General features: G+C 43.1%; 58 protein-coding genes (2 of these 58 cut by a window edge). 32 read left to right on the top strand and 26 right to left on the bottom strand.

The genetic code is table 11. The annotated features are described in order from the left end of the window. The 3 genes from uhpT to R7E38_RS06620 all read right to left on the bottom strand — a co-directional run. A protein-coding gene (uhpT, locus tag R7E38_RS06630) for a hexose-6-phosphate:phosphate antiporter (protein WP_226083017.1) crosses the window boundary here: on the bottom strand, positions 1 to 872 show its 5' portion. The gene continues 523 nt to the left of window position 1, outside the view; 872 of the gene's 1,395 nt are visible here — the first part of the coding sequence; the start codon lies at positions 870 to 872; the stop codon falls past the left edge of the window. A gap of 406 nt (positions 873 to 1,278) precedes the next feature. Continuing rightward, complete coding sequence (gene fdhD, locus R7E38_RS06625; protein ID WP_042520949.1) at positions 1,279 to 2,109, bottom strand: formate dehydrogenase accessory sulfurtransferase FdhD; 831 nt, start codon at positions 2,107 to 2,109, stop codon at positions 1,279 to 1,281. A gap of 53 nt (positions 2,110 to 2,162) precedes the next feature. After that, complete coding sequence (locus tag R7E38_RS06620) at positions 2,163 to 3,047, bottom strand: LysR family transcriptional regulator (RefSeq protein WP_042520947.1); 885 nt, start codon at positions 3,045 to 3,047, stop codon at positions 2,163 to 2,165. 666 nt (positions 3,048 to 3,713) lie between these two features. On the opposite strand from R7E38_RS06620, the gene R7E38_RS06615 reads away from it, so the two are divergent. Beyond that, positions 3,714 to 6,038, top strand: coding sequence for an FdhF/YdeP family oxidoreductase (locus R7E38_RS06615; RefSeq protein ID WP_226083015.1), 2,325 nt, complete (start codon positions 3,714 to 3,716; stop codon positions 6,036 to 6,038). A 195-nt stretch (positions 6,039 to 6,233) separates the two neighbouring features. After that, complete coding sequence (locus R7E38_RS06610; RefSeq protein ID WP_005376099.1) at positions 6,234 to 6,710, top strand: DM13 domain-containing protein; 477 nt, start codon at positions 6,234 to 6,236, stop codon at positions 6,708 to 6,710. A 198-nt stretch (positions 6,711 to 6,908) separates the two neighbouring features. On the opposite strand, the gene R7E38_RS06605 is transcribed toward R7E38_RS06610, so the two are convergent. After that, positions 6,909 to 7,358, bottom strand: a complete 450-nt coding sequence (locus tag R7E38_RS06605; RefSeq protein WP_005376100.1) for a YkgB family protein — start codon at positions 7,356 to 7,358, stop codon at positions 6,909 to 6,911. Positions 7,359 to 7,505: 147 nt separating this feature from the next. Here R7E38_RS06605 and R7E38_RS06600 point away from each other — a divergent pair, with 147 nt between their 5' ends. Beyond that, the gene (locus tag R7E38_RS06600) at positions 7,506 to 8,306 is read left to right on the top strand and encodes a PhzF family phenazine biosynthesis protein (protein ID WP_017634635.1); all 801 of its coding nucleotides are present in this window, start codon (positions 7,506 to 7,508) and stop codon (positions 8,304 to 8,306) included. Positions 8,307 to 8,445: 139 nt separating this feature from the next. Next, positions 8,446 to 9,144, top strand: a complete 699-nt coding sequence (locus R7E38_RS06595) for an aspartate/glutamate racemase family protein (protein WP_017820174.1) — start codon at positions 8,446 to 8,448, stop codon at positions 9,142 to 9,144. Positions 9,145 to 9,211: 67 nt separating this feature from the next. Here the strand turns inward: R7E38_RS06595 and R7E38_RS06590 are convergent, their stop codons facing one another. After that, on the bottom strand, positions 9,212 to 10,915 hold the full coding sequence (locus R7E38_RS06590; RefSeq protein ID WP_226083013.1) for an FAD-dependent oxidoreductase: 1,704 nt from the start codon (positions 10,913 to 10,915) through the stop codon (positions 9,212 to 9,214). A 151-nt stretch (positions 10,916 to 11,066) separates the two neighbouring features. On the opposite strand from R7E38_RS06590, the gene R7E38_RS06585 reads away from it, so the two are divergent. The 3 genes from R7E38_RS06585 to R7E38_RS06575 are packed head-to-tail and all read left to right on the top strand — an operon-like array spanning position 11,067 to position 12,231. Continuing rightward, on the top strand, positions 11,067 to 11,357 hold the full coding sequence (locus R7E38_RS06585; RefSeq protein WP_005376206.1) for an ArsR/SmtB family transcription factor: 291 nt from the start codon (positions 11,067 to 11,069) through the stop codon (positions 11,355 to 11,357). Between the two features lie 5 nt (positions 11,358 to 11,362). After that, positions 11,363 to 11,776: a YeeE/YedE family protein gene (locus R7E38_RS06580; protein WP_372036149.1), complete on the top strand. Its 414-nt coding sequence runs from the start codon at positions 11,363 to 11,365 to the stop codon at positions 11,774 to 11,776. A gap of 14 nt (positions 11,777 to 11,790) precedes the next feature. Further along, entirely contained in the window at positions 11,791 to 12,231 is a 441-nt protein-coding gene (locus R7E38_RS06575) for a YeeE/YedE family protein (RefSeq protein ID WP_054700899.1), read from the top strand. A 53-nt stretch (positions 12,232 to 12,284) separates the two neighbouring features. On the opposite strand, the gene R7E38_RS06570 is transcribed toward R7E38_RS06575, so the two are convergent. Beyond that, on the bottom strand, positions 12,285 to 13,148 hold the full coding sequence (locus R7E38_RS06570) for an endonuclease/exonuclease/phosphatase family protein (protein WP_226083011.1): 864 nt from the start codon (positions 13,146 to 13,148) through the stop codon (positions 12,285 to 12,287). 309 nt (positions 13,149 to 13,457) lie between these two features. Between R7E38_RS06570 and nrdD the strand changes: the two genes are divergently transcribed. Together nrdD and nrdG are read left to right on the top strand one after the other, a co-directional pair. Continuing rightward, a complete protein-coding gene (nrdD, locus tag R7E38_RS06565) occupies positions 13,458 to 15,578 on the top strand; it encodes an anaerobic ribonucleoside-triphosphate reductase (protein WP_005388026.1) in 2,121 nt (706 codons plus the stop codon). A gap of 83 nt (positions 15,579 to 15,661) precedes the next feature. After that, the gene (gene nrdG / locus R7E38_RS06560; protein WP_005376213.1) at positions 15,662 to 16,132 is read left to right on the top strand and encodes an anaerobic ribonucleoside-triphosphate reductase-activating protein; all 471 of its coding nucleotides are present in this window, start codon (positions 15,662 to 15,664) and stop codon (positions 16,130 to 16,132) included. 84 nt (positions 16,133 to 16,216) lie between these two features. Here the strand turns inward: nrdG and R7E38_RS06555 are convergent, their stop codons facing one another. Next, positions 16,217 to 17,602 (bottom strand): MATE family efflux transporter, encoded by a 1,386-nt coding sequence (locus tag R7E38_RS06555; protein ID WP_226083009.1) that lies wholly within the window; start codon positions 17,600 to 17,602, stop codon positions 16,217 to 16,219. Between the two features lie 120 nt (positions 17,603 to 17,722). Between R7E38_RS06555 and R7E38_RS06550 the strand changes: the two genes are divergently transcribed. The 3 genes from R7E38_RS06550 (at position 17,723) to R7E38_RS06540 (ending at position 20,618) form a co-directional block, all read left to right on the top strand. Beyond that, positions 17,723 to 18,580 carry an AraC family transcriptional regulator gene (locus R7E38_RS06550; RefSeq protein WP_318081710.1) on the top strand — a complete coding sequence of 286 codons (858 nt, stop codon included), beginning with the start codon at positions 17,723 to 17,725 and terminating at the stop codon, positions 18,578 to 18,580. Positions 18,581 to 18,735: 155 nt separating this feature from the next. After that, a complete protein-coding gene (locus R7E38_RS06545; RefSeq protein WP_226083007.1) occupies positions 18,736 to 19,923 on the top strand; it encodes an aromatic amino acid transaminase in 1,188 nt (395 codons plus the stop codon). A gap of 11 nt (positions 19,924 to 19,934) precedes the next feature. Further along, a complete protein-coding gene (locus tag R7E38_RS06540) occupies positions 19,935 to 20,618 on the top strand; it encodes an ATP-dependent zinc protease (RefSeq protein ID WP_005388032.1) in 684 nt (227 codons plus the stop codon). Positions 20,619 to 20,747: 129 nt separating this feature from the next. Here R7E38_RS06540 and R7E38_RS06535 read toward each other — a convergent pair whose 3' ends face one another. Next, positions 20,748 to 21,284: a hypothetical protein gene (locus R7E38_RS06535; protein WP_017634623.1), complete on the bottom strand. Its 537-nt coding sequence runs from the start codon at positions 21,282 to 21,284 to the stop codon at positions 20,748 to 20,750. Positions 21,285 to 21,438: 154 nt separating this feature from the next. Next, positions 21,439 to 21,813, bottom strand: coding sequence for a YgiW/YdeI family stress tolerance OB fold protein (locus tag R7E38_RS06530; RefSeq protein WP_005376220.1), 375 nt, complete (start codon positions 21,811 to 21,813; stop codon positions 21,439 to 21,441). 155 nt (positions 21,814 to 21,968) lie between these two features. On the opposite strand from R7E38_RS06530, the gene R7E38_RS06525 reads away from it, so the two are divergent. From R7E38_RS06525 to modC, 4 genes are all read left to right on the top strand, one after another. Further along, positions 21,969 to 23,420: a cobyric acid synthase gene (locus R7E38_RS06525; protein ID WP_226083006.1), complete on the top strand. Its 1,452-nt coding sequence runs from the start codon at positions 21,969 to 21,971 to the stop codon at positions 23,418 to 23,420. Between the two features lie 69 nt (positions 23,421 to 23,489). Next, entirely contained in the window at positions 23,490 to 24,245 is a 756-nt protein-coding gene (gene modA / locus R7E38_RS06520; RefSeq protein ID WP_017634622.1) for a molybdate ABC transporter substrate-binding protein, read from the top strand. A 27-nt stretch (positions 24,246 to 24,272) separates the two neighbouring features. Then, positions 24,273 to 24,962 carry a molybdate ABC transporter permease subunit gene (modB, locus tag R7E38_RS06515; protein WP_054575444.1) on the top strand — a complete coding sequence of 230 codons (690 nt, stop codon included), beginning with the start codon at positions 24,273 to 24,275 and terminating at the stop codon, positions 24,960 to 24,962. Then, entirely contained in the window at positions 24,959 to 26,065 is a 1,107-nt protein-coding gene (gene modC / locus R7E38_RS06510) for a molybdenum ABC transporter ATP-binding protein ModC (RefSeq protein ID WP_226083005.1), read from the top strand. The genes modB and modC overlap by 4 nt, the downstream gene beginning before the upstream one ends. A 76-nt stretch (positions 26,066 to 26,141) precedes the next feature. On the opposite strand, the gene R7E38_RS06505 is transcribed toward modC, so the two are convergent. Next, positions 26,142 to 26,579 carry a DUF3069 domain-containing protein gene (locus tag R7E38_RS06505; protein ID WP_005376232.1) on the bottom strand — a complete coding sequence of 146 codons (438 nt, stop codon included), beginning with the start codon at positions 26,577 to 26,579 and terminating at the stop codon, positions 26,142 to 26,144. A 273-nt stretch (positions 26,580 to 26,852) separates the two neighbouring features. Here R7E38_RS06505 and R7E38_RS06500 point away from each other — a divergent pair, with 273 nt between their 5' ends. After that, positions 26,853 to 27,812: a diguanylate cyclase gene (locus R7E38_RS06500; RefSeq protein ID WP_226083003.1), complete on the top strand. Its 960-nt coding sequence runs from the start codon at positions 26,853 to 26,855 to the stop codon at positions 27,810 to 27,812. Positions 27,813 to 28,063: 251 nt separating this feature from the next. Here R7E38_RS06500 and R7E38_RS06495 read toward each other — a convergent pair whose 3' ends face one another. Further along, on the bottom strand, positions 28,064 to 29,302 hold the full coding sequence (locus tag R7E38_RS06495; RefSeq protein WP_025998618.1) for a sensor domain-containing diguanylate cyclase: 1,239 nt from the start codon (positions 29,300 to 29,302) through the stop codon (positions 28,064 to 28,066). Between the two features lie 253 nt (positions 29,303 to 29,555). Here R7E38_RS06495 and R7E38_RS06490 point away from each other — a divergent pair, with 253 nt between their 5' ends. The 10 genes from R7E38_RS06490 (at position 29,556) to R7E38_RS06445 (ending at position 39,336) form a co-directional block, all read left to right on the top strand. Further along, the gene (locus R7E38_RS06490) at positions 29,556 to 29,924 is read left to right on the top strand and encodes a late competence development ComFB family protein (protein ID WP_047101090.1); all 369 of its coding nucleotides are present in this window, start codon (positions 29,556 to 29,558) and stop codon (positions 29,922 to 29,924) included. 41 nt (positions 29,925 to 29,965) lie between these two features. Further along, positions 29,966 to 30,247, top strand: a complete 282-nt coding sequence (locus R7E38_RS06485) for an HlyU family transcriptional regulator (protein WP_005376244.1) — start codon at positions 29,966 to 29,968, stop codon at positions 30,245 to 30,247. 434 nt (positions 30,248 to 30,681) lie between these two features. Beyond that, a complete protein-coding gene (locus tag R7E38_RS06480) occupies positions 30,682 to 32,238 on the top strand; it encodes a Re/Si-specific NAD(P)(+) transhydrogenase subunit alpha (RefSeq protein WP_136976384.1) in 1,557 nt (518 codons plus the stop codon). A gap of 8 nt (positions 32,239 to 32,246) precedes the next feature. Then, positions 32,247 to 33,623, top strand: a complete 1,377-nt coding sequence (gene pntB, locus R7E38_RS06475) for a Re/Si-specific NAD(P)(+) transhydrogenase subunit beta (RefSeq protein ID WP_005376248.1) — start codon at positions 32,247 to 32,249, stop codon at positions 33,621 to 33,623. A gap of 155 nt (positions 33,624 to 33,778) precedes the next feature. Next, positions 33,779 to 35,233 carry a sensor histidine kinase VxrA gene (gene vxrA, locus R7E38_RS06470; RefSeq protein ID WP_025767766.1) on the top strand — a complete coding sequence of 485 codons (1,455 nt, stop codon included), beginning with the start codon at positions 33,779 to 33,781 and terminating at the stop codon, positions 35,231 to 35,233. Next, positions 35,208 to 35,870: a response regulator transcription factor VxrB gene (gene vxrB, locus R7E38_RS06465; RefSeq protein ID WP_005376251.1), complete on the top strand. Its 663-nt coding sequence runs from the start codon at positions 35,208 to 35,210 to the stop codon at positions 35,868 to 35,870. Before vxrA ends, vxrB begins: the two co-directional genes overlap by 26 nt. Positions 35,871 to 35,876: 6 nt before the next feature. Next, on the top strand, positions 35,877 to 36,758 hold the full coding sequence (locus R7E38_RS06460) for a DUF2861 family protein (RefSeq protein WP_033907061.1): 882 nt from the start codon (positions 35,877 to 35,879) through the stop codon (positions 36,756 to 36,758). Between the two features lie 60 nt (positions 36,759 to 36,818). Continuing rightward, the gene (locus tag R7E38_RS06455; protein WP_005388052.1) at positions 36,819 to 37,940 is read left to right on the top strand and encodes a conjugal transfer protein TraF; all 1,122 of its coding nucleotides are present in this window, start codon (positions 36,819 to 36,821) and stop codon (positions 37,938 to 37,940) included. Positions 37,941 to 37,981: 41 nt separating this feature from the next. Next, the gene (locus R7E38_RS06450; RefSeq protein WP_226082999.1) at positions 37,982 to 38,140 is read left to right on the top strand and encodes a YoaH family protein; all 159 of its coding nucleotides are present in this window, start codon (positions 37,982 to 37,984) and stop codon (positions 38,138 to 38,140) included. A gap of 806 nt (positions 38,141 to 38,946) precedes the next feature. Continuing rightward, the gene (locus tag R7E38_RS06445; protein ID WP_053349900.1) at positions 38,947 to 39,336 is read left to right on the top strand and encodes a universal stress protein; all 390 of its coding nucleotides are present in this window, start codon (positions 38,947 to 38,949) and stop codon (positions 39,334 to 39,336) included. A 90-nt stretch (positions 39,337 to 39,426) separates the two neighbouring features. Here the strand turns inward: R7E38_RS06445 and R7E38_RS06440 are convergent, their stop codons facing one another. Further along, the gene (locus R7E38_RS06440) at positions 39,427 to 39,642 is read right to left on the bottom strand and encodes a hypothetical protein (protein ID WP_226082996.1); all 216 of its coding nucleotides are present in this window, start codon (positions 39,640 to 39,642) and stop codon (positions 39,427 to 39,429) included. A 296-nt stretch (positions 39,643 to 39,938) separates the two neighbouring features. Next, positions 39,939 to 40,778 (bottom strand): LysR family transcriptional regulator, encoded by an 840-nt coding sequence (locus tag R7E38_RS06435; protein WP_226082994.1) that lies wholly within the window; start codon positions 40,776 to 40,778, stop codon positions 39,939 to 39,941. Positions 40,779 to 41,448: 670 nt separating this feature from the next. Between R7E38_RS06435 and R7E38_RS06430 the strand changes: the two genes are divergently transcribed. After that, positions 41,449 to 41,643, top strand: coding sequence for a hypothetical protein (locus tag R7E38_RS06430; protein ID WP_226082992.1), 195 nt, complete (start codon positions 41,449 to 41,451; stop codon positions 41,641 to 41,643). 87 nt (positions 41,644 to 41,730) lie between these two features. Beyond that, on the top strand, positions 41,731 to 42,096 hold the full coding sequence (locus tag R7E38_RS06425) for a phage protein (protein ID WP_062852855.1): 366 nt from the start codon (positions 41,731 to 41,733) through the stop codon (positions 42,094 to 42,096). 30 nt (positions 42,097 to 42,126) lie between these two features. Here R7E38_RS06425 and R7E38_RS06420 read toward each other — a convergent pair whose 3' ends face one another. Then, a complete protein-coding gene (locus R7E38_RS06420) occupies positions 42,127 to 43,908 on the bottom strand; it encodes a DUF262 domain-containing protein (protein ID WP_267923303.1) in 1,782 nt (593 codons plus the stop codon). A gap of 239 nt (positions 43,909 to 44,147) precedes the next feature. Here R7E38_RS06420 and R7E38_RS06415 point away from each other — a divergent pair, with 239 nt between their 5' ends. Next, positions 44,148 to 44,855 (top strand): DUF2726 domain-containing protein, encoded by a 708-nt coding sequence (locus R7E38_RS06415; protein WP_267923304.1) that lies wholly within the window; start codon positions 44,148 to 44,150, stop codon positions 44,853 to 44,855. A gap of 39 nt (positions 44,856 to 44,894) precedes the next feature. On the opposite strand, the gene R7E38_RS06410 is transcribed toward R7E38_RS06415, so the two are convergent. The 8 genes from R7E38_RS06410 to R7E38_RS06375 all read right to left on the bottom strand — a co-directional run bounded on the left by R7E38_RS06410 (position 44,895) and on the right by R7E38_RS06375 (position 52,690). Continuing rightward, positions 44,895 to 46,247, bottom strand: coding sequence for a secretin N-terminal domain-containing protein (locus R7E38_RS06410; RefSeq protein ID WP_318081708.1), 1,353 nt, complete (start codon positions 46,245 to 46,247; stop codon positions 44,895 to 44,897). Between the two features lie 17 nt (positions 46,248 to 46,264). Continuing rightward, positions 46,265 to 47,338 (bottom strand): zonular occludens toxin domain-containing protein, encoded by a 1,074-nt coding sequence (locus R7E38_RS06405; RefSeq protein ID WP_031781301.1) that lies wholly within the window; start codon positions 47,336 to 47,338, stop codon positions 46,265 to 46,267. Continuing rightward, positions 47,338 to 47,697 carry a DUF5455 family protein gene (locus R7E38_RS06400; RefSeq protein WP_012841818.1) on the bottom strand — a complete coding sequence of 120 codons (360 nt, stop codon included), beginning with the start codon at positions 47,695 to 47,697 and terminating at the stop codon, positions 47,338 to 47,340. Before R7E38_RS06400 ends, R7E38_RS06405 begins: the two co-directional genes overlap by 1 nt. Next, positions 47,697 to 49,301, bottom strand: coding sequence for a chemotaxis protein (locus R7E38_RS06395; protein ID WP_318081707.1), 1,605 nt, complete (start codon positions 49,299 to 49,301; stop codon positions 47,697 to 47,699). Before R7E38_RS06395 ends, R7E38_RS06400 begins: the two co-directional genes overlap by 1 nt. A 70-nt stretch (positions 49,302 to 49,371) precedes the next feature. Beyond that, complete coding sequence (locus tag R7E38_RS06390) at positions 49,372 to 49,635, bottom strand: major coat protein (protein WP_012841819.1); 264 nt, start codon at positions 49,633 to 49,635, stop codon at positions 49,372 to 49,374. A gap of 270 nt (positions 49,636 to 49,905) precedes the next feature. After that, entirely contained in the window at positions 49,906 to 50,211 is a 306-nt protein-coding gene (locus R7E38_RS06385; RefSeq protein WP_005389159.1) for a hypothetical protein, read from the bottom strand. Positions 50,212 to 50,294: 83 nt separating this feature from the next. Then, positions 50,295 to 52,325 (bottom strand): replication endonuclease, encoded by a 2,031-nt coding sequence (locus tag R7E38_RS06380; RefSeq protein WP_258506431.1) that lies wholly within the window; start codon positions 52,323 to 52,325, stop codon positions 50,295 to 50,297. Next, positions 52,325 to 52,690 carry a hypothetical protein gene (locus tag R7E38_RS06375; protein ID WP_318081705.1) on the bottom strand — a complete coding sequence of 122 codons (366 nt, stop codon included), beginning with the start codon at positions 52,688 to 52,690 and terminating at the stop codon, positions 52,325 to 52,327. The genes R7E38_RS06380 and R7E38_RS06375 overlap by 1 nt, the downstream gene beginning before the upstream one ends. Before the next feature lie 162 nt (positions 52,691 to 52,852). Between R7E38_RS06375 and R7E38_RS06370 the strand changes: the two genes are divergently transcribed. After that, complete coding sequence (locus tag R7E38_RS06370) at positions 52,853 to 53,221, top strand: DUF3693 domain-containing protein (protein ID WP_318081702.1); 369 nt, start codon at positions 52,853 to 52,855, stop codon at positions 53,219 to 53,221. 222 nt (positions 53,222 to 53,443) lie between these two features. Here R7E38_RS06370 and yciH read toward each other — a convergent pair whose 3' ends face one another. From yciH to R7E38_RS06350, 4 genes are all read right to left on the bottom strand, one after another. Next, positions 53,444 to 53,755: a stress response translation initiation inhibitor YciH gene (gene yciH, locus R7E38_RS06365; RefSeq protein WP_005376292.1), complete on the bottom strand. Its 312-nt coding sequence runs from the start codon at positions 53,753 to 53,755 to the stop codon at positions 53,444 to 53,446. A 1-nt stretch (position 53,756) separates the two neighbouring features. Beyond that, a complete protein-coding gene (locus R7E38_RS06360) occupies positions 53,757 to 54,143 on the bottom strand; it encodes a DUF3319 domain-containing protein (protein WP_005376294.1) in 387 nt (128 codons plus the stop codon). 128 nt (positions 54,144 to 54,271) lie between these two features. Then, positions 54,272 to 55,261, bottom strand: coding sequence for a D-alanine--D-alanine ligase (locus R7E38_RS06355; protein ID WP_033907069.1), 990 nt, complete (start codon positions 55,259 to 55,261; stop codon positions 54,272 to 54,274). Between the two features lie 149 nt (positions 55,262 to 55,410). Next, on the bottom strand, positions 55,411 to 55,980 hold the full coding sequence (locus R7E38_RS06350) for an SPOR domain-containing protein (protein WP_005390018.1): 570 nt from the start codon (positions 55,978 to 55,980) through the stop codon (positions 55,411 to 55,413). A 236-nt stretch (positions 55,981 to 56,216) separates the two neighbouring features. Here R7E38_RS06350 and R7E38_RS06345 point away from each other — a divergent pair, with 236 nt between their 5' ends. After that, positions 56,217 to 57,671: the 5' portion of a bifunctional acetate--CoA ligase family protein/GNAT family N-acetyltransferase gene (locus tag R7E38_RS06345; protein WP_053303618.1), read on the top strand. It continues 1,179 nt past the right edge of the window; 1,455 of the gene's 2,634 nt are visible here — the first part of the coding sequence; it begins with the start codon at positions 56,217 to 56,219; its stop codon lies off the right edge, out of view.

Below are 57,671 nucleotides of genomic sequence, written 5' to 3'. Positions count from 1 at the left end.
CCAAGCTCTTGGTACGCGTATACCGTTGACCATTGGTCGATACCGATACGAACGATGTAAAGGAAGATGTTGGCAAAGCAAAGTAGCCAGATAACTTTGTTTTTAAGAACGTATTCAACAAAGATTTCTTTTTTGGTCATCTGGTTTTCTTCAGCGGCGGTGTCTTCTTCACTCACTGCTTCATCGAAAAGTTCTTCTACTTTACCTAGACCGTAAGCTTCTGGAGAGTCGCTACCAAAGCGCATACCGATAAAACCAACGATGATCGCGATGATAGAAGGGAACACGAACATGCCGATTACGTGGCCGTCGAATAGGTAGTTGGCACCGAAAAGAGCAACACCCGCTGCGCCCGCACCACCAACGTTGTGTGACATGTTCCACAAGCCTAGGTAAGAGCCGCGTTTGTTACGAGGTGTCCATTTTGTAATGGTTGAGTAACTAGAGGGGCCACCAGTACTTTGGAAGAAACCACTTAGAGCGTAGAAAGCCACCATCAAGAACAGGCTTGCACTACCGCCGCCCATGCTGAAGCTGAAACCAAGCATTGCAAGACCAGAAAGGATCAGCATAAAAGGGAGGAATTGCTTGGTGTTCTTACCGTCAGCGTAGTAAGACACAACGGTTTTACCGATGCCGTATGTGATGGAGAAGCCAAGGCCAATAAGACCTAGGTCTGTCATGCTCAAACCGTAAGTTGAGATCATGTCGTTTTGCGCGACATTGAAGTTCTTACGAATCAAGTACATGGTTAGGTAGCCGATAAATACGACCAAGTAAGATTGGATGAACGGTTTAAACCACATCTTTCTTCTAACTTCGACAGGAAGATCGAGGGTCGGCTTCCGCACCTGTTCGAGGAATTTTAACATGATGAACTCTCTTGTAATTGTTTTAGAAACACAACGGAGACCGTTATGTGCTCTTGTTACCTTTGACTGAGCGGAATTCTAGAGAGTGGTTTTGTGAGGCACATGAGATGGTTGCCTAGATCGGCTAGGAAAAATTCCTAGAAATGCCTAGGAAGGCGGAAAAGCGTGAAAAGAGTCACACAAAACCCTTACTAATTTATGGTTTTTTGACAGCGTTCTTATCGGATTGGAAAGCGTTCAAATGCAAGCAGGTTAATATACGCAAGCTTAGTGCTGACAAGGGGTGAGCTCGTTTGGTTGGAGAGAATAGTGTCTTGTCGCTAAGTATCAATTGGGAACGAGAAGCAAACAACAGAGACCCAGAGGTCTCTGTTAGAAATATTAGGAATTCGGCTAGGTTGACGTGTTAAGGTGCAGGGCTGTATAGACGCGGCGAGCTGTGTTTTGGCAAGTGAATTAGGTTCAAATGGTTTCTTCTTGCCCATTCGACAGTTAACGCTGTAGGTGCAGATAAGCAAACCAGAGTGGGGATACGCGCGCGAACGGCTTTGTGGATCAACTCTAAGCTGCAACGGCTTGTCATTATTGCGAAGCCACTTTGAGGTTCGATGTGATTGTTGGCCAATGCGCCAATCAACTTATCTAGCGCGTTGTGACGGCCGATGTCCTCTCGGCACAACTTGATGTTGCCTTGTAAATCTGCAAATAAGGCGGCGTGTAACGCGCCAGATTCACGTGCGGCTTCTTGATGCAGTGCGACTTTGTCTCGCAGCCCTTCAAATACATCGGAGCGCGGAGGAAGAGACGGTGTTAGCGGTGCTAAATCAGGCAAAGCTTGTTCCAGAGCCTCGACACCACAAATGCCGCATCCAGTTGTGCCGGCAAGATTCCGGCGTTGTGTTTTTAACGCCCAGAAAGCGCGGTTGCTGATTTCCACTTCCGCATAGTGAGATTCGTGATCGCCACCAACTTCAATGTCTTTGATCTCTTTGAAGTCGTGGACGATGCCTGTGCTTAGGCTAAATCCTTTTACGAAGTCTTCCAGATGGCCTGGCGTCACCATCATGACCGCTTGGCTAATGCCGTTGTAGCTGATAGCTAAGGCGGATTCACTCGCCAGCGACATTTGTTGCACTGGGCGGCCATCAATCAATTCTCGGTAATTGAACGCACTTGGTTGAGGTGGTGCTTGATTGAAATCGGACAGTTCAAAATAAGATTGAGTAGTACATCTCATGAAATCACCTCATAAGCCGTTATGTATGCCAAAAATTGACGTGTGGGTTGTTGTTATCGATTGAATATGTTCTTCGCTTCTGCGAAGCACTGATCGGTTAGCGCGGAGAAGGGTTCTTGTTTTCGCTTTAACAAACCTAGCGGCGCGTGAACGGCGGCTTCTTCGATAGGGATAATGCGAAGCGTATCGTTCAACTCTTCCAATCCACAGTTCAGCGGCATAATGGCGCAACAAAGGCCACTGGTTACTGCTTGGATCAAGTGAAAGGTGGAGTTACTTTCAATGACGGTTTGCGGAACTAGCCCTTTACTCACAAAGCTAAGATCAATTGAGTGGCGATAGTGCATACCCTTCGAAAGCAGCCCTAGCGGAATGTTATTGAGTGACTCCAACAACACTTCAGATTCGGCAAAATCAAAATGACGCTCATCGAATAAAACGCCAAGTTTGGTCGAGTCGAGCTCGATAACATCGAAGTAAGCGGTGTTAACTTGATCGACATAACACATCCCCAAATCTAGTTGATTGCGATTGAGTTGGTCTATGATCTGTTCGGTCGTCATGGAGAGTATTTGAAAGCGTAACTCAGGGAACTGGTGAGCTAATGGTTTGAGAAATTGCATCGGGTTTTGGCTGGCGAGTGGCACCATTCCAAGCCGAAGAGAGCCGACCAACTGACCACGGCAGTTGGCGGCTTCAGCTTGCAATCCATCATGAGCTGCTAAGACGGTTTTTGCCCAAGCTAAAATGCGTTCTCCGGCTTCTGTAAATCCTTCAAATCGTTGACTTCTTTGGATTAATTCGAGATCGAGTTCTTCCTCTAAGCTTCGGATCCTCATGGACAAGGTAGGCTGCGTAATGTGGCACAATGCGGCGGCTTGACCAAAGTGTTTGGTCTGTTCAAGTGCGATGAGATATTTAAGTTGTTTGATATCCATAATGGCTTGTTAACCTTGCGTTGTGAGTCACATGTACGGGGGAACTCCCTAAAAAGGGCACAGCACTACCGTACTTTTTAAGCGCTGGAGCGTTTTAACTAGGGAATGGAAAACCAAAACCAAGTCAAGAATAAAACCACACTCAAAATTGATCTGAATCAAGGCTATTCCTGATATTAATTAGGGTCAAATTTAAAGTATCTATAGTGTGATAGATATTATCTATTATCAAGAGTGCCGATTTTATTGAGTTCGTTAATCGAACTAGGTGGAATCGAATGGGAAAACGATTAACCTCATAAATTGTATTGATTAAAAATGTGATAACCGTCAGTGGAAAAATTCGTCATAGATTTTGTTTATCACTCGGTCAGGATTATCAATTGGACGCATATTGAATATCGACTTAATCTTTGATTTAGATCAAGACGCAGCAATGCGAATTGAATCTACCAGTCTTAGAAACAGTAGGCGGGTATCCGATATCAAGAATCTAGATAAGTAAACGCTCGGACAAGCGAGAGCGTGTTGAGTGGTTACTTATTTGGATTAAAAAATACATGGATTAGAAACTAAGCCCTTCAATACTTCCGCATTATCTCAATAAATAACGCGCTTGTTTTCACGGGCACCCTGCTTGCTGGTATATCTGCGAGGAGTAAAGTCGTGAGCCAAAAAGAACAAATAAAAGCATACAAAGGTCCAGCTGGTGGTTGGGGTGCACTGAAAGCCGTAACCAGAAGTTGGTGGGGCAGTGAAAATGCAGTTAAAAACATTCGCACTATGCTCAAAACCAACCAAAATGGCGGTTTCGATTGTCCGGGATGTGCATGGGGTGAGTCGCCAGATAGCGGTAAAGTCAATTTCTGTGAGAATGGCGCGAAAGCAGTAAACTGGGAGGCGACCAATCGTCTGGTTGATCCTGAGTTTTTTGCCAATCACAGCGTTTCTTCTCTCTCAACGCAAACCGATTACTGGTTGGAATACCAAGGCCGTATCACGCACCCAATGCGATACGATGCCGAATCTGATCACTATGTGCCTGTCTCTTGGGATGAGGCTTTTTCTCTTGTGGCTAAACATCTCAACCAATTGGATTCACCGCACCAAGCGGAGTTTTATACCTCTGGTCGTGCAAGCAACGAAGCGGCGTTTTTGTATCAGCTATTTGTCCGCGCATTCGGTACCAACAACTTCCCAGATTGTTCCAACATGTGTCACGAAGCCAGTGCAATCGGGATGAAAGACACCATTGGTGTTGGTAAGGGCACGGTGATCTTTGATGATTTTGAAGAAGCTGATGCGATTTTCGTGATTGGTCAAAACCCAGGCACGAATCACCCACGAATGCTGGAACCTCTGCGCGAAGCGGTAAAACGTGGTGCACAGGTTATCTGTCTAAACCCGCTGAAAGAGCGCGGATTAGAGCGTTTCCAAAACCCACAAATGCCGATTGAGATGTTGAGTAACGGCTCAGAGCCTACAAACACGGCGTACCTGCGTCCTGCTTTAGGTGGAGACATGGCAGTGTTTCGTGGCATCGCGAAATTCTTGTTGCAATGGGAGCGCGAGGCATTGCAAAACGGTGGCAAAGCGGTATTTGACCGTGAATTCATCAAGCAGCACACGATAGGTATTGATGAGTATTTGGCTGAAGTGGACGCAACCTCTTGGGAACACATCGCGGAACAATCGGGTCTTGATTTAAGTGAAATCGAGATGGTAGCGAGCATGTATCGACGTGCAGAACGTGTGATCATGTGTTGGGCGATGGGGTTGACTCAGCATCGTCACTCTGTACCAACCATTAAAGAAGTCGCAAACGTGCAAATGTTACGAGGTAACGTTGGTAAGCCGGGCGCGGGTCTTTCACCAGTGCGTGGTCATAGTAACGTTCAGGGCGACCGTACGATGGGCATTGATGAAAAACCTTCAGGTCTGTTGTTGGATCGCATTGAAAGTCGATTTAACTTTGACGTCCCGCGTGGTGAAGGCCACAACACTGTGCAAGCCATTAAAGCGATGGAAGAAGGGCAAGCGAAAGTATTTATCGGTTTGGGCGGTAACTTTGCACAAGCAACGCCAGACACAGAACGTACGCACAACGCGATGCGAAACTGTAATTTAACCGTACACATTTCGACGAAGTTAAATCGTTCTCACCTTGTCACAGGTAAAGATGCGCTTATTCTTCCATGCTTAGGCCGTACTGAGATTGATCAGCAAGCGACTGGCCCACAAGGCGTGACGGTTGAAGATACCTTCAGCATGGTACATATCTCATTTGGTCAGCTAAAACCGCGTTCGGAGCATTTGCGTTCAGAACCAGCGATTATTGCCGGTATTGCCAATGCGACACTCGGGGCAAAACCAATTGATTGGTTGTGGGCGATTGAAGATTACGACCGTATTCGCGATTTGATTGCCGACACGATTCCGGGCTTTACCGACTTTAACCATAAGCTTAAACACCCGGGTGGATTCCACTTGGTAAACCCAGCTGCCGAGCGTCGATGGAATACACCAAGCGGCAAAGCACAGTTCAGCTCTAGCGAGTTGCCGAAACAGTTGATCAGCGAAGCGATACTCGAAAAAGGCCAAAAGCCAGATTTGATCTTGCAAACCATGCGCTCACACGACCAATACAATACGACACTTTACGGCTTGAATGACCGTTATCGTGGAGTATTTGGTATGCGCGAAGTGCTGTTTATCAATGAAGCGGATATTCGTAAACTCGGTTTTGAACCGGGCGACAAAGTGGACATGGTGTCATTGTGGGAAGATGGCGTTGAGCGCCGTGTGAGCGGATTTACGCTTGTTGCCTATGATGTACCAGCAGGTCAGGCGGCGGCTTACTATCCAGAAACAAACCCATTAGTTCCTTTGGACAGTTATGGGGATAGAACGTTTACGCCAACCTCTAAGTTTATTGCGATAAAATTGGAAAAATCGACATCCGATAAGATCGCTTTGGTGGAAGCGGAATAGTGAGCAAACCGGCACAACGACATTTCCGATAAGCAAACGGCTGATATTAATTATCAGCCGTTTTTAATTGCGCTCAGTCTGCATTTAGTGCGCATAGCTTGTGTATAATGTTAATGACATTATGCTGCTCGATAATAGACAGATAAGGCCGATTTGAATCTAATTTCAAGTAGTAAAACTAATAAGAAGATGCTTATGACCTTGAAAAATATAATTAAATTAACAATCAGTCACTTAGTGGCAGTTTCTATTGGCATTGCGATAGGTATCTATACTTTACCGATCCTTATTGCACCACCTGCGCCGACCGATGAACAAGTTGCTAAGAGCAAGCAAGGTGCAGAATACAGCGCAGTGTTTAAGAGGGAACTCAAAGGTAGCGATGCTTTTCATTGGGGAGAGGGAGAAATTCATTTGAGTTCTGAAGTCATTACGTTGGTAGGAAAACTCGCTCCCGGACCAGACTATAAACTCTATCTATCTCCTAAGTTTGTTGAAACGGAACAAGAGTTTAATGACCTTAAATCTGAGATGAGCTTAATTGGTGATGTCAAAACGTTCGATAACTTCGTTGTTGAGGTTCCTCAAAGCACTTCAATTTCTGAATACAATACGGTTGTTGTATGGTGCGAGACATTCGGTGAGTTCATTACTTCGGCAAAGTATCAATAAACCTTAGCAGTAGAGTGAAAGGCTTTTCTTTTCACTTTACGCTAGGATGTTGTTTCGCATAATTAAGAGGCAAAGACTCTTAAACACTCTAAATTTAAGAGCCTTTGTTTAGAGTTATTGACAGAACCATTCGACTTGTAAGTCGTTTGCACCTTTCAGGCTACGTTCTGGAAAAACAAGATTTCGAACTATTTAGAGTTATTCTCTGTTTGGCTTGTTTCGTTCGATGACGCTAATCGCAATAGCTAAAAATAGAATATCTTTTACTAAAAAGAAGTTTGTCACCAAAACCCCATCAGACACTTTCCATGTATTCGGTGTCGTAATTAGAAAGCTGAGTGTCGCAAGAAAAATAATTGCGGCGGCTATGCCAGAAAAATAAGCGACTCGTGTGTTTTTAAGGCCAACGATTAATCCAATAGCGACAATGATTTCTGTTGCGCCAATGATGTTTGATACGGCTTGAACTGACATCACATCATACAACCAACTCATCAGAAAATGATTTTCAACGAGCGGTTGTATAAGCTTGGCCTCTGTAGGTGTGAATTTATAAATACCAATCCATATTAGAACTAAAGAAACGCCGAAAACTCCGATAAGATATCCAATTGAGTCACATTGATGATGGCTTTTTACGTTTTGCATAATTAACTACATTCTCCTGTTTGTTAGCGCTTCCAACAAGACCTATAAGGTTGGTAGAAAATTTCATAGGTTTTTTTCGCTCAAACAACAGATATTAAAAATCACGTGATACAGAATTACGTGTTTGATAGAACTTAAGGATATTTCGTGGAAGTTAAAATTTTTCAGGTTGACTCGTTTACATCAGAGGTTTTCAAAGGTAATCCCGCGGGTGTTTGTATCACAGAGTCAAGCCTTGATGAGGAAACGATGTTGGCCATCGCGGCCGAGATGTCGTTATCTGAAACGGCATTTCTGTCACTCAATACAATGCAACTTCGTTGGTTTACACCGAGGACGGAAGTTGCTTTGTGTGGACACGGCACACTTGCAACGGCGCACGTTCTGAAAGAGCAGGGGTTATATAATACTGGAGATACGATTGAGTTCGTTACGCTATCTGGGGTTTTAACTGCACAACTCGATCATGAAGAAATTCATTTGGTGTTTCCTGCGCCAACTTTAGATATGAGAGCGAGTATTAACAAAGACTTACTTCATGGCTTGGGGCTAGATGCCGCCAATGTAGTCGCCTACGGTCAGTTTGATAATAAGCAGTTGATCGTCATTAATGATGAATTTGTGCTTGAACAGCTCGACCCTGATTTTGGTGCGCTGCTTAAACAAAAGGGCCGTGGCGTCGTCATCACTGCTCAATCAAGTACTGACGCCGATTTTGTCTCTCGATACTTCGCGCCTTGGGTAGGTGTTAATGAGGATCCAGTTACAGGCTCTGCACATTGCGCTTTATGTGTTTACTGGGCTAAAGAGCTCAACAAAAAGCAACTGAAAGGCTTCCAAGCCTCCGAGAGAAGTGGGGTCGTCCATACAGAGTTGTTAAGCACTGAGCACGTTAAGCTTTCTGGAAATGCAGTAACGATATTGCGAGGATATATGAGAATCGCGTAGCGGTCCTTGTGGGAATGATTTTATTTTCGTGTTACCCAATGCTCAATAGTGAGGACGCTTGAATGCTACTTATTTAAGTGGCTGATTTTTTTTGTAAAAACACCCCTGGCACGGTGGTGTATAACGATTGGAGAGTTATATGAAAACTATCGGTCTTCTAGGTGGTATGAGCTGGGAGTCGACGCTTAGTTATTACAAATTGATCAACGAAGGAGTCAAAGAGGCGTTAGGCGGCTTAAATTCCGCAAAAATTTGTATGTATAGCGTGAATTTTTCGGAGATAGAGAAACTTCAACATCAAGGTAAATGGGAAGAAACGGCAAGCATTCTATCTGATGCTGCATCTTCAATAGAAAAAGGGGGCGCTGACTTCATTCTTATTTGTACTAACACAATGCACAAAGTTGCGCCTCAAATTGAAGCCAGTATTAATATCCCCATACTACATATCGCAGACGCGACTGCTGAGTTACTTCGTGAGAAAGGGGTTCAAAAGGTCGGACTCCTTGGTACTCAATTCACAATGGAGCAAGACTTTTATAAAGGAAGGCTTTCCGACCGTTATGGGCTTGATGTCGTCATTCCCGATCAAGACGACCGCTCTAAAGTACATAACATTATTTATAAAGAGTTATGCCAAGGTGAAATCAAAGAGGAGTCAAGGACGATATACTTGCAAATTATTGAAAAACTAAAAGAGCACGGAGCTGAAGCTGTGATTCTCGGGTGCACTGAAATTGCCTTACTTGTAAACCAAAGTCACACCGAGGTTACACTACTTGATACCACTTCTATCCATGCTCAAGCAGCAGTCCGTTTGGCAATTGAAGGTGAATGATCTACGCTTTCTTTCCTGCAAAAAAAGAGAAAACCAAGCACGTGGTTTTCTCTTTTTTATTATCAAGTTATAAGCGAGCAAATTTGAGAGTTCTGTATCCACCAATCAAGTTGCGGGCTTTGTAACCATTGTTGACCAGCTGACGGTATGCTACGTTACCGCGTAACCCAACTTGACAGTAAATCACGATCTCTTTGTCTTTAGGAAGTTCGTGCATGCGACGACGTAGTTGATCGACAGGAATATTAATTGCACCTTCAAGATAACCAACGGACTCCAATTCACCAGGATTACGAACATCAAGTAACAGTTGGTCTTCTGTCAGTGAATCCATTTCATCATAATGAATCGCGGTCGCATCGCCTTTGATGATGTTATTTGCCACAAACGCCGCTTGGTTAATTACATCTTTAGCAGAGCCATAAGGTGGCGCGTAAGTTAGCTCGAGGTGTTGCAGTTGCTCTACCGTCATACCAGCACGCTGAGCAACTGCCATTACGTCGATACGTTTATCAACACCGTCTTTACCTACTGCTTGCGCACCTAATATTTTACCTGTTACTGGATCAAACAGCATTTTGAATGACACGGTTTCTGCACCTGGGTAGTAACTCGCGTGACTTGCTGTATGCACATACACTTTTTCATAAGCGATGTTTTCACGTTTCAGCTGTTTCTCGTTTTTACCAGTAGAAGCGACGGCTAAATCAAAAATCTTACAGATCGCCGTGCCTTGCGTACCTTGGTAAGTTTCTTGGCGGCCAAGCATGTTGTTTGCTGCCATTCGGCCTTGGCGGTTTGCCGGGCCCGCAAGTGGCACTAGAGTTTGCTCGCCAGTCACAAAGTCTTTCTCTTCTACCGCGTCGCCGACAGCGTAGATCGAAGGATCGCTGGTTTGCATGTATTCATTGATATAAATACCACCAAGAGCGCCGATTTCTAAGCCAGCTTCTTTTGCTAATTTGGTCTCGGGGCGAACACCAATTGCCATAATCAAAATATCGGTGGTGAGTCTTTCACCGTTGTTTAGTGTTAATTCCAATTCACCTTCTAGATGTTGGTGTTTTTCGCTCTCACCAGAGTCGAAACTTGCCACGTGCTCGTTAGGTACGAATTTCACAGACTCAAGTGCGACGCCAAGTTTAAGGTCGATGCCTTTCTCACGAATTTCAGCATGTGCGAAGCCAGCCATTTCACGGTCAACGGGCGTCATCACTTGATCCGCCATTTCAACTAATGTGGTTTTTATGCCTAGATGGTGGAAGGCTTCCATCATTTCCAAACCGATAAAACCACCACCAACGACCGTAGCGTGTTCAACTTTGTTGGTTTCGATCGTTTTAATGATGCGATCCATATCTGGAATATTGCGCAGCGAGTGTGTTAACGGGTTATCAATACCCGGAATAGGCGGCACAACTGGACCTGCGCCAGGGCTAAGTAGAAGAAAGTCGTAGCTCTCTTGGTATTCCGAGCCATCAAGCAAATTGTTAACCGTAACCGTTTTGTCTTGACGGTTAATAGAAACCACTTCGTTCATCACACGGACATCAACATTGAAACGCGCTAGAAAGCTCTCAGGCGTTTGAAGAAGCAGTTTGCTGCGCTCTTGGATATCGCCACCAATGTGATAGGGTAAGCCACAGTTTGCAAATGACACAAATGGACCGCGTTCAAACATAATGATTTCTGCGTCTTCACTAAGACGACGAGCGCGAGCTGCTGCAGATGCACCGCCAGCAACCCCACCAATAATCACGATTTTGCTCATGGATTTCTCCTGCTGAATGATCGAAAACGCCTACACCTTACTTAAATAAATTAGCTTAGTCTAATATTATTTAATCTACATTAGCATTGACTTAATAATATTAATTAGTAATATCTAATAAAATGTAATGTAGTAATGAAGAGGCATAAGAATGGGCGACAGTATGCTACAAAGTGCGACCGAAGCGAGTGAGCTGCTTAAAATTATGGCTCATCCAGAGCGCCTAATCGTGATGTGTAAGCTGATTGAAGGCGAGAAAGGGGTCGGTGAACTGTTTGAAGGTTCATCATTAAGCCAATCTGCTTTTTCACAACATCTCACCGTATTGAGAAAGCACGACATCATTAAAGCTAGAAAGGTTTCTCAGCAGGTATTTTATTCAATTTCTGATGAAAGAGTTGGTCCGCTGGTTGAGGCCTTTAAGCAAGTTTTCTGTAAGTAATTAGTTTGGCGGTTGCTATGTTTGAAGTTCCTTGGATGTCGCTTTTGGGCGGCATAATAGTTGGCGTATCAGCGATAACACTGATGCTATTTACTGGCAAGACTGCTGGGATCAGTGGGATCTTAAACGGTGCCGTTGAGAGCGCAGACCGCGTTTGGCGAATTGTTTTTTTAATTGCGATGGTATTAGGTGGCTTGTTTGCTGTTTATGTTCTTGGCGGGCATGTACCAGATCAGTACAGCGGTTCTCTTATTTTAGTTATCGTTGCTGGCTTGTTAGTCGGTGTTGGTACGCGTATCGGCAATGGTTGTACTAGTGGCCATGGCATTTGTGGAATAGGGCGTTTCTCAATCCGTTCTGTGGTCGCGACGTGTACTTTTATGGCCACAGCCATGTTAACCGTCTTGCTAGTATCGTGAGGAATAGTGTCGTTATGAAAACTCACGTAATGAAAAGTATTAAGCAAATGTCCGTTGTTGCATTTTCTGGTGTGCTCTTTGGTATTGGTATGGTGGTCTCTGGTATGGCTGAACCGGCAAAAGTGATTGGCTTTCTCGATATTACTGGGGCATGGGATCCAAGCTTAGCCTTCGTAATGGGCGGAGCACTTGCGGTGTTCGTTCCAGCTTATCTTTTATTAATAAAGCCAAGAAGCGAATCTGTGTTTGGTGATGAGATTGTATGCCCAACTTCTAAAGCGATAGACAAAAAGTTAGTCGGTGGTGCTGTACTGTTTGGTATTGGTTGGGGCTTACTGGGTGTGTGTCCTGGTCCTGCGGTTGCCAGCCTTATTACTGGCAACACACAAGTTCTGCTCTTTATAGCGGCAATGTTGGTTGGGTCATTCACCGCTAAAAGAATGGTTCGTGGCTAAAGAGTTCTTCAACGCAAAAAAGAGTATCTCAACGTTAACAGAGAACTTAAACGCTAAAAAGTGAGTGTCGTAGAAACCGGGCAATGGTCACTCAGTTTATAGTCGAGTACATCTTGTGTTTTGAAAACGGTTTGAACACCAGACGACGCCTTTAAATCACCACTCGCAATGATGTGGTCTATCACCAAGCGGAATTGGTGGGTTTTATTCGGATTACGATTAGAGCGCACTTTACATTCTGCTTTAGTGTCTTTAGTCACTAGCTTTGCACTAGTATTGTCCGATATCACGTCCCACAACCAATCTCCTTGATAACCCAAGTTGTGGTTAAAGTCGCCAAGCACGACATAATGTTGTTTGTTGTCCTCGCGCGCCTTTATCCACTTAGCTAGTGCCTGTCCTTGTTGTTTCACTATCTTACAATCGCGGTTATTACGATACGCGCCACTGCAACCCGCTTTCAGATGTACAGAGAGTAGGTGAGTCTCGTTTTCTTGGTTTGGATTTAAAACAAGGTAGCTCGCGAAGCGCAGCTTGATGTTGCCTCGTGTGATAGAGAAGTCTGGCTTGTCTAATACGCTTACGCCATTGCGCACGGCAAAGCCTGTGTATTGGTTGGTGTCGTTAAACTGAAGGTGTCGGTTGGAGGCGTTTGAACGATCGGAAAGATAAATAGTGAAGTCATTGCCAACGGCTTTTTGGATGGCAGCAGCACTTTCGACTTCTTGAAAAGCAAGAATGTCGGCTTGTGTTTTATCCACATAGTGGGTCAGTTTTTCAAAATCTTGTGGTGTTCTCGACACTTTTCCACCATCTATAGATAACCATTCTATGTTCCAACTGGTTAGATTGATGGAGTTTTGAGCAAATGAAAGAGAACTAAAAAGTAATATTAACGTAACAAAAAGTGATCGCATTTTGGCCTGTTGCACTCCTATCTTTTAGCGTATTCCTTTCCATCCTTTATCCTACAAGACCTCCAAAAATAGCAAGTAGATTTAGTACCAATTTTGCAATTTTCATGGTTTTCTTCGCAACTGAGATCAACGCCAATAAGATCGATTTCTTCTTGTTCGCTAGCCAATCTTTATTGATCAAAATCAATGTTTTCGAGTGGTGCTTCTCGTTAAATAAGCCACAATATATTGTGTTGCTAGAATAAAAAATAACCCCATATAGTGTGTTTGTGGATAACTCTGTGAGTATGCTCGGGTAAGGAGAACAAGGTGAAACCAATCGTAATCAAACGCGACGGATCAAGAGCTCCGTTCAACAGGGATCGTATCCAAGCAGCAGTTGAAGCAGCAGCGGAAAACAAAGATAAAGATGTCGCTATTTATGCTCTTAATGTGGCTCTTGCTGTCGAGTTACAGTTAAGAGAACACGATGAAGTTCACATCCATGAGATTCAAGACTTAGTCGAAAATGAACTCATGCAAGGTCCTTACAAAGCCCTAGCGCGTTCTTACATTGAATATCGCCACGATCGCGACATCGCTCGTGAGAAGCAAAGTGCACTAACTCGCGAAATCGAAGGTTTGATTGAAGAAAGTAATCTGGATCTAATCAACGAGAACGCGAACAAAGACGGCAAAGTAATTCCGACTCAACGTGACTTGTTGGCTGGTATCGTAGCGAAACACTACGCGAAGACGCACATTCTTCCTCGCGATGTGGTTCAAGCGCACGAAGTGGGTGACATTCACTACCACGATTTAGACTACGCACCGTTCTTCCCAATGTTTAACTGTATGCTTATCGATCTTAAAGGCATGCTGACGCATGGTTTTAAAATGGGTAACGCTGAGATTGATACGCCAAAATCAATTTCGACTGCAACAGCGGTAACAGCACAAATCATTGCTCAAGTCGCGAGCCACATTTACGGCGGTACAACCATCAACCGTATTGATGAGGTTCTAGAACCGTACGTAATCACAAGCTACGAGAAACACCTAGAGATTGCAAAAGAGTGGAACATTGCTGAGCCAGAAGAGTTCGCAAAAGCGCGCACTGAGAAAGAGTGTTACGACGCATTTCAATCTCTAGAATACGAAGTAAACACGCTGCATACAGCGAACGGTCAAACCCCATTCGTTACGTTCGGTTTTGGTCTTGGTACAAGCTGGGCATCCCGCCTGATCCAGAAATCGATTCTGAAGAACCGTATTGCAGGTCTAGGCAAGAACCGTAAAACAGCGGTATTCCCTAAACTTGTATTCGGCATCAAAGATGGTTTGAACCACAAATCAGAAGATCCAAACTACGACATCAAGCAACTTGCGCTTGAGTGTGCGTCTAAGCGTATGTACCCAGACATTCTTAACTACGACAAAGTAGTGGAAGTAACCGGTTCATTCAAAACGCCAATGGGTTGCCGTAGCTTCCTTGGTACTTACGAAGAAAACGGTGAGCTGATTCACGAAGGTCGTAACAACCTTGGCGTCGTGAGCTTGAACCTTCCTCGTATCGCTATCCGTGCAAACGGAAGCGAAGAGAAATTCTACGAGCTTCTAAATGACCGCCTACGCCTTGCTCGTAAAGCACTAGAGACACGTATCTCTCGCCTTGAAAACGTGAAAGCACGCGTGGCCCCAATCCTATACATGGAAGGCGCATGTGGTGTTCGCTTGAAAGCAGACGACTCAATCGCAGATATCTTCAAGAACGGTCGTGCGTCTATTTCTCTTGGTTACATCGGTGTACACGAGACAATTAACGCGCTATTCGGTACAGAAGCGCACGTTTATGATGACGCTGTTTTGCGTGAAAAAGCGGTCGCTATCATCAAGCATCTAAAAGATGCTGTGAATCAATGGGCTGACGAAACAGGTTATGGCTTCAGCTTATATGCAACGCCAAGTGAAAACCTATGTAGCCGTTTCTGCCGAATCGATGCGAAAGAGTTCGGTGTAATTGAAGGCGTAACAGACAAAGGTTACTACACCAACAGCTTCCACCTAGATGTTGAGAAGAAGGTGAACCCGTACGACAAGATCGACTTTGAGATGCCTTACCCAGAAATCTCAAGCGGCGGCTTTATCTGCTACGGCGAGTTCCCGAACATGCAACGTAACGTTGAAGCACTAGAAAACGTATGGGACTACAGTTACACCCGAGTGCCTTACTACGGTACAAACACGCCAATTGATGAGTGCTACGAGTGTGGCTACAACGGCGAGTTTGACTGTACAAGTAAAGGCTTCACTTGCCCAAGCTGTGGTAACCATGACTCAACTAAAGTATCAGTAACACGTCGAGTTTGTGGCTATCTAGGCAGCCCAGATGCACGCCCGTTTAACTTCGGTAAGCAAGAAGAAGTGAAGCGCCGAGTTAAACACCTGTAAGGTTAACTACCACTCGTTTTACACTTTGAAAATCAACTTTAAACAGGTTGATTTTCTCTTTCTCGATAACACAGAGACGCATTATGAATTACCACCAATACTATCCAATTGACGTTGTTAACGGACCGGGTACGCGCTGCACGCTGTTTGTGTCGGGTTGTGTGCATCAGTGCCGTGGCTGTTATAACCAGTCGACGCAACGTTTGGATTCTGGTGTACTTTTCACGCAAGAAGCGGAAGACAAAATCATCGCTGACTTAAACGACACGCGTATCAAACGCCGTGGCTTGTCGTTGTCGGGTGGAGATCCGCTTCACCCTGCTAATGTGCCTCATATTTTGAAGATAGTGAAAAGGGTGAGAGAGGAGTGCCCAGGTAAAGACATTTGGGTTTGGACTGGCTACACGCTGACGGAACTGAATGACGCGCAAAGGGAAGTGGTGCAATACATCGATGTTTTGATTGATGGTAAGTTTGAACAAGACAAGAAAGACCTCAATCTCGAATGGCGTGGCAGTTCAAACCAAATCATTCATCGCTTTACGGACATCTAATCAAGCACTCTCCGCACATAAAAAGGGCTCACGCGTGCATAACGGGTGAGCCCTTTTGGTGTGAGTTCGTTAATGTCTTTTTGGTTACGCTGTCACCGATTGGTCATCTTCAATCATATTATTTATCCAACGTTTAGATTGAATACGGTAAGTCGTCAGTACGCCTTTCACTAACTCTTCCGCGAGCAGAGACATCAAGACAAAATGCAAAGGCAGCCCTAACACCATGCCTGCGTAATAAGTAAGGGGGATGCCAATAGCCCACTGACCGAACGTGTCGATGAAAATGCTATAGCGAATATCAGCGCCACTCTTTAGTACGCCGCCAATCCCAACCATGTTAAACACCCTCAAAATCATACCTAGCGCCATGACTAAACATACGTTAAGTGCCATGTCTGCATCGGTTAACGGGCTCAGTACCAATAGGTGATGAATCATGGGCGAGCTCAACCACACTAGGAAAAACAGCAAGGTGGCTAAGATTGCGCTGGTTAACACATACCACCACGCCGTTTTCTCGACTCGGTCATAATGTTTTGCACCAATATCATTCCCAAGAAGAACGGATGCAGCGACCGCAAATCCCATAAAGGTTGAAATCAGTACCCCTTCAATCGGTGATAAGAATGAGATGATCGCCAGTTCTGAAACGCCCAATTGACCATAGATGATGCTGTAAACGATCAATCCACCAGTCCAAAGTGCATCGTGGACCAACATGGGTAAAGAAACCTTAAAGTACTTTTTTCGATACTGTTTTAAGCGGCCTTGTACCCAATCGAACTTAGTCGGAATTAGGTAAGCATATCGTTTGTAGAAAAAATAAATCAAGACGGCGGTTTGGAAAAATCGAGAAACAAAACTACCTACGGCTGCACCAAATACGCCCCATTGAGGGAAACCAAATAAACCAAAAATCAAAACATAATTAAGCGCGACGTTAACGACAATGGCGGAGATACTAACGTTGGTTGCCAGTTTGGTTTGGCCCACGGAGCGCAATACCGCTTCAATCGGTACTACTATCGCCGTAGCAATGAGGCTAAAGCCCGTAACCACAAGATAATCACGTGCATAAGTGACGTATTCAGGATCGTCTGACATAAAAGAGACGATCTCTTCATCAAAAATCGCATAAAGAACGATAAACGGCAGCGTCACCAAAATGGAAATAAACCAAGATTGCGCCAACGTTCTGCGAATTCCGGCTAGGTTTCCTGAGCCGTAGTATTGAGAAGCAAGTACGGTAACTGCACCGCACAGGCCAAAGACAACCGCTAGGTTGAAGAAAAAGATACGATTTCCAACTCCAACTGCTGCCGTTGCAGATTCTCCGAGTAGGCTTACCATGAAAATATCCACGACGCCGAGCAAAGCAAAAAGCATGGACTGAAGTGAAACAGGTAGGCCAATCGTAATCAGCTTTTGCCAAAATGCTTTATCGATGTATTCGCGTGTTAAGAGCATCGCATTTCTCCTTAAAGATTAATGCGAGTAGTTTATCCTCATGATTTGGCGCTGTATTTTTCAAAGGAATCCAAAACCTTTGTAAAACTCTCTACTAACGCACATGTGAGCCAATAAATCATGGAAGATAAACAAGAACGCTACGCGATTTCAGAAAAAACTTATCAAGAGTTTATTGATCACAGTCGAGTATTAGCACTTGAGGAGAGAGGCATTGTGCAGTGCGGCATTGCCACTTGTCGTGACTTCTTCACTGTTTATCGTAAAAACCAAAAGAAACACATGCTGCTCTATACGGTGCGTGGTAAAGGGTGGCTAGAGAGTGGGACTTATCGATACGATTTGGAACCGGGCTCGTTGATTACAGTACCCGCAGGTGTTGAAAACGGTTTTGGTATAGAAGAAGAACCTTGGCAGATCGCGTGGCTTTTTCTTGCTCCTGATAGAGAGTGGCCGATATTAGAATGCGATGTTCGCTACCAGCTTTCATCTACACCTGAAGTGATGTATGCATGTATCCAAACGTTACTACGCAGCATTAACCTTCCAATCGATTATGGTGGTGCGGTAGGTGAGCATAGTGTGGCTCAGTTAGAGCTGATGTTAAACATGCCGCCCTCAGAGTCGATATCACGCAGCCAATTGAGGCTTCGGCGTGTATTTGACCTTGTCCAACGTCAGCTCCATAAGGATTGGAGCGTTGAGCAGGTGGCGGCTCTATATCCATGTTCGGAGCCTCATTTGCATCGACTGACTCAAAAGCAGTTTGGTCGAAGCCCAATGGCACATTTAACGCGTATGCGCATGGAATATGCTGCTAGGTTACTTCGTTCAACAGAATGGCCAATTCAGCATGTTGGAGAAATAGTCGGATATCCGACCAGCGCTAACTTTAGTACACGTTTTAAAGCGTGGTCGACCATGACACCAAGAGAGTTTAGAAAAAACGGTAGAGTGGATTGGTACAACGAGGAGTGAATCGTTCTTTTTCTGAACGATAGAGCGCACAAAACTCACCGCAATCCAGAATTTTGTTCTCTAATTGATGAAATAAGTGAAAAATCATTTCGTCATTTTTTGCGATGGTGTTAACGTGAGGTTCGGTACTTGAATTTCAAAGGGTTATGACTTTCATGTTTTCTAATCTCCCAACTCCCGTATTAGATCCTATTTTATCTCTATCCGTTGCATACCGTAACGATGAACGTCCAAACAAGGTTGACCTTGGCATTGGCGTATACAAAAACAGCGCAGGCGAAACGCCGATTATGAAAGCCATTCAAATGGCGCAGGATGTCGTTGTTGAAACTCAAAAAACCAAGTCTTATGTTGGTCTTGCAGGTTGCGAAGAATTTAATAAAAGCATGATCGATTTGCTACTGACGGGAACGCCTGCAATGGATCGTGTTGCAGCTATTCAAACGCCAGGTGCAAGTGGTGCGCTGCGTATGCTCGGTGATCTAATGAAGATCGCACAGCCAGATACGACGGTTTGGATTTCCAACCCAAGCTACGTAAACCACAAGCCAGTGATGGAAGCAGCAGGCCTTAAAGTTAAGTTCTACCACTATTTCTCTTCGGAAACGAAACAAGTAGACACCGAAAAAATGATGGATGCTCTTGCGAAAGCTGGGCCTTCAGATGTGGTACTTCTTCATGGTTGTTGCCACAACCCAACTGGTGCGGATATTGACTTCTCTGCTTGGCAAGCCATTACAGAATTGTCGCAGAAGAACGGTTTCATCCCATTTGTGGACATTGCTTACCAAGGCTTCGGTGATGGCCTAGAAGAAGACGCAAAAGGCCTTCGTTTTATGGCAGATAACGTTGAAGAGATGTTGATTACTACTTCATGTTCGAAGAACTTTGGTCTGTACCGTGAACGAACTGGTGCAGCGATTGTGGTTGGTAAGAACATGCATGATGTAACCAATGCAAAAGGTAAACTCCTCACTCTAGCTCGCTCGACTTACACGATGCCACCCGACCATGGTGCAGCTTTAGTTAAGACCATTCTGCAAGATGACAATCTCACTTCCGTTTGGAAGCAAGAATTGAGTGAAATGCAACATCGTTTGGTTAGCCTTCGTCAAAGTTTGTGTAACGAGTTGAGAAACAACCATAATACAGATCAATTTGATTTCATTGAGGGTCACAAAGGCATGTTTACTGTGCTAGGCTTTAGTGGAAACCAAATGGCGCAACTGCGTGAAGATTATGGCATTTATGGTGTTGGCGATGGTCGAATTAACATTGCCGGACTTACCGAAACTCATATTCCATACGTAGCGGACGCAATTAAGAAAGTATCTCAAGCTTAATTGGAGTGTGGATGAAAAACTGGAAACTGATTCTGCCGCTTATGATGAGCGGCAGTTTAATTGCTTGTACGTCAACTCAAACGACGCAGGAACCTGTTGAGCCAGAGTCGCCAAAGGTCGAAGAGCCCGTTAAAGTCGAGCCAGAAGTGAAACCTGATGTAGATCCAAAGCCAGAGGTGGAGCCCAAACCAGAAGCGAAACCAGAGAAAAAGCCGGAACCAAAGCCTAAGAAGCCAGTCAAGGTCACAAAAACACCCGATGGCATGTTAATTCTTGGTTCTGAAGAATGGGTTTATGTTCCTGAAATTGACCAGACTTTCAAGGCTAGAGTCGATACAGGTGCGACAACATCATCAATTAGTGCGACTGACATTGTTCCGTTTGAGCGTGATGGTAAAGACTGGGTTAAATTTAAGATAGATTTAGGTGACAAAGACACCAAAGAATTTAAAGTACCCGTTGAGCGCTGGGCTAAAGTTAAGCAGTCTTCGTCAGAAGAGGTGGATAAACGAGCGGTGGTAAAAGCCTACATTACCGTTGGGGATCACAAAGAAAAGACAGAGTTTACGTTAGCGGATCGCGGACATATGACGTTTCCAATTTTGCTTGGTCGAAGCTTTTTTAGAGATATCGCCGTTGTAGATGTATCGAAAAAATATGTGCAAGATAAACCTAAAAAAACCGCTAAAAACTGATGTATTACAGCTAGTTTCTGCTACAAGCTAATGATTCGTGATTAACAAAAAATGGCCTCCAAAATTGGAGGCCATTTTTATTGAATCATATGCTTGCTTGTGATGCCCTGGTAGTCATAGTCATGTCCACTAAAATGCAAAACGAGCAGACATTACAATTTGCTGGCCATAGACACCATTATTTTTGAAATCTGCACCAAGCGATAGTTGCTGAGTTGAGTGGAATCGTGCGCCCAGATTGTAAATGGTGTTCGAATCGTCATTATCTATGATTTGGCCGATACGGCCATGTAGCTCAACATTTTGCATAAACCAAATACGAGTGCCAATATTCACTTCCGTGCGCCACTCGTCGCCCACTTTATCACTGCCGTTCTCTTTAATGTTGTGTACCAACATTTGGCCATAAATATCTGCAAATTGGCCTGCTGGCCCATTAAAGCCTATACCACCAGCAATGTCCCAGTCTCCGCTGAATTCACTGTCTGCGCGAGCAATGAAATGGGTATTCTCTGTAAAGTAGGTATTGAACTCGCCACCAAATGTACCAGGGCTAGTGCCCATGCGAAATTCCATCGTGTTGTAGTTGAAATTATTTGCGTGTGCGGAAAGTGGCAAAATAGCACACAAACCAAAGGCTGCAACCTTTAGAGCTTTACCTAGCATGGTGTCTCCGGGCAAGATGATTAAAATGAACAAAAAAATGGTCTGCAAAAAGCAGACCAAGATTGATAAAGCTATCATTTTAAGTGCTTGCCGTCACTATTTAGCTGTAATCGTCACTACATCATGTTGATATGCACAGCAATCGGGGTTTGTTTTACATGACCACGAGTTGTTCGACTTCAATCTCTGGTTTGTTCCCGCCTTCAAATTCGCCAAACAGACGGACTTTAGTCGTGTGATCAATCGGAGTATTTAGCTGAATATCGTCATCGAGTTCGACCATCACTTCACCGGAACCATCGCTAAAGACAAACTTATCCGCGCGAACTTGACGCAATAAGTTACCTTCAACGACCACATCTTTTTCAGTAAACATATTGGAGTCGTTTAGCAAGGCATCCAATTTTTCCACAGTGACAGGACCGTTAAACTGCAAGTTTGATTGGTTTTGAGCGTTATCTTTCGCGAACGCGATAGAAGGAGCAATAGCTAAGGCGGCGATTGTTGCGATAATTGTATTCTTTTTCATGTTACATCCTCATCGGTTTGTTTTGATGGGGTCATTAAAACAGGGCTTGTTTGAACCAATGATGATTTCAACATTCATATTCTATTCATTTGCTTGAGTAAGTGGGGACGATGACGTTATGATTGTTCATCTTCCTCTATTCCTTAGAAACATTCATGAAATCAGCGATCCCATCTTTAATGGTTCAAGGCACCACTTCGGATGCCGGAAAAAGTGTCCTTGTGGCAGGTTTATGCCGTGTATTAGCACGAAAAGGGATAAATGTTGCCCCATTTAAGCCACAAAACATGGCACTAAATAGTGCGGTTACCAAAGATGGCGGTGAAATAGGTCGAGCACAGGCCGTTCAGGCACAGGCGTGTAATATTGAGCCAACTGTACATATGAATCCGGTTTTAATTAAACCTAACAGTGATACAGGTGCTCAGATCATTTTGCAGGGTAAGGCGATTTCCAATATGGATGCGGCTGGCTTTCATGATTACAAGAAAGTGGCGATGGACACGGTGTTAGATTCCTTCTCTCGTCTGACTCAAGAATTTGATTCGATCATTATCGAGGGCGCGGGGAGTCCTGCTGAAATCAATTTACGAGAAGGCGATATTGCAAACATGGGTTTTGCTGAGGCCGCTGATGTACCAGTGATCATTGTTGCTGATATTGATCGTGGTGGAGTGTTTGCACATTTGTACGGAACACTTGCGCTACTTTCTGAATCTGAACAAGCGCAAGTAAAAGGATTTGTTATCAACCGTTTTCGAGGTGATATTCGTTTATTGCAATCGGGCCTCGATTGGCTAGAAGAAAAAACAGGTAAACCTGTACTTGGTGTACTTCCTTTTCTCCATGGTTTGAATTTAGAAGCAGAAGACGCGATCACTGCGCAGCAAGAGTTGCACTCTGAGGTAAAACTGAATGTTGTTGTGCCTGTTTTAACCCGGATTAGTAATCATACTGATTTTGATGTGCTGCGATTGAATCCAGACATCAATCTACGTTATGTAGGTAAAGGCGAAAAAATAGATAAAGCCGACCTGGTTATTTTGCCTGGGACCAAATCAGTGAGAGACGATCTGGAGTATCTAAGAAGCCAAGGGTGGGATAACGATATCTTGCGTCATATTCGTCTTGGTGGAAAAGTGATTGGTATCTGTGGCGGCTACCAGATGCTTGGAAACTTGATTGATGATCCAAACGGCGTCGAAGGCCAACCAGGTCAAAGCGAAGGACTTGGGTTGCTTGATATCACTACGACGCTAACTAACAGCAAACAGCTTACAAACACACAAGCACAGCTTTCTCTTAACGGCAAAACAGCCAATGTAAAGGGTTATGAAATCCACGTAGGGCGAAGTGAAGTACGGGGCCTGCAACCTCTTACATTCAGTTCCGGTGAAGCGGAGGGGGCGATCAGCGAGTGTGGCCAAATCATGGGAACCTACCTTCACGGGTTCTTTGACGAGGCAGATGTCTTAAGCCTGGTATCAGAATGGGTAAACGGCACCCAAATCAAACAACAAGACTTTGAAGAGTTAAAGGAGCAAGGCATTAATCGCATCGCAGATGCGATAGAACAACATATGCGCCTTGATTTTTTGTTTAAATAGCACATTAACTGATTGAACTTTATATTCAAATAACCTGTTCTTTCGCTTGCCTTGTATTGGAGTATCTCTATGAAAGCATGGAAACAGCATGCTTGCCTTGCGGCAGTATTAAGCATTTCATTTTCAGCAAACGCAGCAACGAACCTAAAAGTGTATGCAGCCTCTTCTATGACGAATGCGATTAACGAGATCGCGCAAAACTTTGAAGAAAAGTATGACGTTTCTATCACTCCCGTTTATGGTGGTTCTTCTTCTATCGCTCGACAAATTATCAATGGCGCACCAGCGGATGTATTCATTTCTGCGAACACGAAATGGATGGATTATTTGGTCGATAAAGACGTCATTTTTCGTGACAATGTCACAAATCTAGTGCGCAATAGCTTAGTGTTGATTGCTCCCCAGTCTTCAGAATTAACCTCATTTAACTTTTCTGATGCAAAGGCATGGGAGAAGGCATTGCATGGAAATCGTCTTGCTTTAGGCAATCCGACGTCAGTACCTGCTGGTATGTACGCGAAAGAGTCATTGACTACACTGGGTGTATGGAAAGCGGTTCAAACTCACGTCGCACCAGCAAAGAATGTGCGCTTAGCTTTGGCGTTGGTTGAACGTGGAGAAGCGCCTTTAGGTGTGGTCTACAAAACCGATGCTCAGTTAACTGATAAAGTCAAAATTGTCGGCGAATTTGCGAGTGATACGCATGCGGCTATTGTGTACCCGGCTGCAATTGTGAATGATTCTACTGAGTCGGAGCAGTTCTTCCAATACCTAAAATCGGACGAAGCCGCACGCGTTTTTGCTCAATATGGCTTTCAGCAATAAACCGGCCTTCAATTATAGGAACGAAGCGTGACAGAACTGGAATACCAAGCCTTAATGTTAAGCCTCAAAGTAGGCGCGTACGCAGTACTTTGGCTGATTCCTCTCGGCGTTTTTCTTGCTTGGCTACTTTCTCGAAAAACGTTCTTTGGTAAATCGATTCTCGATAGCTTAATTCATTTACCACTGGTATTGCCGCCAGTGGTAATCGGCTATTTATTGTTGATTTCTTTAGGACGACAAGGGGTCCTTGGAAAGTGGCTCTATGAAAACTTAGGGGTAGTATTTAGCTTTAATTGGAAAGGGGCAGTAGTCGCTTGTATTGTCGTGGCTTTGCCTTTGATGGTTCGTTCAGTACGCTTAAGCTTAGATAGCGTCGACCCTAAATTGGAGCACGCAGCCTCTACGTTAGGCGCTTCTCCTTTAAAAGTGTTTCTCACCATCACGTTACCACTGACCATTCCCGGAATTATTACGGGCACGATGCTGTCATTTGCTCGTAGTCTTGGCGAATTCGGGGCGACGATCAGTTTCGTCTCTAACATTCCGGGTGAGACCCAAACGATTCCGCTGGCAATGTACAACTTTATTGAAACGCCAGGTGCAGAAATGCAGGCGGCTCGTCTGTGTATCATTTCTATCGCGTTAGCCTTGTCTACATTAATGATCTCTGAATGGCTAAATCGTAAAGCGGCAAGCAGATTGGGTGCGAAGCAATGACGATTAAAGTCCAATTTAAACAAATGCTTGGTGAGACTGACTTCGACATCAAACTTAAGTTACCCTGTAATGGAATTAGTGCCTTGTTTGGACGATCTGGTGCAGGTAAAACGACGTTGATTAACATCATCAGCGGATTGGTCACTCCAAGGCAAGGGTATGTTGCGGTTGGTGAGCATGTTTTGTTTGACAGTGAACAGGGAATCAACCTACCAACGCACAAGCGTGGTATTGGTTATGTGTTTCAGGATTCACGTTTGTTTCCTCACTATTCGGTTCAAGGTAATTTGTTATATGGCGTTAAAGAAAAAGATGACGAGTATTTTGATGCAGTCACCGAACTCTTGTCTATCAAACCGTTACTAAAGCGCTTTCCGGTATCACTTTCTGGTGGTGAAAAGCAACGTGTTGCGATTGCGCGCGCATTGCTATCTAAACCCAATTTGCTTTTGATGGATGAGCCACTTGCCTCACTCGATATGCCAAGAAAGCGTGAGGTAATGCCTTTTCTTGAGGAGTTGTCGGAGAAGGTAAATATCCCTATTATCTATGTCACACACAGTCTCCAGGAAATTTTAAGGCTTGCTCAGCACCTTGCAATTATTGACCAAGGTAAAATTTCGAGTTCAGGTAAGCTTGAGGAAGTGTGGGCTTCTCATGCTATGCGTCCATGGCAATCTTTCTCAGATCAAAGCAGCTTATTTGAAGGCCGGATTGCTGAACATCATGAACGTTATGCACTGACTTGTATCAGCCTTGCACCTAATGTATTCCTGTGGGTGCAAAAGATCGACGGAACACCAGACACGCCAATACGCTTGCAAGTGCGTGCCAACGACGTTTCTATCACGCTCGAGCAACCCAAGGCGACGTCGATTCGAAATATTTTGCCTGCTATTGTCGATTCCATCGAGGCGTTTAACGCAGCCGATGACAAGCAGAGTATTAATGTATCACTCAAGCTAGACGAGAAATGTTATTTGTGGGCAACGATCACACCGTGGGCCCTTGATGATCTCAACCTAAAAGTTGGTAGCCGTGTTTTTGCACAAATTAAAGGTGTCAGTGTGACACAAAAAGATATGGTACTAGCGCCTCATTAACCGTTTAGACTGATTTACGCTTCATGATCAAAAAAGGCCGCAAAGTGCGGCCTTTGTTACTAGAAGAATGTCGGAATTACTTCGCGAATACTTCTTTGAATTCACGCTTAAGAAGTGGGTCACGACGTGCTTTCTTAAGTTGCTTAACCATGTCTTTCACACAGTTGTGAAGCACATTATCAAGTAGTTGAGCACGGTATTCTTCTTTATCTTCATCTGTCATGTTTTCTGGCAGATTAAGAGTCGGAAACTCTTCCATCACATTAATACCAGCGAATGCTTGGCCTACAGAAACTAGAGCATGAAACTGTTCAAAGTTGTCTAGAATGTTCTGTGCACTTGCTGGCATTTCGTCCCATGATTCACGTACCGCTTCTTCAGACACTTCATGGATAGAGGTAACCATTTCGAACATTTGCTCTGGAACTTCGTCAAATTCGATAACTTTACGTAGCTCTGGAGAAATGCTGGCTAGATCGATTTTTTTGCTTTCGCTGTTAGTTGCTTCTGACATGGTGTGTCTCTCATTACAAAAAGGCGGGAATATTAATACCAAATGCATCAAATAGCTATACCCATTAATCCACAAGATGACCAAAGTGAATGAGTTTGTTGAACTTCTGCTCACAGGCCATGATTAGATAGGGTAACGTCCAGTCTAACTGCTTTATGCAATGGATTCCGTGATATTCAAACAAAAATATAGCACTTAATTATGAGTCGAATGCAACAACTCTATGAGTATGGTATATGTTTAATAAAGACATAATTAAAAATGGAACGCGTTATGCAACCGACAGGGACATCGATGCGAATCCTTCTGGTTGACGATGTTCAGCTAGACAGGATGCAGTTGGCTATTCGTCTAAAGCAACTTGGACATATTGTAAAAGCCGTAGGTAGTGGACTAGAGGCGTTAAATACCTACGAGAGTTTTGATCCGGAACTGGTGTTACTCGATATATCAATGCCAGATATGAACGGTTTTGAAGTCTCTCTTCATATAAGAGAAACGTTTCCGGATTGGATCCCTATTATTTTCTTGAGTAGTCACGAAGAGCCAGAAATGATTGCTAAAGCCATAGACGCGGGCGGTGATGACTATTTAATTAAGCCGGTAGATAAACTGGTACTGAACTCTAAACTTATCGCAATGCAGCGTATTGCTCATATGAGACGAGAGCTTAAGCAAGCGACAGCTCAATTAGAGCAAGTTAATCAACTTTTGACTCAGCAAGCGAATGAAGATGGCCTAACCAAACTCTATAACCGCCGTTATATCGACCATAAGTTGGAATCGATGGTTGCATGGCATGGCCGTCACAACATGCCAATGGCTTTGATTCTATTGGACGTCGATTTTTTTAAACCGTTTAATGATAATTACGGTCATATTGAAGGCGATCGTTGCTTGCAAGCGATTGCGAATCAACTCAAGGCTACTTTTTGTCGCTCTGGGGAATATGTAGGTCGATATGGTGGAGAAGAGTTTGTTGTGTTGCTAGGGTGTACCGACACTCAAACAGCAGAAAGAGAAGCTGAGCGTATACAAGAGGCTATGTATTTTCTCGATTACCCACATGATTATTCTAGTGTGTCAAATAGAGTGACGGTGTCACAGGGTGTTTTTGTTTTTCAACCGACAGGGAAAGAAGAGCAATCAGACTTGTATGCAACCGTTGATAAAGCGCTATATACCTCGAAGTCTTTGGGAAGAAACACACATACTGTAGTTAATTCTTTTTAAAAACAAAATCTTATGAATGCCACTCTTTTTGTTGCGTTGTCACTTTTTGGTGGTTATTTTAAAGCTAACTCAAAGTAAGATAGGCAAACAGTGCGAACGGAATGTCGCAATCGGGCGTATACCTTATACCTATGATTAGATAGATAACATCGGGATAGTGGCAACGATGAGTGCAGTTGTTATGCTGATGGGGAAGTTCGGTTTTGTTTTAAACCCAGACAAGCTTGTTAACTTTCACGATTGGTTAGGGCCTAACGAAGCTTTATGCAGTTACGTCCGGCCTTTTTCGCTTTGTAAAGTGCTTCGTCCGCTGATTTAATGACGTCCAGAGGAGCTTGCCCATTCCGGCTATCAGCAACTCCGAAACTTGCGGTAACAAAAACCGACTTTCTTTTCGAACTGTTGCTACCACGACGTTTTTGTCCTTGTTTATGGTTCTCAGGGCGAGATTCTTCATCGCGTAATATCATCTCGTATTCTGCAATCGATTTGCGAGCTTCTTCCAAAAAGTTCTTACATTCGTCAGCGTATTTGCCTTTAAAAACGATGGTAAATTCTTCTCCGCCAAATCGATAAACTTTTGCGCCGCCTGGGGTTTTAGTGAGGCGCGAAGCGACCATTTTTAGAACGTCATCACCAGTATCGTGACCGTAGGTGTCGTTAAACTTTTTAAAATGGTCAACATCAAGCATTGCGATCGTGAACTTCTTACCCATGTGTTTTAGATCGAGATCAAGTGCACGTCTGCTCGGAATCAGCGTTAGGCTATCGGTGAAAGCCAGTTGATGGCTAGCGGAAGCGGCATAAATAATGATAAGCAGCCCTGTTAGCGTAAACATGGTGCTTGATATGTACTGCACATCAAAGAAAATGAACGTCGCAGACGCCAATACCATGGCAGAGTAGGTCATCGCATGGATAATTTCATTCTTCTTTAAAACAAGGATTCCAAGAAAACAGACAATACCCACGCAATATAAAACAAGAATTAAAGGCAGTTTAGAGACCGTCGGTACAATAAATAAAATACCGCTTGTCCATTGTTCAAACCCTCCTTCAACGTAATATGCTAGCGTTAGATAAGACCAAAGAACGAACATTGCTAACATCAAGATGTAAGTCAACATGGCTCTAGAGTCAAAACCTTCTTTACTAAACAAAAATACCGTAAGAAACGAGACAGGAAGTAACGTGGCTAAAATGGTTAGCTCAAGTAAAGCGGTACCACTTTGAAGCGGGACTTGTAGGCGGTGCTGTATCACGAAATAGGCTAGCAACATTGCCAAGCACACCATGGACTCTCTGCCTTGCTTAAATGAATAACAAAGGAGTAGCGCACAACCTAATAGTATGTACGGCAAGTTTGCGGCAATGCCCCAGTTTGCCTGAGTCATCTGAATAATGCTGTCCATGCCCGAACTCACTATGCCCAGTAGCAAAAAAGGGAATAAGAATCTGAAGCCTGATGAAGTCATTGACGATGAGGACATCTATTACAAACTGCCTGAAAATAGTTGACTATATAATTGGTTAGGTAAATCGTTTTATCAATATGGATATTTATCCGTTATTGAATTTCGAACTTTGAGAACTAGCAAGAATACGTCTATTTGTTCCTTTTCCCAAGTATTTTGGAAGACATTACCGCAAAAAGAGAGAGATTGATTAAATTAAGAGCAATCAATAAGTTGTTATAAACAAGTCGTTGCTATACTCATTTCATAGGAAAAAGGAGATTTACAGATGCAGATAAGCTCAGATGTGCACAATTACATGGAAACATTAGTAGGTCAGGTTCTCAGTTTGCCCGAATTTTTAGAACAGTATGACAACGAACAGTTAGCCGATATTGCTTGCCTTGCGCTTATCCAGCTCAAGCCTGTCTATATCCGTTATGATATTGATTTTTTGTCTTCACTTCCTGAACAAAAATTAAGCCAGTTTAAGCAAAGCGCGGATATAGCGGTGAAAAACGCCGCAGAAATGGTGAAAGAAGACAGGCGTAAGAACCGAGAGTATGATGTGCCTGTAATTTTTTCCCATACTAGTTATGATGATGACAAAGAGTTGGATTGGTATGAAAAACCGATCCTTAACGTTAATATTAAGTAAGAGTCGCTCAGTTGACTAGTGAGCTGACCCAAGGAGGAATCGTGGGATTTTTTTCGCGTTTGTTTGGTGGTAGTGAGAAAACGGTTGAAGCCAAAAATATCGAACCAGTTGAATATAAAGGTTTCCTTATTTACCCAGAGAGCCTTTCAGAGGGCGGACAATATCGCATCGCTGGTCGAATAGAAAAGCATGACAATGATGAAGTGAAAACACATCGGTTTATTCGCTCCGATTTGCTTGGCTCAGAGCAAGATGCCAATGACCTTATGTTGAAGAAATCTCAAATGTTTATTGATCAAATGGGCGATAAAATCTTCGACTAGCAATTTACTGCAATTTGATTCCAGTCATCTTAAAAAGAGCCATTAGTGTATATGCTAGTGGCTCTTTCTTTTTAACGCTTAAATCTCTGTTAAGTCAGTATTTAATCGTTACCTGGTTAGACCTCAGTCTAGTACGGTGTTGCGTTGTTATTTTTCGTGCACAGAGCGACAATCATTCATTACTTAGCGTTATATGTAATGAAATTTAGTATTTAAATTACAAAACACTTGAAGTAATGAGACGCGTTCGATACAAACAGAATAATAACAGGGCTGTTAGTCAAGGTGTTATTGTGCAAATGGGTGTCCCCAAACATCATCTTTCGTTTGCAATTGTCTTGCGTGGTAAACAGATAGAAATAAAAAAGAATTAGAGTAGAGCGACGCTCTGTTTTGGGACTAATTTATTGATATGTATACAAGGAGTATGCGTTTTGCAAATCGGTGTACCTAAAGAGATACTCGCGGGTGAATCGCGAGTGGCTGCATCGCCGAAGTCGGTTGAGCAGTTAATAAAATTGGGATTCGATGTCGCGATTGAATCCCAAGCGGGGGTGCTAGCGAGTTTCGATGATGCCGCTTATGAAGCAGCTGGTGCGAAAATCGTTTCTAGTGAAGAAGTTTGGGCATCTGGCCTTATTTTAAAAGTTAATGCGCCAATTGTGGATGATGAGCAAGGCATTGACGAAATTGCGTTACTGCAAGATGGAGCAACACTGGTTAGCTTTATTTGGCCGGCTCAAAATGCTGAGTTGATGGAACAACTTTCAAGTAAGAACATTAACGTTCTTGCCATGGATTCCGTTCCTCGTATCTCACGTGCACAAGCCTTAGACGCGCTATCTTCGATGGCTAATATCGCTGGTTATCGTGCAGTGGTTGAGGCAGCTCATGAGTTTGGTCGTTTCTTTACAGGTCAAATTACGGCTGCCGGTAAAGTACCTCCAGCGAAAGTATTGGTTGCGGGTGCTGGCGTCGCTGGCTTGGCGGCTATCGGTGCTGCAGGTAGCTTAGGTGCCATTGTCCGTGCGTTTGACGTCCGCCCAGAAGTAAAAGAGCAAGTTGAATCGATGGGCGCTGAGTTCCTGACCGTTGACTTTCAAGAAGAGTCAGGCTCTGGGGATGGCTACGCAAAAGAAATGTCTGATGACTTCAACAAAAAAGCGGCAGAGTTATACGCAGAGCAAGCTAAAGATGTTGATATCATTATTACGACCGCGCTCATCCCTGGTAAACCTGCGCCGAAGTTGATCACCAAAGAAATGGTCGACAGCATGAAAGCGGGCAGTGTAATTGTTGACTTGGCAGCCGCTAATGGCGGTAACTGTGAATATACAGTGAAAGACCAAGTTATCATGACGGATAACGGGGTAAAAATTGTTGGTTACACTGACATGGTTGGTCGTTTGCCTACACAATCTTCTCAGCTTTACGCGACAAACCTTGTTAACCTTCTAAAACTGCTGTGTAAAGAGAAAGATGGCAACATCAATATTGATTTTGAAGATGTTGTTATCCGAGGCGTTACCGTGGTGAAAGCAGGTGAAGTTACTTGGCCAGCTCCACCAATTCAGGTTTCAGCTCAGCCGCAAGTGAAACAAGAACAGCCTGTAAAGCCAGAGCCTAAAATAGAAGAACCTACGTCTCCAACGAAGAAAATTATTGGTGTGGCAGCGGCTGTTGGAGCCTTTGCATGGGTTGCATCGGTTGCTCCGGCAGCGTTTCTTTCTCACTTTACTGTATTTGTTCTAGCGTGTGTTGTCGGATACTACGTAGTATGGAATGTTACCCATGCACTTCATACTCCACTAATGTCAGTAACGAATGCTATCTCTGGCATTATTGTCGTTGGTGCATTACTGCAAATTGGACAAGGTAATGGCGTCGTTTCATTCCTATCTTTTATTGCCGTATTGATCGCGAGTATCAATATCTTCGGTGGTTTCACCGTTACCAAGCGTATGCTTGAAATGTTCCGCAAAGATAAATAGGAGTCACAATGTCTGCAGGATTAGTACAAGCAGCTTACATTGTTGCTGCATTATTTTTCATCATGAGTTTGGCGGGGCTTTCAAAGCAAGAGTCTGCTCGTAATGGTAACTACTACGGTATCGCTGGTATGACGATCGCGCTAATAGCGACGATCTTTAGTCCAGATGCGCAAGGTTTTGGTTGGATCATTATCGCGATGGCGATAGGTGGTGCGATCGGTATTTTCTATGCGAAGAAAGTAGAAATGACCGAGATGCCAGAACTGGTTGCGATTCTACACAGCTTTGTAGGTTTAGCTGCGGTTTTAGTTGGCTACAACAGTTACCTAGATGCGCCAGAAGCAGCAACACATGCTGAGCATGTTATCCACCTTGTAGAAGTATTCTTGGGTGTGTTCATCGGTGCCGTAACTTTCACCGGTTCAATTGTCGCATTTGGTAAGCTGCGTGGTGTGATTTCTTCGTCGCCACTTAACCTGCCTCATAAGCACAAAATGAACCTCGCAGCGGTTGTTATTTCTACGCTTCTTATGATCTACTTCGTAAAAGCAGATGGCAGCATGTTCGCTCTTATTGTGATGACTTTGATCGCGTTCGCATTCGGCTACCATTTAGTCGCTTCAATCGGTGGTGCTGATATGCCAGTTGTTGTCTCTATGTTGAACTCATACTCAGGTTGGGCAGCAGCGGCAGCAGGTTTCATGCTCGCAAATGATCTATTGATTGTAACAGGTGCTTTGGTAGGTTCATCAGGTGCGATTCTTTCTTACATCATGTGTAAAGCAATGAACCGTTCGTTTATTAGTGTTATTGCCGGTGGTTTTGGTCAAGAGATAGTGATTTCAGGTGACGAAGAGCAGGGCGAATATCGTGAAACAACGGCTGAAGAAGTTGCAGAGATGTTGAAGAACTCAAAATCAGTAATCATCACTCCAGGATATGGCATGGCAGTAGCTCAGGCACAATACCCTGTTCATGAAATTACTGATGTACTTCGTTCACAAGGTATTGAAGTTCGCTTTGGGATTCACCCAGTAGCGGGTCGTCTACCGGGGCATATGAATGTGTTACTCGCTGAAGCAAAAGTACCGTATGATATCGTTCTTGAAATGGATGAAATCAATGATGACTTTGCAGAAACAGATACCGTATTGGTTATCGGTGCTAACGATACGGTCAACCCAGCCGCACTGGAAGATCCGAACAGCCCAATCGCTGGTATGCCCGTATTGGAGGTATGGAACGCGAAAAACGTAGTGGTATTCAAGCGCTCAATGAATACTGGTTACGCAGGAGTACAGAACCCACTGTTCTTCAAAGAAAATACATCAATGCTATTTGGTGATGCGAAAGAAAGTGTTGAGTCTATTTTTAAAGCACTTTAACCATTCTTGATTTAAAACTATACAGGGTCAGCAATCGCTGGCCCTTTTTTGTTCCGTTTCAATGTTATAGTAATGCAAATCCTTCTGTTAGCAGATGTCAATTGCTTGTAGATTGATGTATAGTTTTGGCTAATGTAACAAGTGACGGTAACAGTTTGATTAAAAAGTTTTTGCTCGGTTTTGCAACTGTATTGCCGCTTTTTTCGGCACCTGCATTTTCCGATTCACTACCAGAAAGAATAGATACGTTTACAGAGCTATTTAACTATGAAGTAGCTCTTAAGTCGTACGATATTCGTATTCTGCAATCAAATTATCCTACCAAGTTACTTGCGCCAGATTCGCTTCTGCCGCAAACGTCTGACTATCCGTTAAAAGATATCCAACAGCTTTACAGCTTGGCGAATACTTGTCGTGGCAAATTACCATTAAGTCCTTTAATTACTGAGCCTTTGGTATTTACAAGAGCGATTTGCAAAGGGACGCAGCTGACACCTCGTTGGTTCTCGCGTAGTGGTCTCATTCACCCTGGTGGTGGGACGTACGCGGCACGTTATGTGGATAAGTATCCAGAACTCAAACCCAAACTATCTCAGTACATGCATATAAAAGAGCGTGATAACGAGGAAGGGGATGAGTTGCTAGAAAGCTTGAAAAACATGGATGACGACGCCATTAATGCTTTGATTGCGGGCGCGAGCATGTTTATTGAAGGTAACGAACTTTGGCTAAGACGTGGTGACCGTTACTTTGTTTTCGAGAAAGATATCTGGCAAGAGAACGTAGCGAATGCGGGTCTGTCATACGCTCTAGCCTCTCAAAGCAAAAGTTGCTTTGTTAAACGAGGCAATATTTGTTGGGATGTAGAAGATCACTCGCAAGTTTTGCGGATCAGTATGATCATACTGGTAATCGCCAATATTCTTTTGGTGATTGGTTGGGCGGTGTACCGTTGGAATAGCAAGCGAGAAGAACTACGTAGTAGAATGCTCGTGTTGCAAATTTTAACGCATGAGCTCAGAACACCGATTGCATCTCTATCACTAACGGTTGAGGGCTTTCGTCGAGAGTTCGAGCATTTGCCTGAAAGTGTGTATGACGAATTCCGCAGATTGTGTGAAGATACGCGCCGCCTGCGTCAATTGGCAGAAGCGAGTAAAGATTATTTGCAATCTGATAACCAAATGCTTGCAACAGACTGGGTACCATCCGTAGCAGATTGGTTAGAATTTAAGATCGAAGAAGAATTTGATAGTGCCGTGCTTTTTAACATCAATGAAGATGTGGCTGCTAAAGTTAATGTGTACTGGTTAGGAACTTGTATCGATAACTTGCTTCGTAATGCGCTTAAGTACGGTGTCGCACCGGTTGAATTGGATGTCTCAACTAGTGAAGAAAAAATAGTATTCCAAGTCCGAGATGCAGGAGGCCTAACGGCTAAAGATTGGGCAAATTTGAAGAAACCGTTCGTAAGTAAGAGCGGGTTAGGACTTGGATTAACAATCGTTGAATCTATGGTAGGCCGCATGGGCGGAAAAATGTCCTTAATGGGACCACCTACAACTTTTATATTGGAGATACCTTGTGAAACAGACACTGCTTCTCGTTGAGGACGATAAAAACTTGGCTGACGGCCTGTTAGTAAGCCTGGAACAAGCAGGATATGAGTGTTTACATGTGGAGCGTATTGCAGACGTAGAGCCACAATGGAAAAAAGCTGACTTGGTAATTCTCGATCGCCAACTCCCAGATGGTGACTCTGTACAATGTCTCCCAGAATGGAAACAGATTAAAGACGTACCAGTTATCTTGTTAACGGCACTTGTTACCGTAAAAGATAAAGTTGCAGGCCTTGATTCCGGCGCGAACGACTACTTAACAAAGCCTTTTGCTGAGGCGGAGCTTTTTGCGAGAATCCGTGCACAGCTACGAGCACCGGATTCAGCAGAACAAAGCAACGCTGATAAAGTGATTACAAAAGACTTAGAGATTGACCGCTCGACTCGTGAAGTGACTTATAAAGACGAGCTAATTACGCTTACTCGAACAGAGTTTGATTTGCTGCTATTTTTGGCGTCAAACTTAGGTCGCGTGTTTACTCGTGATGAGCTACTTGACCACGTTTGGGGTTACAATCACTTCCCGACAACACGTACGGTTGATACACATGTACTACAGCTTCGTCAAAAACTGCCAGGACTGGAAATTGAAACACTTCGTGGTGTTGGCTACAAGATGAAAGCATAAGTCGTAATGAAAATACTACTCCCTGTAGTTGTCTCATTAGCGTTAGTGAAACCAGTCCATGCGATGGACTGGTTTCAAACTAACACGCCTTTAACACAGGCACATCAACACTTACTTGAAGATGATCTTGCGGGTATGTTCAACTCTCTTGTTGAACTCTGGCAAACGGAACCAAGTAAAGATTTGACTCCTCACCTTAATGATCTTCTTGGTCAGTCACTATCTAAAAACTGTGGCAAGGCTCTCACTGGTGTAACGCTGCCTGATTGGATAAGTGGTGTGAACGTTATTCGTCAGACTATTCAAAGCCCTGGGCGAGATACATTTAGATTGGTGATCAAGCTAAGAGCTACAACTGACATCGAAAATATTTCATTTAATCGATGGGTGGATGATTCTATATCCGCGGACAGTTCATTCAGCTATGAACAACAGCCGAGCGGGACAGAACTTGCCAACGAGCGTAGCTACTCGAAACGCTATAACTTAACAGGTAAACTTGAAGCTGGTTTATATCACTTAACCGTTGTTTCTACTGATAAACAAGAGTATCGAACTTGGGTAATACTTGGAGATTCAAACTCTTCTCAATATGTTCGTTGGACATCTAAAGAGAATTGGAAAGTAGAAAAGAGCGCACTTCGTAATCCCCATTGTCCATTACCGCAACTTGAAGTCGGTTTGTATGACTACATTGATGGCCAGTACGAGCAAATGTGGAAAAAGACTTACGAGTCTAACTATCCAAATTCATTGGAGCTAGCGGGTGTCCCAAACGATAGATACGTATTGGCGGTAAGTATCAATAGTCGCCGTTGGCAGGGCGATATAATTGTTGAGCAGGCTCAAACTATTAGCCGAACCTATGATCTTTCTCAGGAAGAATAGTTAAAGAAATACTACTTGTGCCGATAAAGGTTCAGGACGAACTAAAATCACAAGTGTAGTATGAAAAACAAATATAAAATTCTTGCCACTTCTGTTGCTACTATTCTTTTCGCTAATGCTGCTTCTGCTGCTACTTATGCGATAGAGGCTCGTAGTGATGCAATGGGTGGCGTTGGTACCGTATCAGCAACTTATCTAACTGCGCCTTTTTTCAACCCCGCTCTTACTGCGATTTATCGCCGAAATGACGATGCAGGCATGATCGTGCCAAGTTTTGGTGGCAGCTACGATGATCAATATGATCTAGTTGATGAGATCGAACGCATCAGCAAATTGACAGACGTCGATGAAATCAAAAAATCGATGGATGCTATCGATGGGAAAAAGACAGACTTTGATCTTGGTGGTGTCGTTGCCATTGGTATTCCCAACAAATTCTTATCTGCAACTGCATACGGTAAGTTATACACTGAATCATTCGTACAACCAAATGTTGATACCTCAGGTACTAATCCATTAGATGATAGCTATGTACAAGGTGTTTCTATTGGCGTGGCTGAAGCTGGTATTTCACTTGCTAAATACACTAATTTCATGAACCAACACCTTTCTTTTGGTGTTACTCCTAAACTTCAGCGTATATACACATACTCATACGCCACGAGTTTTCAGAATTTTGATACTAAAGACTTACGTGAAAATGAGACCGCGGAAACGATGTTTAACTTAGACGCAGGCGCACTTTGGTTCTTTGGCCCATATCGTCTCGGTATTTCAGCGAAAAATTTGATTGGAAGAGACGTTAAAACAAAATCATTCCAGTATGGTAGTGATACGATAAAATCATACGAATATAGCATGCGTCCTGTATACACTGTTGGGGCTGGGATTGTTGCCGATTACTTTACGATGAGTGTTGACTACGATCTCAACGAAGAAAAACGTTTTTCATCCTTTGATGATAATACGCAAATGATTCGAGCTGGTATTGAATTTGATATTTTGCGTCAAATGGCATTACGAGCAGGGTATATGAAGAACTTAGCTCGAAGTAATGACGAAGGAACCATTACTGCTGGTATCGGGTTGTCTCCACTTAAGTTGTTCGAATTGGATATCGCAGCTCAGTACACAAACGAGAACGCTATGGGGGCATCCATTAATTTCCTTGCTACCTATTAATTGAATCGTTATAGTCAGCTCCTCAAAATGAGGATCTTTTTATGTTTGACGATTTACCCCCTCTATCCCACCAAGAGCAACAACAAGCTGTAGAGAGAATTCAAGAATTGATGGCGAAGGGCACAAGTACTGCAGAAGCTATCAAAATTGTTGCCGAACGGATTCGTTCTGAGTACGCAGAAAAACAACAACAAAACTAATCAATTCATGGACAGGGCATACGCCCTGTTTTTTGCCTTTCTATTTTCTATTCCTTTACATTCCCAAACACCACCCTAATTACGCTGTAACTACAATTTACTAAACCTCTATGATTGTAATCTTGTGCAATTGCCTTTAAGACTAAATAGCGAGTTGGTAAAATTTTACCTAATCGTGTTAACCTTAGTTTTCGTAGCACAGGTAATTAGGCATTTTTTAAAGAACTAATAAATTAAACTCAATAATATCAATTATTTACCTCAGGAATTTAATCTGCCAACCATATTGGTTGCGATTGATCTTGTAATTTAATTACAAGGCGCGAGAGGGCTTCGTTCCCAGGTAGAGGATTATGCTAAAAAAAGAAAAAAGATACACCGTAACTTATAACGGTAATTAAACTAGACTTATTAAATACGCGATATAAGAACAGTAAGCACTCGCAGACATATGTAATAGATGAATCGAAGTTCATCTTATTGAGCTGTTTTTTTAGCCGAAATACGTCTCCTGGATTTGAGCGGAGAGTTACATATTGAACACGCTTATCCTAAAGTAGTTTTACTAAACTAGGCGACGTTGAAGTGGGTAATATGAAACCTCAAGAGTAGTAGAAATCAAGAGCAGTAACGCCTATTACAACGTAACGTTTCCTGACGTCCTTCCTGTTAAATAGTCCGATAATTAGAGAAGAAATTTGAAAAACATCGTTGATCTTTGGATGAGTAGCAGTAGTTTTGATGTTGTGTTCGCTCTATGTGGACTAGACTTAATATGAGAACAAAAACTAACCAAGGGAGGAATGATGGGTTACAAGCACGTTTTGGTTGCAGTCGACTTATCTAAATCTAGCCAAGCCGTTATCGAAAAAGCAATAATGCAAGCAGATAACTCAAGCAGCAAACTCTCATTTGTTTACGTAGATGTTGATCGCATAGTCATGGAAGCGAAGGAAGAGCAAGAATTGGAAAGAAGGCTGCAAGAGCTCGCTGATAAATGCTTATACCCAGTAAACGAGACCATGGTAGTAATCGGCGATCTTCATATAAAACTATCGGGAATCGTCAAAAAAGAGGGGATAGATTTAGTTGTCTGTGGTCATCATCACAACTTATTGAGTCGCTTTTTTTCATCGATACCAAAGGTTGTGAACGAAGTTGAAGCTGATTTATTAATCGTCTATTTAGACGAGTGATCGACAACTCTTGTTCGCACTCATCATTTTTTGTCACTAAAAAGCCGAACGTTTATGTTCGGCTTGGTGTATCGGTGATAATAAAAGTTTTTAGCCAGGAATGATTGATGCCTCATGATGAGATAAAACAGATGCAGACTCCGCGTTTGACTGCAGATCAAAATGTACGTTAACTTGCACGCCTTCTCGCTCAAAAGTGACATCATCAAAATCGGTCATAGCGATTTTGAATCCATTTATAGCAAAAAAGCCAGTCACCATAGTTCGCTGCTTAATTTCTAATGCAGACGCGAGTAGCTTATCCATGGCGTTCTCCTTGGTTATTGTGGGGATATGGGTAGAAGATACACATAGATTGGTATGAAATCAATTTTATATAAAGTTGCTTTTGATGAAAATTTTAATGTAAGTCAATCTATCGTTTACCCCACGTGATTTATTCCACGCAAAACCTTGATAACAAGACGGCAGAGCATCTCACATTGTGATAGCAAGCATAAAGATGGGGGTGTTAATAAATACCTCTGAAACAATATGTTACAAAGATTAGCGTTAGGCCTAGTTGAGTAGACAACGCAAAATTCTAAATCTGAACAACCGCCCTAAAATGACTCACTCTTCAATACTTGTGATAACTCAGACCTAATAAAAGTAGATATCTCAGCTAGCTTTCTTGGCAAAGGGTTTTGATAAGGGTAGGCAATATACATGGAACGTTCTATATCAAAAGTTTGCGATATTCGGATGTTTTTGTCTATATAGTTACTTTTAATAAGATAGTTTTGAATGACACCAACCCCAACTCCCTCAGAAACAAAGTTTATTAAAATAGAGGTGTTATCAACTTCGATAACATCAGTATATTGATTTTTAATTGATTCCTTATTCGAATGATGTTTGTAGATTAATAGTGTTTTGTTGTTGGCATTACTTACCCTAGATATCAAAACATCACTATAATCACCAATTTCATGTGCAATAAGAGTGTCATCAATAACATTATTAAGCCTAATCGCTAAATCTACATTGCTTTCTAATAAATTTTCTACATTGTTACTTGACGATATTTCAAAATCAACTTTTGGATATCGTTCTTTTAAGTCTTTAAGAACAGAACCAAAAATAGAAGAGGCTATAGAGTTGGGCATTGTGATTTTAAACTTTCCATCAATGCATTCACTCAACGAGCTAGCTCTGTAATTTAACTCGTGCAAACTCTCTAACGTCTTGATAGCAAGCTCTCTAATGCTTTCGCCATGATCAGTTAAAACGAGTTTCCTTGTTGTTCTGTGGACGAGTGTTACGCCAAGTTGTTTTTCTAATGCTGCTAGCTGCCTGCTGACTTGAGCCTTCGACTTTCCAAGTTCTTTTGATGCCTCAGTAAGAGAGAGGTGTTTACAAATGGCTGCAAAGCAGGTCAGCTCATTGTTCATCAATTCCATGATTGTTACCTTTTTGCAACTCTGAGTCACGTTGTCTTTTAACTGGTGGAAAAGTATAACTTGCATCATCGGAGGGGGACAATGATATTTAAAAGCCGCCATGAAATAATGGCAGACTACTATCTTAATAAAACCATATTGGATATTAAGTTAAACCGATATCCTGAAGGAATTAACTCAATCGGATTAAATATAGAAAATAAAGATTTAAAAATAAAAAAAATTGTCTCGCAAAATTACTAAGTTGGATTCGGGTGATTTAATGTTGATTGTGCATCATTGATAAAGACTCATTTCATATCGGAAAAAGTAATAATAAAAGTTGAAATTGATTCTTTAAATTATAAAGTTAAACGTGTGAGGATATTTAAATATGAAGACTGCAACACAAAATTCGAAAAGATCTGTTTATCAGAAAGATACATTGTATAGAATTATAAATAATATTAGTACTTTGTATACCAAATCACTAGTAAAATTATTTGGTGAAGAGTTGAGAGTCCATCATTGCAAACATAAGATTAATGTAAGAACCACTAACGAGTTGAGTGAACATATGAAGAAAGATCTAGGTATAGATTGAAAAGTAGCGAGTTTACACTTGTTAGATTCCTTGTTCCTATAAAGATAATCTAGTACTTACACTTTTGGGTTAAGCAAATGCGTGTCCATGTTGACTCATATTGAACGAGCAAGATGCAAAACCAACGTGCATGGTGTCGGACGTAACCAAAGATACAGTTCAAGTGGTCGCTGTGGTGGAATCGAAGTTCATGGCCCATACAAGACAGCTGATGAAGCTTGCAAAGCAGCAACAGCCAAATACGGTGTAACTAAACTGACTTCACCAATGCTAATCTTCTAACCCTTAAGTTCGTATTATATCTGCTTATGTTGAATGCGATTGCATATGCTAGTCCTATAAAATGTCTCTCTTTTGAGGGACTATTCAATGAAGTATCACGAAATGACTAAAAACTATATTTTTCGTGAATTTGAATGTGGTTTATCCGTCGAACAAGCTGCTGAACTTTGTTTAAAAACTGTGAGAACCGTCAAAGAATGGGATAAGGGGAAAACCATTCCACCTGAGTGTAAACGGCTGATGAGAATGACAAAGGGTAGGGAATTGAGCCCATCAGAGCAATGGGAGCACTTTAAAATGCACTATGACAGATTGGAACTTCCAACAGGACAATTGGTGACAGCCCAACAAGTTTTGACAGGAATTGCTTTGTTAGAGATTGGGGCATTGACTGACTTAGAGGCAGCTGGCCAAGTGTTAAAATATGCAAGAGCACTAAAGAAAATGATGTAAAAAAGGCTCCGAAAGGAGCCTTAACACGCATTAAAATCTTTGAACAATTTCAGCCACTTGAATTGGCGTCGCTTTATAAGTGTGGGAGTCCACTCTCATATAAGCATCCTCACCAACAAAGCTAATTGCTTTCTGTTTTGGAACGCCTATCCGTAGAATCGTTCTACCGTTATAATTAAAATGATCAATATTATTAAGTACTGATGTTTTTAACGGCTCAGTTAACTTAGACCTTTGTATGTGCTGAATAATCTTTTTGACATATAACTCCGCATCTAGCTCTAACTTATCCGCTTCATGCTCAATACCAAAGATATCTTTTTCAGCAAACTTAATCGGCTGGATACCGAAAATTTCTGATATTTTCTTACTATCGCTTTCTGAGTCTGAGATGCCAAAGTATATATTACCACCCAAACTTTCAGAGCCAATGTTGGCCATTCCACACATAATAGTAATAATTTTGTCCAACAAATTAGAGTTGATAGTTAGATCTTGATATAGATTCAGGATTCCTTGTTTAAATTCAAAGCGAGATGATTCCATTTTAGAGCGTCTTAAATCATTTTCAAAAGAAGTGATTAGGCCCGAACCGCTATGTGCTAAAGAAGGTGAGACATTATGGAAGTAGTTTTGTATCAAGCCTTTGGTGAGCGCGATATTCGTTTTTCTATCTTCTACGGTAACATGTTTACGGTCAGTCTTGATCTTTTTGTGTAGACCCTTTAATGCACCTACTATTTTTTCCATATCACTTGGAGCTTTGGACTCTAAGATAATCAACTCATGCAAAGCCATGAATACGGCATAGAACGCTGAGCGTGCAGAGTTGCTTGCTTTACCGTTGTATATAATACTTTTAAATGTCCCTAACTCACTGGAATCAGCGTAGCGCATGATGTCTTTTAGAACAGATATCACGGCAATTATATCTGTTGTTAACTTAGTTTCGGAATAAGCTGTAACAGCAGAATTAAGAGCGTCATACTTTTCGCTTTCTTGATTATATATATCGTCAAATGAGTCTTTGCTTGCGGCAAAAGGCTCTCTATAAACAATAGAAATAATCAAATCGGCGATCATCTGTTCGTCGACAGAGTCCCGAAGTTCTTTTGTGTTTAAGATACCCTGGCTCACCCAGAAAGTGTCTTGAGCTGATACGCCATAACCTAACTTACTAGAATTAAAGCGTCCCTCAATACTAATCTTGGGCATTTCATATAGTTTCAAAATGTCTTCGGATGGATCACCACGTAACTCAGTCGCAATTCGTCTGACTAAAGAAGAGAACGTCGAGATAACACCTGCTTGTCTTTTTTCTTGAGCACTTAGATGCTTACCACCGGAGTTTATTCTTCCAAAGATATCTGTCACATCGGATTCATCTTCGATAGGGAATATAGTAACTGCAAGTTGGTATTCATATATGTCCGAACATTCCTTAGGCGTTAGTCGCAAGGCTCCTAAATCGGCGCTAGAGATTTTACCTTCCGCTAATGCCTGTTTAGCTGTTCCGAATTCGTTAATATCGAAGTAACGCTCTCCATCTAAAGAGTAATTATTCTCTATAAAATCAAATATTGCATTTAAACGCTGCATTCCATCAATGATTTCGAAGCTCCCCTCTTTAGTCTGAGCTAACAAGACTAGAGGAATTGGGTATCCCAATAAAATGCTGTCTATCAGCTTTCTCTTTTCTTCTACTGTCCAAACTAATTTGCGTTGATATGCTCGATTAACAATTAGTTTTCCATCTCTATAATGACGGTACGCTTCTGTAATTGACATACCGCGAGGCGTTACTAAAGCCATATTTTATTCACCAGGTGACTAACAAAAGAGCTTGATAGTACAGACTTTTAATACAATTTCATATGATGCTGGGCCCAATTAATTATTAATGTGACAAGATACAATCAAATCAGTCTGTCGATAAGTGATGTTCAAAGTATTGCTGTAGTTGCAGCAAAGTAGATTACGCTAAATCTTTAACGTTAGGTTTAAAATTAGCTCGGAATGGAAATTTGCCCCGTAAGACACTACGGGGGCGCATGAAAGCAGGTTTTAATAGCACACCGAACAAAGCTGATATGCTACCATACACTCATTTTTTTATGAGTGAGGAACGGAAAGTGCCTGAATTACTGATACTTATATCCTTAGCGTGTATTGTGTATCTATTCACAAAGAAGGGGAAGAAACCTAGACGTAGGCTTAACGAATGGGAACAAGGTGCAACGGTTAGAAGACCGAACAGCATACATTCTTTTGAACCAAAATCTGTAGACAATAGCCCCAAGATAGTCAAAGTACCTTTGCCGAACACTGGCAATAAGACTAATTCTGTACCTCACAAGAAAAGTACATACTTGGCCACCAAGACAGAGCGCAGATTCTATAAAGTGTTGCGGGAGCTTATACCTGATGAATACGTGATTCATAGTCAAGTTTCATTGATGGCATTGGTTCAACCGACCAATTTTAAAGATAACTCTCGAACTTGGGCTAAAAGAATGGACTACGTGATAACGGATATAGACACAAAAGTATTGGCAGTTATCGAGCTGGATGACTCATCTCATAGGCAGAAGAAGAGACAAGAACGAGACATATACGTAAACAATGCACTTAACGGACACCATCCGTTGCTTCGGTTTGAAGCTAGAAGCTCTTATGACAAAACACATATTGCAAGCGTGTTAGAACGTGACACGGTAATAAAGTGTAGAGAACTGGAAAGCGTATTACAGTACAGCTAAAGCAGAGCCGAACAGAAATTGTTCGGCCTTTCTTTTAACTCAAAGTATTGTGGTTCTTATCGTTACTTTAAGCTCTTTATCTACCGTATTGGTCTTTTCTGACCGGAATAGAGCACCAAGCAAAGGCACATCCATCAAGACAGGCACACCGCTTACAGAGTCGCGCTGCTCTTGGGAAATCAAACCACCTAAAGAGATCGTTTGTCGGTCTTTGACCTTGACCACGGTTTGCAGTGTTCGCGTATTGGTGATGATGTCGGATGCGATAGAGGAATCCGTCACCGAGTCGGATTTTTGCATTATCTGAAGCACAACATGATCACCAATTACATGAGGCACTACCTCGAGTGACACGCCCACATCTTTACGCTCAATTTGCTGGACTCGATTACCGCCGTCAGTTACCTCAGACGAAGTGAGAAAAGGCACGTTCTGACCAACCGTGATATAACCGCGCTCCCTGTCCATGATGAACATATTTGGACGTGACAAAAGCTTGGTATTCTGATTCTTTGATACAGCTTTGATAAGTGCATTGAAATCACCGCCTTCATAGAACAGCAGGTTATCAACGGCCTTCTTGATTGCGGTCGGTTGCGAAACAAAGCCAGCCTCACTCAGTGCCAAATCCATATTTACACCGACTTCCTGAGAATCACCAAGCTCAGTTTCGGTAATTACTGCCTCGATAAAGACTTGCTTTTGTGGTCTATCAATCCCTTTTATGAGCACATCGATGTGCTTCAATTGGTTCTCAGAGCCAGTCACGATAATGCTGTTTGTGGTCGGTAGCACTTCAACCTTGTAATTCTTAATTGCTTTGTTGTTCAGTGTTTGATTCTGAGTTGCAGCAAGCATCGAGGAAATCAAATCAACGACCTTGGTATTTCGAACATTCTCAAAGAAGTACAGCTTCACTTGAGAGGGTTCGAACGTCTCCACCTTGTTAGCATCGGCAATGATGGTAAAAACGCCGTGGTCATGCGTAAGCTCGTAACCGTGCGCACGAAGCACCGAAAGGAAAAAGGCTGGATAGTCCTCATCTTTCAAATCCGGTGCGGTAAAGCTGACCTCACCAGTAACACCTTGACCGAGCACCACCGTATTTCCAGTATGAACCGAGAACCACGATGCAAAGTCTCCAATCGGTGTGTTCTTTGCCTCAAAAGGCGCAGAGCTTACAGCAAAAGAAGGGGAGCTGAGCAGGGTGCACGCGAGCAGAAAGGTGGTAATGCTGGATGTGGAAAAGTTGGAACAAGCCGTAGTTTGTTTCTCAACTTTACCACAGCGCATAGTGAGCAACGAGAGCGCTGATAATAAGCCTCCGGCACAATAAGATTTTTTTTGTTTTTTTGAAAGACAAGCTGTGAGTTTTGCGATTATCCATGACATAAAGCGCACCTTATTCCCTAGCACATAACTTTGAATGATTGACCGTTGCCGCTAACCGTAATGGAGCAAGAGCCGTTAGATTGAGCCGTAAAGCCCTTTGCGTATAGTTGCGACGACGACAGACGCACATCGTCCTTAACGAGCACAAAAGACGGGGCAACGTTTGGGGGATTCATTGAAGATTCGATTCGATAGCCATCGAGCAAGTCACTCAATGACTCGCGAGGCACCGCGGCTTGAGCCGTTTCGGGTTCCGTCGACATGTTCGGCGTGCCAACTAAGGTGAACACCGCAAACGAGACGGCGACACCTGCCGCAAACACACTGAATCGAGAGTATTTGCGGAGATAGATTTTCGTAATGCGCATGATATTTCTCAACGTATACGGGACAGTGTAACGTCCGTGGGTATAGTAGGGCGGCAATACTGAAAAAACGCCGTCCTCATAGTTGTTTCTAAACATCTGCTTAGTGTCGTAAGAACTGTATAAATCCGTACCCCAGAGCATCCATTTATCGACAGTGAGCGAGTTCGCGTTGTCACCATATTTCACAATGCCAACGTGCAACTTAGGCATTTTCAACTTGAGTTGACCGAGCGTCAGAACGGATACCGCCGTCGAGATAATAGGGACTTGAAGACGGTCTAAACGACGACAAAACACGGTGTGTTCAGCCAGTGCAAGACGCGCTTGTTTATCAACAATCGAAATATCTTGAACGATGAAAATTACATCCCATCCAAGCTTTCGAATATGCAAAAGGTGATCAATTAACTTTTGTCGATTCTTGTCGTTCCATGTGCGCGAGTTAAACCACGTTCCGCACTCATCGAGTACAATCAATCCGTCTTTTTTGGTGTCATAGCTCTTGTTTGCCGAGCCAATCACCATCAAATCTTCTACCTGAGGCTTGTCCGGCAAACGATAAAGGCGAGTATTGCGCTTGTTGCGTCCAAGCATTTCTTTCAAGTTGATATCGAGGTTTGTCGCCACAGGCACACCGCGCATAAATGCCTCGCGAATCTTACCGACTGCCGTTAGTGTTTTACCTGAGCCGAGCTTACCCGTGACAAAGTAGACCGATGCCATTACGCCGCCCTCACAATCGCGTAGAACTTCCACTCCCACACCCAACGCAGCAGACGCGCCGAGTAAATCGCACTCACGCAAGGAATTGCGTTATTTGGGATAAACATGCCCGCCGCTTGTGACCAAAACGGGGGCGTGACGTAAGAAAGCCCAGTGGCAAGCGTATAAATGGCAAGAGTGAGCGCGAGTGTAAGCCCAATCAATAAGGTAATAATCACCAAGTTAATCGTGACGTTGCGCGCCTTGGCGATAAAGAACCAACCAAACAGAGTCGTCGCTATTTGTGCTATAAACGCGACCAAAGCAGGTAAACGCAGTGCCGCACTAATGCCTGAAACAATAGGTAATAGCTGAATCATTAGTAATATCTCCCCGAACCTGGCTTGTTACTTGGTACAGGCGTGACCTCAGTCAGCAGGATTTCAACAAGCGTCTTAATCGTATAGATGTAAATCAGAATGGAGAGGATCATTTTTAACTTATGAGAGAACTCACAAGAGATTGAAACGTTCCCACCATTGAGTGTTGGCAAAGAAAGCCGCATACATTCGCTAGGTTGTGGAAGCAAGTTAAGGAATGAATCAGAAACCGCAGTAATATGCGCCTCAGATTCAGCCGTAATATTCTTTTCAAGCAAATCATTTGCCGCACCAACAACCGTCGATTCATAAGAGCCTAAAGCACCGGAAACAATAGAATCCGCTTGAGTTAGTGCATCACCAACAAAGTTACTATCCAATCCATGAGGGCTTTCACAGAATCTATTCTCAGGAGTAGGGTCGCATGGTTTTAAATCGTCTAGCTTGTTCAAAAGGTCATCAAAACCTTGTTGGTTGGTTTCCTGCAAATCTCCAAGGTCGCTAGACAGCTGACCAAAACCATTACTTAACTGGTTGTTCGCCGAAGTCAGCAAACGGTTTGTATTGTTGCCAATATCAGACAACATATCGGACTGACCTTGAATCGCATTCGCTACATGGTTTGCATTATCGACAACGGTATCGGTATTCAAATCAACCGACGCCTTGAGCGCATCAAGAGCGGACTTAGTTTCCGCCTGATTCTTGTTCATATCGTTATTGATGCCAGTTAGCTGTGCATTCAAATCACTATTCATGGATTTAATAGCAGCGAGGGTATCACTGGTATTATCAACATCAGGCTCAGGTTTATCGGGGTCAGGATTACCAGTACCGCCACCACTTGGTTTATCAGGGTCGCCCAAATCACCGCCCGTTGGAGGGTCGATATCGGTATCAGTGGCACACGCTGGCCAATTAGGACCACCAATAACACAAGATTCGGGTTCAGGTGTGTCACACCAGTTGTTTTCTGGTCTACAGCACGTACCGTACCTAGGGTCCCAGTCGGGCGAATCAGGTGTACATTCTTCAGGCTCTGGGTCTTTACATGCAGGCCAATCAGATGAATCAGGGGTACATTGCTCAGTAGGAGGTGGACAACTCATATCAAGATACTCATCCTCATCCCGACAGATGATATTGGCTTGATAGCCGGGCCCCTTTGCTGAACATGATTGAGAGTAGTCACTCATTTGCTGAATTGTATCGGGACGACTACAGAACGGTGGAGGAGGCGGCTCTTCACACTTACCCGTATCAGAATTTATGGATTGACCAGGTGGACAAGAATCAACAGCGCTACCAGACAACTCACTCGTATACGACCAAGACCCGCCAATTTCAACCATCTCAACTCGAACATAAGATTTGCCGCCCATAGGGTAAGTACACTTATACCTCGAACTACCATCAATCAAAGGCTCTGGATTAACAGGAGGTAATGCGCTGACATTAACAACATCACCAACTCGATATCCAAAGCAATGAGCAACGCCCCAAGGGTTAGCGTTAGATTTAGTCAACTTTACCAATAGAGCAGAAGCATTAAACGAAACACTCAGCAAAATAACCAGTGACGCAATGCTTTGTTTAATACTCATTTTTATTCCTTATAAAAAACGCCCCCATTCGGAGGCGTTGACCAATGGGTGTATAAAGCAGTCGTTAGAATTACGTTGCTTTGTTTGCACCTTTCTTGAATAGCTTGATACCGATAAAGCCAACCGTTAGTGGTACAGCGATACCCCAAGTCGAGGTGAGCATATCAGTCACATAACTACCAAGCTCAGTAAAGGCGCTAGCAGCAACTTCGGGAAGTGCAGCGTTAGCACCAGACGCCGCCGTTAGAAGTGCACCACCAAATGCCGCACGTTTTGCTGTTACTACTGCGCCAGCCTTAGCCATTGCTGCGCGTACTTTGCTTTGCTTTTCCATAGTCTTATTTCCTATGTTATGGTTTATGAAGAAGTTGAAACCTCAGCCGCTTTCTTGAATCCAAGAATGTGGAAGCCAATCGAGAAGCCAAGGATAAAGGCTGTCGCGAAACAGCCGAGCATGAACTCTGATGACAGCATTTATCTTTGTCCTCCAACCATCCAACCGAGCGCAACTAGCAAGAAGCAAATGCCTAAGAACACCATTAACTGAAAGTTATCGAGTCGAGCCATTAGCTCTGCAAATTGCGTCTCGGTCATGATTTAGCCCTTACTTTTCGTTTAATTGAGGTAGGGCGTAGAGGTGGAAACCGTCGATAGAAACGTGTTTACCCTCATCGTTACCAAAGCTGAATTTCTTGTGTTCCACATCAAACATCATGCGATTACCCACACAGCGCTTGAGCAGTTCGCCAGCCTTGCCGTTTTCCCAAAGCTCAGGAGACACGCGCACTTCAATAGTGTCTGTTGGGTTGGTCGTGATAAGACGCAGCTTGCCGTTTTGCTTTTGTTCGCCATTACGGTCTGTTTTGGTTTCTTGAACGATGTCCGAAACATCTAGAATTAAACCTTCCATTCTCATAGTGTTTTGCCCTTATTTTTACGTTGTTGGTTAGTTGAAAATTGAAATGACAGTTATTGACACAAGTCCAAGGGAAATTAATGCATCATGTCGGGCGGGGCTGCGCCCACCCAACACGACGCATTAATTTCCTGAGGGTCAGTGAGCAACAGCGCTTCCATTTCGTCATAGAGTGCTAGGTGTTTTTCGTATTGCTCGTAAAGGTCGTCATACATACGCTCGTATTCTTTTTCACGTTCTAGCGCGTCGAAGTAATCGACCACGTTAGACATGATGCCTTGTTGAGCACGGATGAATTGCTCTTTGTTCTCGGTCTTCCAAGTACGGAAGCGAGTTGCGATAAAAATCTTATGGAACATCAAGCCATTCAAACGCGCTTGAGCCATATCACCGTAGCGAGTCGATGAGTATTCACCGCCCGAAGCAATCAGTTTTTCGATAGAGGTTGAAACGGAATATTCCGCTTTTACTGGTTGGTCTTTGCGCTTAACGAACACGCCGCCCATTGCGTAACAAAACGCTTTCCAGTCGCCCTCATCAGCAGAGCGGCGAACCTTTTCTAATAGAAAGTGTTCGTCTTGAGATAAATCTGTAAACAAAGCATCGTCCTCTTTGAATTCATCACGAAGACGACGAAGCTCACGCCATACCGTGACAGATGGACCACCAATAAATTGAAATTGACGAATTTGATTCACACGCGCCCAAGTTACGACACGTTCCGCCGCATCTGAGCCTGACAAAGACGAGCCTTTGTCAGAGTCAATGTGCTGACCGTCGATGTTTTTGCTCAGGTACTTAGCGACATAACCAACGGCTGAACCTTGCGACCAGTCGATAACTTCGGCTTTGAAACGGGCTTTCTTTGCACCTTTTTCGTCAGGAGAGTCAGCCATAGCAAGACGACGAAACTCAGACGTCACAAATTTGCGTGCGGATTTCTCCATGAACAGCAACAAGTGGTGATGCGGTGTGCCGTCTTGGTGAGGCTCGACAATGCGCATCCCGTAAACCTTGATTTTGCTCTTATCAATCGACTTACGAAGATTTGCCCAAACGCCCATTAGATAAGCGTGAGCCGCTTTCGCATCAGGCTTGCCAGCCTCAAGCCATTTCGGGTTGATGTCGCCTTTAGAAACAGAGTGAAAACGAGACGGAGCCGTCACAGTGAAGAACACCGCATCGTGATTCGATTCTTGAGCGATTTCCTCAAAGCCACGCAGACGAACGAACATTTCAGCGCGGCGAATCTCAGCGTTAGAAACCGACTTAGCCGATAACTCACTGAGTGTGAAGTAGTTAGACGGGTCAGCCTCATCGTAAGCAATCGTGTTTTCTAGCGCGATGCGGTTAGACGTATTGCGATCACGTTGACGGTTTAGAGAAAAATCCGAGCAGTAAACTTGCTTACGGCGTTGAACAAGCGCTAAATCACGCGCAACACATTCAACCTCGTAAGCACATTTACGGCGCAGTTGACGAACAAGCCAATGCTCATCAAGCGCACGGTTCACCAATGCGAAAAGTTCACAGTTGTTTTCTGCGTATTGAATTTGCTCAGGTGAGAATGCCAAGCCTAATGAATCAAGAAGCTGACATGCTTTATCAAAACGCGCTTGTGATTCTTCAAGCGGAATTGCACTTAACACGCGAGAAAAGTCGCGTGATTTGCGCTTGGCTAGATTGGTAATTTGCTCATCTGACATCGCGTAGCTGTAGCCGTGCTCAGTCAAACGGTCGTGAGCGTCATTAACTGCGCGTACAGCTTCTAAAGCGTTGCGTGTTTTCAGGATGTCGGTGTAAGCGCGTGTCATGTGTCGAGCGAAGTCGCCGTTACGGTGTAATGATTTCGGCAAATCCAAGCAAGGGTTAGAAGTAGGGCGCTCAATAAAATCTGACAGGTCGTGTGAGTAGATTGGCGCACTCATTGCTGACTTCACAGCCGACGGAATGAAATCCTCAGGCGTTGTGAATCTGTGGTCGACGTACTCAAAACGATGGTCGAATAAGTTGTCAGGAATGTGCTCACATGAAGCCCAAGAATGGACAGGAACAAAATCAATCCATTCTTGTTTGCCGGACGCTAAATCAATAACAAGTTCACGCATTATTGAGCCTCCATATCTTGGAGAACTTTTTGACAAGGATTGATAGAAAAGTGACGGCAAAACTGCTTATAGCAGTCAATATCATCAAAACGGAACTCAACAGAATTCTTATCAAAACTAACCGCAGGAAAGCGATTTGGGTAAATAGAAACAACAGAATGGAAGATTGTTTGAGGCTCAAAAACACTATGAACCGTAACAGCACAGGCATTAAAAGTATGGCAAACAGCAAACCAACACTCAGAGGTAGTTTCGTTAAAACCAAACTCGATACCATCGCAAGCGATGATGTGATCACAATCTAGCTTATGATAATCAAACATTTTTAAACAACCACCTTGACTAGTTGAGAGAGCGACCGCCAAAGCCAAGCGCGAAAGCGTCAAGGGCAAACGCCCAGAGCTAAGGCGGTCTGATACTGATTAAATAACCAAATTTGGTTAGTAGCGTAATCACCAAAATTGGTTAGCGCAAGACACCAAAAATGGTGATTGATGAGCTAAACTGACGGAAACGGAGGAAGCGGTATGTATCAAAACAAACTATTAGATGCCTACAAAAAGGCTCAAAGTTACGTGCAAGACAAACAAATTGCAGCGGATATGAATGTGCCGCCGCAGAGAATCAGTGATTTCCGCAAAGGAAAGCGTTATATGACTGATACACAAGCAATTTTTCTTGCAGAGCAATCAGGTTTAGACCCTGAGATTGCATTGTTGGGGTGTCACGCTGATCGCAATGATAATCCGCAGATAAAAGCAGTATGGGAAGGAATTGCAAAAAAGTTTAATGGGCTTGGATTGTCAGGAATCTCAATGGCTTGCACTGGATTGGCCTTAGTGATTGCAAGTCCAGAGGAACCACTATTACAGTGCGCATTATATGTGTTATGTTAAATTGCATGTCGTCGTACGCTAAATGCTGTCTGAGTATGCTCCTATTCCCCTGCAGATTTTAAATTTAAGGGCCTTACTGTGAGCATTAAACATAATGGTTATTTACCATAAAATAGCTAATATCGATCTATCAATCTACGATTGCTTGCTCTTCAATTAGCAACTTATAAAAAATGGCGTCTATTTCTTTAGACGCCATTTTTGTTTACTGGAAATATTAAATTAGCCACCGGCTAATTTAACTGTCATGCCTTTCTTTTCAAGATGTGCCTTGATCTTGTCTCTAGCATCACCTTGAATCTCGATATTGCCATCTTTTACAGAGCCACCACAGCCACAGACTTTTTTGAGTTCTGCCGCTAATAACTTTAAAGGTGCATCATCCAAGTCTAAACCTGTAACAATGCATACGCCTTTACCTTTACGGCCTTTCGTTTGGCGCTGAATCCGAACAACACCATCGCCTTTAGGGCGAGATACTTTTTCTTCTTCCGGTTTAATTCGACCGGTTTCTGTTGAATATACCAGAGTCATTCTATTGTTTCTTTTGTTGTTGAGCTTGCATCGCTTTTTGCTTTGCAACCAAATAAGCTTCGATATGGCGTTGAATAGCGGCTTTACTGCCCTTAATCAGTTTACCATTAAACATACAGTACCAAGAGTTAGGTTGGCCTGTATCGTTTTGAATAGTATAGCCGTTAAAGACCTCTGATTTTGCAACACCAGTTTGCTGCACTCTTTGTCCGAGTGAAGCAAACTCTTTGGGATCAATAATCGATGCGGTGTCACACCACCAATCAATGCTTTTCTTTACCGCCGTCAAACTGCCCTGTAAAACGTGGTTCTTGATTTTAACCTTCCAAACACTGCCATCTGATCCGACTGACTGCAGGTTAAAACCTCTATAATTTGAAATCGCCATACCACTGAGTCATCTGTTTAATGCGTTGATATAATCATAATTGCTACTGAGCAATATTCAAATACGGCTTGAATAATCCTTGCTCTAGAAAACAACTTGTATCATAAAACGCGTCTCGATAACGTTAATCACTTTGCACTGTTTATACAATCTTCCAAGAACTCATGAAATTTGTGCCCGTTGTTTTGAAGCATTTTAGGGAACATTGAGATCGGAGTCATTCCTGGAAATGTGTTTACTTCGTTTAAGTAAATCTCATCATCTTCCGTTAGGAAAAAGTCGATACGAGATAAATGACGAAGATTCATTTGTTTAAACACCGTCTCTGACGCGTGTTGGATGGAATCTAATTGTATTTGAGTTAGATTCTTCGCCTCAACTTCTGTGAGCGAGTGACTTGAACTGCTGTACTTTTCATCGTACGAGTAAAAAGCACCATCAGGCGCGATGACCTCGCCTGGCTTAGTGATATGTAGTTGGCCATTCATCTCATATGCAGCAACTTCAAGTTCTCGAGGTTTTACTGCTTTCTCAACCAACACTTGGTCAGAAAACCCAAAAGCATCATTTACTGCATTAGAAAGCTTGTCTTTTTCTGTGACACTGTAACAGCCAACGGAAGAACCTTGGCGAGCGGCTTTAACAAAAACTTTTCCCCACTTTTCAAAGGCTTTATGAGCTTGAACGTGAGCTTCTTCATCGTTTCGCGTTAAGAATAAGTATGGCGTATTGGGTATGCCAATAGCGTCGTACCAAAGCTTAGATGTGATTTTATTGAAACTATTGCTACTCGCTTCTGGCCCGCAGCCAAGATAAGGAATACCTGCGATTTCAAACAGAGATTGAATGTCGCCTGTTTCGCCAGGAAAACCATGTATACAAGGCACGATGAAATCAATGGTTTGATTAGATTCACTTGAGCACAACTGCTTGGTATTGAGATCCAAGTAAACCAACTCACCTTGGTTGGTCATCCAACCTTCGTTTTTAATTTCTACGCGTGTAACGTGAACGTCTTCAATAAGATTTAGTTGTTGTTCGACAAAGTTTGCAGACAATAATGAAATCTCGTGCTCAGAAGAGCCACCGCCGCATAGTAAAAGAATATTTTTAATCATGAATCCATCTTTCCGTGACCTACAAAAGATACTATTTATTATGATAAACCTTTGAAGTGTGACGTACAGTAATTTTAATGTGAGGAATGTTGTTCGAATAGGATTTGAGCAAATAAATAAGGGAGCTATTCGCTCCCTTATTTTATGTGTTAATTTAATTTGTTAAGCGTTGGGTAAGCTGAGTTTTTGATTGCATCAATGCTTTTAACAAATGGCCTTAACTGCTGAAATTGAGCTGGCAAAGTCGAAATCGCTTGCTTGGCTTCTGCGCTTGTTGCGTAGTCTCCGTATAAAACTGAGAACCACTTAGTACCGTTTACAACTTTGTAGTTTTCCCAAATTGGCTGACCGTTCTGTGGCAGCTTATTTGCAAACTGATCGACTTTAGCTTGGCTACCCACAGCTGCGACTTGAATGGTATAGCCGAATCGTTGAATGCCAGCTTGCTTTTTACTTGGTGGTACGATCTTAACTGGCTTCGCCTGCTCTTTTGGCGTTAGCTTGACTACTTTCTTTTCTTCAGGCTTTGCCGTCATTTTCACAACAGTTGGTTGTACGTCTTTTTCTACTACAGCGTTTTCAGACGCCATAATTGGTTTAGAGATACGATCTGATTTGTAGTCCTCTCGGTAACTTTCTGAGGTCACATCCGTGATGTAAGTTTCAGATGCACAAGCAGAAAGCAGAACTGACAAGCCGATGATTGCGATTTTTTTCATGAAGTAACAAATGCTCTGGATAAATATTACGATAAATCATGCCGATAGCAGGGCCGTTTATCAAGCATCAAATACAATAATCTGTGATTTTGATGTGATGAATAACACAAACTCCATAAGCATCGTACACATTTTCTGCAATGTCTGGTCTGAAGATGTTTTATCAGTAAATTATTCGTTTATGATTGATATGAAACCGAGAAGCCAACGTGACTTACAAACGGCTAGGAGTCAGCATGAATAAACTAAATAAACTCTTTAAACCCAACTCTGTGGCCGTTATTGGGGCATCTCAAAAAGCATTGCGAGCAGGACATGTTGTGATGCGCAACCTTCTACAAAGTGGATTTGGTGGCGCGATTATGCCAGTAACGCCGCGATATAAAGCCGTATCTGGCGTGATCGCTTACCCTGATGTAGCTTCCCTGCCCTATACGCCAGATATTGCAATTTTGTGTACGAACGTTTCACGTAACGAGCAATTGCTTAAAGAGCTAGATGAGAGAGGCACACCGTTTGCGATTGTTATCTCTGATGACCCTAAGCCTTTAGATATCTCATCATTGAACATTCGAGTTTTAGGCCCAAACAGCTTAGGTATCATTCTTCCTTGGCACAATTTTAACTGCACGTTTTCCCCTGTCGCAGCTAAACCCGGAAAAATTGCTTTCATCTCACAATCCGCGGCGGTTTGTACCACGGTTTTAGACTGGGCAAATGATAAGAACATTGGTTTTTCTTCGTTCATTTCAATTGGGCGTGGACAGGATATCGATTTTGCAGATTTGCTCGACTATTTGAGTATGGATGGAAACACAGAAGCTATTCTGCTTTATGTTGATAATATCCAAGACGCTCGCCGATTTATGTCTGCTGCGCGAGCCGCTTCACGTAACCGACGTATATTGGTGCTAAAAGCGGGCCGCTCTAAAGAGATGAATACTTTTAAGCAGCAAGACGGAGATACACTTGACGTAATTTACGATTCTGCTATTCGCAGAACTGGTATGTTACGAGTCAGCAATACGCATGAGCTTTTTGCCGCGGTTGAAACACTCACGCATTCTGTGCCACTTCGTGGAGAGCGTTTAGCGATCATCACCAATGGCGGCGGCCCTGCTGTTATGTCCGTTGATACTTTGATTGAACGTGGTGGCCAACTCGCAACGCTTGATGACGCTTCCATTGAGCAATTACAAGCAGTACTTCCATCCAACTGGCGTGCTCGAAATCCAATTGATCTGTCTGGTGACGCAACCCAAAAACGCTATATTGATACCATTAACGCACTGATGAATAACGACTGTGCAGATGCGATATTGATTATGCATAGTCCTTCTGCTGTTTCTGATCCTCTTGAAACTGCTCAAGCCGTTATTAATGCAATCAAATCTCACCCTCGGCATAAGCATTTTAATATCTTGACCAACTGGTCAGGAGAACAAACGTCGAGAGAAGCGCGACTGGCATTTACTCAAGCAGGTATTCCAACCTATAGAACACCTGAAAGTGCAGTTGTAGCATACATGCACTTGGTCGAATACAGACGAAACCAGAAACAACTAATGGAAACGCCAACGACGGCAGAGCCATTACATTCTGGAAGTGTGAGTTCAGCAAAAGAGTGGGCAAATGAACGACTACTGGATAAAAATACAGTCACCTTAGATACGCATCAAACCAGCCCATTA

The organism is Vibrio sp. Vb2131, from assembly GCF_033338535.1.
Classification (GTDB): domain Bacteria; phylum Pseudomonadota; class Gammaproteobacteria; order Enterobacterales; family Vibrionaceae; genus Vibrio; species Vibrio alginolyticus.
The sequence above is the reverse complement of the archived record's forward strand: the minus strand, read 5'-3'. Positions and strand labels throughout refer to the sequence as shown.

Excerpts from the sequence above, each read along its gene's own strand:
- fdhD (WP_042520949.1), bottom strand. The coding sequence starts at position 2,109 with ATGAGATGTACTACTCAATCTTATTTTGAACTGTCCGATTTCAATCAA.
- R7E38_RS06620 (WP_042520947.1), bottom strand. The coding sequence starts at position 3,047 with ATGGATATCAAACAACTTAAATATCTCATCGCACTTGAACAGACCAAA.
- R7E38_RS06610 (WP_005376099.1), top strand. The coding sequence starts at position 6,234 with ATGACCTTGAAAAATATAATTAAATTAACAATCAGTCACTTAGTGGCA.
- R7E38_RS06605 (WP_005376100.1), bottom strand. The coding sequence starts at position 7,358 with ATGCAAAACGTAAAAAGCCATCATCAATGTGACTCAATTGGATATCTT.
- R7E38_RS06595 (WP_017820174.1), top strand. The coding sequence starts at position 8,446 with ATGAAAACTATCGGTCTTCTAGGTGGTATGAGCTGGGAGTCGACGCTT.
- R7E38_RS06590 (WP_226083013.1), bottom strand. The coding sequence starts at position 10,915 with ATGAGCAAAATCGTGATTATTGGTGGGGTTGCTGGCGGTGCATCTGCA.
- R7E38_RS06585 (WP_005376206.1), top strand. The coding sequence starts at position 11,067 with ATGGGCGACAGTATGCTACAAAGTGCGACCGAAGCGAGTGAGCTGCTT.
- R7E38_RS06575 (WP_054700899.1), top strand. The coding sequence starts at position 11,791 with ATGAAAACTCACGTAATGAAAAGTATTAAGCAAATGTCCGTTGTTGCA.
- R7E38_RS06570 (WP_226083011.1), bottom strand. The coding sequence starts at position 13,148 with ATGCGATCACTTTTTGTTACGTTAATATTACTTTTTAGTTCTCTTTCA.
- nrdG (WP_005376213.1), top strand. The coding sequence starts at position 15,662 with ATGAATTACCACCAATACTATCCAATTGACGTTGTTAACGGACCGGGT.
- R7E38_RS06555 (WP_226083009.1), bottom strand. The coding sequence starts at position 17,602 with ATGCTCTTAACACGCGAATACATCGATAAAGCATTTTGGCAAAAGCTG.
- R7E38_RS06550 (WP_318081710.1), top strand. The coding sequence starts at position 17,723 with ATGGAAGATAAACAAGAACGCTACGCGATTTCAGAAAAAACTTATCAA.
- R7E38_RS06545 (WP_226083007.1), top strand. The coding sequence starts at position 18,736 with ATGTTTTCTAATCTCCCAACTCCCGTATTAGATCCTATTTTATCTCTA.
- R7E38_RS06540 (WP_005388032.1), top strand. The coding sequence starts at position 19,935 with ATGAAAAACTGGAAACTGATTCTGCCGCTTATGATGAGCGGCAGTTTA.
- R7E38_RS06535 (WP_017634623.1), bottom strand. The coding sequence starts at position 21,284 with ATGCTAGGTAAAGCTCTAAAGGTTGCAGCCTTTGGTTTGTGTGCTATT.
- R7E38_RS06530 (WP_005376220.1), bottom strand. The coding sequence starts at position 21,813 with ATGAAAAAGAATACAATTATCGCAACAATCGCCGCCTTAGCTATTGCT.
- R7E38_RS06525 (WP_226083006.1), top strand. The coding sequence starts at position 21,969 with ATGAAATCAGCGATCCCATCTTTAATGGTTCAAGGCACCACTTCGGAT.
- modA (WP_017634622.1), top strand. The coding sequence starts at position 23,490 with ATGAAAGCATGGAAACAGCATGCTTGCCTTGCGGCAGTATTAAGCATT.
- modC (WP_226083005.1), top strand. The coding sequence starts at position 24,959 with ATGACGATTAAAGTCCAATTTAAACAAATGCTTGGTGAGACTGACTTC.
- R7E38_RS06505 (WP_005376232.1), bottom strand. The coding sequence starts at position 26,579 with ATGTCAGAAGCAACTAACAGCGAAAGCAAAAAAATCGATCTAGCCAGC.
- R7E38_RS06500 (WP_226083003.1), top strand. The coding sequence starts at position 26,853 with ATGCAACCGACAGGGACATCGATGCGAATCCTTCTGGTTGACGATGTT.
- R7E38_RS06495 (WP_025998618.1), bottom strand. The coding sequence starts at position 29,302 with ATGTCCTCATCGTCAATGACTTCATCAGGCTTCAGATTCTTATTCCCT.
- R7E38_RS06490 (WP_047101090.1), top strand. The coding sequence starts at position 29,556 with ATGCAGATAAGCTCAGATGTGCACAATTACATGGAAACATTAGTAGGT.
- pntB (WP_005376248.1), top strand. The coding sequence starts at position 32,247 with ATGTCTGCAGGATTAGTACAAGCAGCTTACATTGTTGCTGCATTATTT.
- R7E38_RS06460 (WP_033907061.1), top strand. The coding sequence starts at position 35,877 with ATGAAAATACTACTCCCTGTAGTTGTCTCATTAGCGTTAGTGAAACCA.
- R7E38_RS06455 (WP_005388052.1), top strand. The coding sequence starts at position 36,819 with ATGAAAAACAAATATAAAATTCTTGCCACTTCTGTTGCTACTATTCTT.
- R7E38_RS06450 (WP_226082999.1), top strand. The coding sequence starts at position 37,982 with ATGTTTGACGATTTACCCCCTCTATCCCACCAAGAGCAACAACAAGCT.
- R7E38_RS06445 (WP_053349900.1), top strand. The coding sequence starts at position 38,947 with ATGGGTTACAAGCACGTTTTGGTTGCAGTCGACTTATCTAAATCTAGC.
- R7E38_RS06440 (WP_226082996.1), bottom strand. The coding sequence starts at position 39,642 with ATGGATAAGCTACTCGCGTCTGCATTAGAAATTAAGCAGCGAACTATG.
- R7E38_RS06435 (WP_226082994.1), bottom strand. The coding sequence starts at position 40,778 with ATGGAATTGATGAACAATGAGCTGACCTGCTTTGCAGCCATTTGTAAA.
- R7E38_RS06430 (WP_226082992.1), top strand. The coding sequence starts at position 41,449 with ATGTTGACTCATATTGAACGAGCAAGATGCAAAACCAACGTGCATGGT.
- R7E38_RS06425 (WP_062852855.1), top strand. The coding sequence starts at position 41,731 with ATGAAGTATCACGAAATGACTAAAAACTATATTTTTCGTGAATTTGAA.
- R7E38_RS06420 (WP_267923303.1), bottom strand. The coding sequence starts at position 43,908 with ATGGCTTTAGTAACGCCTCGCGGTATGTCAATTACAGAAGCGTACCGT.
- R7E38_RS06415 (WP_267923304.1), top strand. The coding sequence starts at position 44,148 with ATGAAAGCAGGTTTTAATAGCACACCGAACAAAGCTGATATGCTACCA.
- R7E38_RS06410 (WP_318081708.1), bottom strand. The coding sequence starts at position 46,247 with ATGTCATGGATAATCGCAAAACTCACAGCTTGTCTTTCAAAAAAACAA.
- R7E38_RS06405 (WP_031781301.1), bottom strand. The coding sequence starts at position 47,338 with ATGGCATCGGTCTACTTTGTCACGGGTAAGCTCGGCTCAGGTAAAACA.
- R7E38_RS06400 (WP_012841818.1), bottom strand. The coding sequence starts at position 47,697 with ATGATTCAGCTATTACCTATTGTTTCAGGCATTAGTGCGGCACTGCGT.
- R7E38_RS06395 (WP_318081707.1), bottom strand. The coding sequence starts at position 49,301 with ATGAGTATTAAACAAAGCATTGCGTCACTGGTTATTTTGCTGAGTGTT.
- R7E38_RS06390 (WP_012841819.1), bottom strand. The coding sequence starts at position 49,635 with ATGGAAAAGCAAAGCAAAGTACGCGCAGCAATGGCTAAGGCTGGCGCA.
- R7E38_RS06385 (WP_005389159.1), bottom strand. The coding sequence starts at position 50,211 with ATGGAAGGTTTAATTCTAGATGTTTCGGACATCGTTCAAGAAACCAAA.
- R7E38_RS06380 (WP_258506431.1), bottom strand. The coding sequence starts at position 52,325 with ATGCGTGAACTTGTTATTGATTTAGCGTCCGGCAAACAAGAATGGATT.
- R7E38_RS06370 (WP_318081702.1), top strand. The coding sequence starts at position 52,853 with ATGTATCAAAACAAACTATTAGATGCCTACAAAAAGGCTCAAAGTTAC.
- yciH (WP_005376292.1), bottom strand. The coding sequence starts at position 53,755 with ATGACTCTGGTATATTCAACAGAAACCGGTCGAATTAAACCGGAAGAA.
- R7E38_RS06360 (WP_005376294.1), bottom strand. The coding sequence starts at position 54,143 with ATGGCGATTTCAAATTATAGAGGTTTTAACCTGCAGTCAGTCGGATCA.
- R7E38_RS06355 (WP_033907069.1), bottom strand. The coding sequence starts at position 55,261 with ATGATTAAAAATATTCTTTTACTATGCGGCGGTGGCTCTTCTGAGCAC.
- R7E38_RS06350 (WP_005390018.1), bottom strand. The coding sequence starts at position 55,980 with ATGAAAAAAATCGCAATCATCGGCTTGTCAGTTCTGCTTTCTGCTTGT.